The organism is Mycobacterium sp. C31M (assembly GCF_053345865.1).
On record NZ_JBKFAX010000014.1, the window covers coordinates 1 to 56,962 of the forward strand.

61 protein-coding genes (1 of these 61 cut by a window edge) are annotated in these 56,962 nt (G+C 66.7%); 17 read left to right on the forward strand and 44 right to left on the reverse strand.

The window, feature by feature from the left end:
- Nucleotides 1–105: 105 nt before the first annotated feature.
- The 9 genes from ACLBYA_RS20730 to ACLBYA_RS20770 form a co-directional block, all read right to left on the reverse strand.
- The gene (locus ACLBYA_RS20730) at nt 106–342 is read right to left on the reverse strand and encodes a hypothetical protein (RefSeq protein ID WP_447711326.1); all 237 of its coding nucleotides are present in this window, start codon (nt 340–342) and stop codon (nt 106–108) included.
- Nucleotides 339–833 (reverse strand): DUF3093 domain-containing protein, encoded by a 495-nt coding sequence (locus tag ACLBYA_RS20735; RefSeq protein WP_447711327.1) that lies wholly within the window; start codon nt 831–833, stop codon nt 339–341. Before ACLBYA_RS20735 ends, ACLBYA_RS20730 begins: the two co-directional genes overlap by 4 nt.
- Nucleotides 830–1,273 carry a hypothetical protein gene (locus ACLBYA_RS20740; protein WP_447711328.1) on the reverse strand — a complete coding sequence of 148 codons (444 nt, stop codon included), beginning with the start codon at nt 1,271–1,273 and terminating at the stop codon, nt 830–832. The genes ACLBYA_RS20735 and ACLBYA_RS20740 overlap by 4 nt, the downstream gene beginning before the upstream one ends.
- Nucleotides 1,274–1,285: 12 nt before the next feature.
- Nucleotides 1,286–1,702 carry a hypothetical protein gene (locus tag ACLBYA_RS20745; RefSeq protein ID WP_447711329.1) on the reverse strand — a complete coding sequence of 139 codons (417 nt, stop codon included), beginning with the start codon at nt 1,700–1,702 and terminating at the stop codon, nt 1,286–1,288.
- A complete protein-coding gene (gene hemB / locus ACLBYA_RS20750) occupies nt 1,699–2,676 on the reverse strand; it encodes a porphobilinogen synthase (protein WP_447711330.1) in 978 nt (325 codons plus the stop codon). Before hemB ends, ACLBYA_RS20745 begins: the two co-directional genes overlap by 4 nt.
- A gap of 32 nt (nt 2,677–2,708) precedes the next feature.
- Nucleotides 2,709–4,349, reverse strand: a complete 1,641-nt coding sequence (locus ACLBYA_RS20755; RefSeq protein ID WP_447711331.1) for a uroporphyrinogen-III synthase — start codon at nt 4,347–4,349, stop codon at nt 2,709–2,711.
- Nucleotides 4,346–5,281 (reverse strand): hydroxymethylbilane synthase, encoded by a 936-nt coding sequence (hemC, locus tag ACLBYA_RS20760; RefSeq protein WP_447711332.1) that lies wholly within the window; start codon nt 5,279–5,281, stop codon nt 4,346–4,348. Before hemC ends, ACLBYA_RS20755 begins: the two co-directional genes overlap by 4 nt.
- The gene (locus ACLBYA_RS20765) at nt 5,278–6,657 is read right to left on the reverse strand and encodes a glutamyl-tRNA reductase (protein ID WP_447711333.1); all 1,380 of its coding nucleotides are present in this window, start codon (nt 6,655–6,657) and stop codon (nt 5,278–5,280) included. Before ACLBYA_RS20765 ends, hemC begins: the two co-directional genes overlap by 4 nt.
- Nucleotides 6,658–6,731: 74 nt before the next feature.
- A complete protein-coding gene (locus tag ACLBYA_RS20770; RefSeq protein ID WP_447711334.1) occupies nt 6,732–6,983 on the reverse strand; it encodes a glutaredoxin family protein in 252 nt (83 codons plus the stop codon).
- Between the two features lie 38 nt (nt 6,984–7,021).
- Here ACLBYA_RS20770 and ACLBYA_RS20775 point away from each other — a divergent pair, with 38 nt between their 5' ends.
- Together ACLBYA_RS20775 and ACLBYA_RS20780 are read left to right on the forward strand one after the other, a co-directional pair.
- Entirely contained in the window at nt 7,022–7,822 is an 801-nt protein-coding gene (locus ACLBYA_RS20775; protein WP_447711335.1) for an HAD family hydrolase, read from the forward strand.
- Nucleotides 7,823–7,848: 26 nt separating this feature from the next.
- Complete coding sequence (locus tag ACLBYA_RS20780; protein WP_447711336.1) at nt 7,849–8,349, forward strand: FAS1-like dehydratase domain-containing protein; 501 nt, start codon at nt 7,849–7,851, stop codon at nt 8,347–8,349.
- A gap of 4 nt (nt 8,350–8,353) precedes the next feature.
- Here ACLBYA_RS20780 and ACLBYA_RS20785 read toward each other — a convergent pair whose 3' ends face one another.
- From ACLBYA_RS20785 to ACLBYA_RS20825, 9 genes are all read right to left on the reverse strand, one after another.
- Nucleotides 8,354–9,418 (reverse strand): lysophospholipid acyltransferase family protein, encoded by a 1,065-nt coding sequence (locus ACLBYA_RS20785; protein ID WP_447711337.1) that lies wholly within the window; start codon nt 9,416–9,418, stop codon nt 8,354–8,356.
- A gap of 38 nt (nt 9,419–9,456) precedes the next feature.
- Nucleotides 9,457–10,512, reverse strand: coding sequence for an SDR family oxidoreductase (locus ACLBYA_RS20790; RefSeq protein WP_447711338.1), 1,056 nt, complete (start codon nt 10,510–10,512; stop codon nt 9,457–9,459).
- Nucleotides 10,513–10,541: 29 nt separating this feature from the next.
- Nucleotides 10,542–10,643, reverse strand: coding sequence for a 30S ribosomal protein bS22 (locus ACLBYA_RS20795; RefSeq protein WP_003402602.1), 102 nt, complete (start codon nt 10,641–10,643; stop codon nt 10,542–10,544).
- A gap of 69 nt (nt 10,644–10,712) precedes the next feature.
- The gene (locus ACLBYA_RS20800; protein ID WP_023985266.1) at nt 10,713–10,943 is read right to left on the reverse strand and encodes a cell division/environmental response transcriptional regulator; all 231 of its coding nucleotides are present in this window, start codon (nt 10,941–10,943) and stop codon (nt 10,713–10,715) included.
- 137 nt (nt 10,944–11,080) lie between these two features.
- Nucleotides 11,081–11,932 carry a pyrroline-5-carboxylate reductase gene (gene proC / locus ACLBYA_RS20805; protein ID WP_447711339.1) on the reverse strand — a complete coding sequence of 284 codons (852 nt, stop codon included), beginning with the start codon at nt 11,930–11,932 and terminating at the stop codon, nt 11,081–11,083.
- Between the two features lie 51 nt (nt 11,933–11,983).
- Complete coding sequence (locus ACLBYA_RS20810) at nt 11,984–12,763, reverse strand: thioesterase family protein (RefSeq protein ID WP_447711515.1); 780 nt, start codon at nt 12,761–12,763, stop codon at nt 11,984–11,986.
- 20 nt (nt 12,764–12,783) lie between these two features.
- The gene (locus ACLBYA_RS20815) at nt 12,784–13,629 is read right to left on the reverse strand and encodes a sugar phosphate isomerase/epimerase family protein (RefSeq protein WP_447711340.1); all 846 of its coding nucleotides are present in this window, start codon (nt 13,627–13,629) and stop codon (nt 12,784–12,786) included.
- 10 nt (nt 13,630–13,639) lie between these two features.
- Nucleotides 13,640–14,692, reverse strand: a complete 1,053-nt coding sequence (locus tag ACLBYA_RS20820) for an FUSC family protein (protein ID WP_447711341.1) — start codon at nt 14,690–14,692, stop codon at nt 13,640–13,642.
- A complete protein-coding gene (locus ACLBYA_RS20825; protein WP_447711342.1) occupies nt 14,689–15,669 on the reverse strand; it encodes a Ppx/GppA phosphatase family protein in 981 nt (326 codons plus the stop codon). The genes ACLBYA_RS20820 and ACLBYA_RS20825 overlap by 4 nt, the downstream gene beginning before the upstream one ends.
- 13 nt (nt 15,670–15,682) lie before the next feature.
- On the opposite strand from ACLBYA_RS20825, the gene ACLBYA_RS20830 reads away from it, so the two are divergent.
- Nucleotides 15,683–16,492: a hypothetical protein gene (locus ACLBYA_RS20830; protein ID WP_447711343.1), complete on the forward strand. Its 810-nt coding sequence runs from the start codon at nt 15,683–15,685 to the stop codon at nt 16,490–16,492.
- A 441-nt stretch (nt 16,493–16,933) separates the two neighbouring features.
- The gene (locus ACLBYA_RS20835) at nt 16,934–18,292 is read left to right on the forward strand and encodes a sugar transferase (protein WP_447711344.1); all 1,359 of its coding nucleotides are present in this window, start codon (nt 16,934–16,936) and stop codon (nt 18,290–18,292) included.
- A gap of 89 nt (nt 18,293–18,381) precedes the next feature.
- On the opposite strand, the gene ACLBYA_RS20840 is transcribed toward ACLBYA_RS20835, so the two are convergent.
- Nucleotides 18,382–19,347 (reverse strand): amino acid--[acyl-carrier-protein] ligase, encoded by a 966-nt coding sequence (locus ACLBYA_RS20840; RefSeq protein ID WP_447711516.1) that lies wholly within the window; start codon nt 19,345–19,347, stop codon nt 18,382–18,384.
- Between the two features lie 123 nt (nt 19,348–19,470).
- Here ACLBYA_RS20840 and ACLBYA_RS20845 point away from each other — a divergent pair, with 123 nt between their 5' ends.
- The 3 genes from ACLBYA_RS20845 (at nt 19,471) to ACLBYA_RS20855 (ending at nt 22,439) form a co-directional block, all read left to right on the forward strand.
- A complete protein-coding gene (locus ACLBYA_RS20845; RefSeq protein ID WP_447711345.1) occupies nt 19,471–19,749 on the forward strand; it encodes an acyl carrier protein in 279 nt (92 codons plus the stop codon).
- The gene (locus ACLBYA_RS20850; RefSeq protein ID WP_447711346.1) at nt 19,746–20,153 is read left to right on the forward strand and encodes a holo-ACP synthase; all 408 of its coding nucleotides are present in this window, start codon (nt 19,746–19,748) and stop codon (nt 20,151–20,153) included. Before ACLBYA_RS20845 ends, ACLBYA_RS20850 begins: the two co-directional genes overlap by 4 nt.
- Nucleotides 20,154–20,999: 846 nt before the next feature.
- Nucleotides 21,000–22,439, forward strand: a complete 1,440-nt coding sequence (locus tag ACLBYA_RS20855; RefSeq protein ID WP_447711347.1) for an Ig-like domain-containing protein — start codon at nt 21,000–21,002, stop codon at nt 22,437–22,439.
- Here ACLBYA_RS20855 and ACLBYA_RS20860 read toward each other — a convergent pair.
- The 9 genes from ACLBYA_RS20860 to ACLBYA_RS20900 form a co-directional block, all read right to left on the reverse strand.
- Nucleotides 22,393–23,448, reverse strand: coding sequence for an acyltransferase family protein (locus ACLBYA_RS20860; RefSeq protein ID WP_447711348.1), 1,056 nt, complete (start codon nt 23,446–23,448; stop codon nt 22,393–22,395). The genes ACLBYA_RS20855 and ACLBYA_RS20860 overlap by 47 nt on opposite strands.
- The gene (locus ACLBYA_RS20865; RefSeq protein ID WP_447711349.1) at nt 23,445–24,380 is read right to left on the reverse strand and encodes a cellulase family glycosylhydrolase; all 936 of its coding nucleotides are present in this window, start codon (nt 24,378–24,380) and stop codon (nt 23,445–23,447) included. The genes ACLBYA_RS20860 and ACLBYA_RS20865 overlap by 4 nt, the downstream gene beginning before the upstream one ends.
- A gap of 97 nt (nt 24,381–24,477) precedes the next feature.
- A complete protein-coding gene (locus ACLBYA_RS20870) occupies nt 24,478–25,614 on the reverse strand; it encodes a glycosyltransferase (protein WP_447711350.1) in 1,137 nt (378 codons plus the stop codon).
- Complete coding sequence (locus tag ACLBYA_RS20875; RefSeq protein ID WP_447711351.1) at nt 25,607–26,224, reverse strand: hypothetical protein; 618 nt, start codon at nt 26,222–26,224, stop codon at nt 25,607–25,609. Before ACLBYA_RS20875 ends, ACLBYA_RS20870 begins: the two co-directional genes overlap by 8 nt.
- Nucleotides 26,224–27,009, reverse strand: a complete 786-nt coding sequence (locus ACLBYA_RS20880; RefSeq protein WP_447711352.1) for a glycosyltransferase family 2 protein — start codon at nt 27,007–27,009, stop codon at nt 26,224–26,226. The genes ACLBYA_RS20875 and ACLBYA_RS20880 overlap by 1 nt, the downstream gene beginning before the upstream one ends.
- A gap of 12 nt (nt 27,010–27,021) precedes the next feature.
- Entirely contained in the window at nt 27,022–29,178 is a 2,157-nt protein-coding gene (locus ACLBYA_RS20885; protein ID WP_447711353.1) for a glycosyltransferase, read from the reverse strand.
- Nucleotides 29,175–30,539 carry an O-antigen ligase family protein gene (locus ACLBYA_RS20890; protein ID WP_447711354.1) on the reverse strand — a complete coding sequence of 455 codons (1,365 nt, stop codon included), beginning with the start codon at nt 30,537–30,539 and terminating at the stop codon, nt 29,175–29,177. The genes ACLBYA_RS20885 and ACLBYA_RS20890 overlap by 4 nt, the downstream gene beginning before the upstream one ends.
- Nucleotides 30,532–31,902 carry an oligosaccharide flippase family protein gene (locus tag ACLBYA_RS20895; protein ID WP_447711355.1) on the reverse strand — a complete coding sequence of 457 codons (1,371 nt, stop codon included), beginning with the start codon at nt 31,900–31,902 and terminating at the stop codon, nt 30,532–30,534. Before ACLBYA_RS20895 ends, ACLBYA_RS20890 begins: the two co-directional genes overlap by 8 nt.
- Nucleotides 31,899–32,540: a hypothetical protein gene (locus tag ACLBYA_RS20900; RefSeq protein ID WP_447711356.1), complete on the reverse strand. Its 642-nt coding sequence runs from the start codon at nt 32,538–32,540 to the stop codon at nt 31,899–31,901. Before ACLBYA_RS20900 ends, ACLBYA_RS20895 begins: the two co-directional genes overlap by 4 nt.
- Nucleotides 32,541–33,072: 532 nt before the next feature.
- Here ACLBYA_RS20900 and ACLBYA_RS20905 point away from each other — a divergent pair.
- Entirely contained in the window at nt 33,073–34,767 is a 1,695-nt protein-coding gene (locus tag ACLBYA_RS20905; RefSeq protein WP_447711357.1) for a serine aminopeptidase domain-containing protein, read from the forward strand.
- Here the strand turns inward: ACLBYA_RS20905 and ACLBYA_RS20910 are convergent.
- Nucleotides 34,746–35,927, reverse strand: coding sequence for an alpha/beta hydrolase family protein (locus tag ACLBYA_RS20910; protein WP_447711358.1), 1,182 nt, complete (start codon nt 35,925–35,927; stop codon nt 34,746–34,748). The genes ACLBYA_RS20905 and ACLBYA_RS20910 overlap by 22 nt on opposite strands.
- A 371-nt stretch (nt 35,928–36,298) precedes the next feature.
- Between ACLBYA_RS20910 and gmd the strand changes: the two genes are divergently transcribed.
- On the forward strand, nt 36,299–37,330 hold the full coding sequence (gene gmd / locus ACLBYA_RS20915; protein WP_447711359.1) for a GDP-mannose 4,6-dehydratase: 1,032 nt from the start codon (nt 36,299–36,301) through the stop codon (nt 37,328–37,330).
- A complete protein-coding gene (locus ACLBYA_RS20920) occupies nt 37,327–38,295 on the forward strand; it encodes a GDP-L-fucose synthase family protein (RefSeq protein ID WP_447711360.1) in 969 nt (322 codons plus the stop codon). The genes gmd and ACLBYA_RS20920 overlap by 4 nt, the downstream gene beginning before the upstream one ends.
- 14 nt (nt 38,296–38,309) lie before the next feature.
- Here ACLBYA_RS20920 and regX read toward each other — a convergent pair whose 3' ends face one another.
- The 6 genes from regX to ACLBYA_RS20950 form a co-directional block, all read right to left on the reverse strand.
- Nucleotides 38,310–38,996, reverse strand: a complete 687-nt coding sequence (gene regX, locus ACLBYA_RS20925; RefSeq protein WP_447711361.1) for a two-component sensory transduction protein RegX — start codon at nt 38,994–38,996, stop codon at nt 38,310–38,312.
- 15 nt (nt 38,997–39,011) lie between these two features.
- Nucleotides 39,012–40,190 carry a sensor histidine kinase gene (locus ACLBYA_RS20930; RefSeq protein WP_447711362.1) on the reverse strand — a complete coding sequence of 393 codons (1,179 nt, stop codon included), beginning with the start codon at nt 40,188–40,190 and terminating at the stop codon, nt 39,012–39,014.
- Nucleotides 40,191–40,320: 130 nt separating this feature from the next.
- The gene (locus ACLBYA_RS20935) at nt 40,321–41,061 is read right to left on the reverse strand and encodes a phosphoglyceromutase (RefSeq protein WP_447711363.1); all 741 of its coding nucleotides are present in this window, start codon (nt 41,059–41,061) and stop codon (nt 40,321–40,323) included.
- A 23-nt stretch (nt 41,062–41,084) separates the two neighbouring features.
- Complete coding sequence (locus ACLBYA_RS20940; RefSeq protein WP_447711364.1) at nt 41,085–41,582, reverse strand: YbjN domain-containing protein; 498 nt, start codon at nt 41,580–41,582, stop codon at nt 41,085–41,087.
- Nucleotides 41,579–42,898, reverse strand: coding sequence for a D-inositol-3-phosphate glycosyltransferase (gene mshA, locus ACLBYA_RS20945; protein ID WP_447711365.1), 1,320 nt, complete (start codon nt 42,896–42,898; stop codon nt 41,579–41,581). The genes ACLBYA_RS20940 and mshA overlap by 4 nt, the downstream gene beginning before the upstream one ends.
- Before the next feature lie 24 nt (nt 42,899–42,922).
- Nucleotides 42,923–44,185, reverse strand: coding sequence for an ROK family protein (locus ACLBYA_RS20950; protein WP_447711517.1), 1,263 nt, complete (start codon nt 44,183–44,185; stop codon nt 42,923–42,925).
- Between the two features lie 257 nt (nt 44,186–44,442).
- Here ACLBYA_RS20950 and ACLBYA_RS20955 point away from each other — a divergent pair, with 257 nt between their 5' ends.
- Nucleotides 44,443–45,201, forward strand: coding sequence for an SDR family oxidoreductase (locus tag ACLBYA_RS20955; RefSeq protein ID WP_447711366.1), 759 nt, complete (start codon nt 44,443–44,445; stop codon nt 45,199–45,201).
- On the opposite strand, the gene ACLBYA_RS20960 is transcribed toward ACLBYA_RS20955, so the two are convergent.
- Nucleotides 45,185–46,471, reverse strand: coding sequence for a L,D-transpeptidase (locus ACLBYA_RS20960; RefSeq protein WP_447711367.1), 1,287 nt, complete (start codon nt 46,469–46,471; stop codon nt 45,185–45,187). The genes ACLBYA_RS20955 and ACLBYA_RS20960 overlap by 17 nt on opposite strands.
- A 15-nt stretch (nt 46,472–46,486) precedes the next feature.
- On the reverse strand, nt 46,487–47,539 hold the full coding sequence (locus ACLBYA_RS20965; protein ID WP_447711368.1) for a UDP-N-acetylmuramate dehydrogenase: 1,053 nt from the start codon (nt 47,537–47,539) through the stop codon (nt 46,487–46,489).
- 25 nt (nt 47,540–47,564) lie between these two features.
- Here ACLBYA_RS20965 and ACLBYA_RS20970 point away from each other — a divergent pair, with 25 nt between their 5' ends.
- The 4 genes from ACLBYA_RS20970 (at nt 47,565) to ACLBYA_RS20985 (ending at nt 50,610) form a co-directional block, all read left to right on the forward strand.
- A complete protein-coding gene (locus ACLBYA_RS20970; protein WP_447711369.1) occupies nt 47,565–48,071 on the forward strand; it encodes a DUF2505 domain-containing protein in 507 nt (168 codons plus the stop codon).
- A 92-nt stretch (nt 48,072–48,163) separates the two neighbouring features.
- Complete coding sequence (locus ACLBYA_RS20975; protein ID WP_447711518.1) at nt 48,164–48,949, forward strand: class I SAM-dependent methyltransferase; 786 nt, start codon at nt 48,164–48,166, stop codon at nt 48,947–48,949.
- Nucleotides 48,950–48,958: 9 nt separating this feature from the next.
- On the forward strand, nt 48,959–49,765 hold the full coding sequence (locus ACLBYA_RS20980; RefSeq protein ID WP_447711370.1) for a carbon-nitrogen hydrolase family protein: 807 nt from the start codon (nt 48,959–48,961) through the stop codon (nt 49,763–49,765).
- Nucleotides 49,762–50,610 (forward strand): LmeA family phospholipid-binding protein, encoded by an 849-nt coding sequence (locus ACLBYA_RS20985; protein WP_447711371.1) that lies wholly within the window; start codon nt 49,762–49,764, stop codon nt 50,608–50,610. The genes ACLBYA_RS20980 and ACLBYA_RS20985 overlap by 4 nt, the downstream gene beginning before the upstream one ends.
- Here the strand turns inward: ACLBYA_RS20985 and ACLBYA_RS20990 are convergent, their stop codons facing one another.
- The 5 genes from ACLBYA_RS20990 to ACLBYA_RS21010 all read right to left on the reverse strand — a co-directional run bounded on the left by ACLBYA_RS20990 (nt 50,611) and on the right by ACLBYA_RS21010 (nt 53,758).
- A complete protein-coding gene (locus ACLBYA_RS20990) occupies nt 50,611–51,006 on the reverse strand; it encodes a DUF2599 domain-containing protein (protein WP_447711372.1) in 396 nt (131 codons plus the stop codon).
- Nucleotides 51,007–51,288, reverse strand: a complete 282-nt coding sequence (locus ACLBYA_RS20995; RefSeq protein ID WP_447711519.1) for a DUF2516 family protein — start codon at nt 51,286–51,288, stop codon at nt 51,007–51,009.
- Between the two features lie 55 nt (nt 51,289–51,343).
- Nucleotides 51,344–51,952, reverse strand: a complete 609-nt coding sequence (locus ACLBYA_RS21000) for a heparin-binding hemagglutinin (RefSeq protein WP_447711373.1) — start codon at nt 51,950–51,952, stop codon at nt 51,344–51,346.
- 10 nt (nt 51,953–51,962) lie between these two features.
- Nucleotides 51,963–52,382: a helix-turn-helix domain-containing protein gene (locus ACLBYA_RS21005; RefSeq protein ID WP_447711374.1), complete on the reverse strand. Its 420-nt coding sequence runs from the start codon at nt 52,380–52,382 to the stop codon at nt 51,963–51,965.
- An 86-nt stretch (nt 52,383–52,468) separates the two neighbouring features.
- Nucleotides 52,469–53,758 (reverse strand): DUF445 domain-containing protein, encoded by a 1,290-nt coding sequence (locus ACLBYA_RS21010; protein ID WP_447711375.1) that lies wholly within the window; start codon nt 53,756–53,758, stop codon nt 52,469–52,471.
- A 62-nt stretch (nt 53,759–53,820) separates the two neighbouring features.
- On the opposite strand from ACLBYA_RS21010, the gene ACLBYA_RS21015 reads away from it, so the two are divergent.
- Both ACLBYA_RS21015 and ACLBYA_RS21020 read left to right on the forward strand, forming a co-directional pair.
- Nucleotides 53,821–54,537, forward strand: a complete 717-nt coding sequence (locus ACLBYA_RS21015; protein ID WP_447711376.1) for a TetR/AcrR family transcriptional regulator — start codon at nt 53,821–53,823, stop codon at nt 54,535–54,537.
- A 6-nt stretch (nt 54,538–54,543) separates the two neighbouring features.
- A complete protein-coding gene (locus tag ACLBYA_RS21020) occupies nt 54,544–55,416 on the forward strand; it encodes a polyphosphate kinase 2 family protein (protein WP_447711377.1) in 873 nt (290 codons plus the stop codon).
- A 27-nt stretch (nt 55,417–55,443) separates the two neighbouring features.
- On the opposite strand, the gene ACLBYA_RS21025 is transcribed toward ACLBYA_RS21020, so the two are convergent.
- Both ACLBYA_RS21025 and ACLBYA_RS21030 read right to left on the reverse strand, forming a co-directional pair.
- Complete coding sequence (locus ACLBYA_RS21025; RefSeq protein WP_447711378.1) at nt 55,444–56,316, reverse strand: cyclopropane mycolic acid synthase family methyltransferase; 873 nt, start codon at nt 56,314–56,316, stop codon at nt 55,444–55,446.
- 118 nt (nt 56,317–56,434) lie between these two features.
- Nucleotides 56,435–56,962 carry the 3' portion of a 3-hydroxybutyryl-CoA dehydrogenase gene (locus ACLBYA_RS21030; protein WP_447711379.1) on the reverse strand. Its footprint extends 327 nt past the window's final position, so 528 of the gene's 855 nt are visible here — the last part of the coding sequence; its start codon lies off the right edge, out of view; its stop codon occupies nt 56,435–56,437.

Here is a 56,962-nt window from a genome sequence, read left to right on the forward strand (position 1 = left end):
CCTCGAACAGAATCGCCAACGGCACCACCGACAAGGGTCGGACGGGGACCGCCAAAAACGAGGTCGACCCAACACCACCTACACCGACAACGACCCACCGCCGTTTTAACGCCGGGCGGCTCGCAGCCGCACCACGCCCAGCACGGCCAGTACGCCCGCGGCGGTGGCCAGTGCCAAGGAAAGCACGATCAGCGGCGGGTAGTAGATGACCGTCATCATGGCCGGCTCGCCCTCGAGAATGGGCGGCAGCTTCTCCACCGAACTGGACGCCACCCAGCTGAGGACGCTGCCGATCAATGCCACGACGGCGGCCACCAACTGGATCATTGCGGTGCGCTTCACGACGCGTGCTCCTCGACCAACGAATTCAGCGCCTCGCGCAGCGTGCGGTGCTTGCGCGCCCAGGCCTGACCCGACCGGTTGTCGGTGAGCTTGATACCGATGCCGGTACGCCCCCGCGGCACGCCGCTCAGTTCGCCGAAGGCCCGGTAGGTCTGCCACTTCTCGCTCTCGCCGCGCTTGAGCTCCGGGTAGATCCGCACGATATCGGTGATCTTGACCAACTCGGTGCCCTGCCGCAGCGTCGTGGGCGTCAGCTCCACCGACGTGTGGATGCGGGCGGCCTTGATCTGGATGGCCAGGAATCCGCTCACCAGGATCATGAACATGGCAGGCACCCCGAAGTGCCAGCCCGCACCACCGGACACCTGGATGAGCGCCATCGCCAGACCGGCGACCGGCCCGGCCAGCAGCCACCACCAGGTGCCACCCGGCTCGTAGAAGAGCACCCGCTCCGGTGCCGCGTCCGGCTCGGTCGTGTCCTGATCCGTCATTGCATTTCCAGGAACCAGTCCGAGGCGGCCGGCCGCATGAACAGCGTCGCCCCGATCGCCAACGGCACCACACCGAACAGCACCGGCAGGGTGATGGTGAACGGCGCCAGCAGCGTCAGCAGGAACACCATCACCACCACCGCGACAGCCATCCACACCACCACCCGACGGAACCGCAGATCGCCGTTGCGCGCCCGACCCGCCAGGAAGCTCAGCGCCATCCCGACCAACGCCCACAGCACACTGAGACCGCCGAGCAGGATCCGCAGTGTCTGCACCGCGTCGGCGGAGGTGTTCTTCCCGAAGACCGCGTCCTCGGCGCTGAAGGCGACGCTGAGACCCAGCAGCCCGCCGGCCAGCAGCAGTACCGCGCCCACCAGCACCAGCCAGAATGCGATGTTGACGATAGTCGGACGCGCAGGCGATGTGGGTTGGGTCATGATCCCGGCAGCCTAGCGGGTGAGGTATTCGTGAGCGTCCTTGCGGTGCAGCAGCACCACACCGCCGATGATCAGCACCGAGCCGGCAATCGTGCACACCGCATAGCCGAAGGCCGGTACCGCCTCGGCACGGTCCACGGTGAACAGGCTGGTCACCGTGTACACCACCGCCGTCAGCCCACCGGCGGTCAGCAGGGTGCGCGGCCAGCGATACCCGTACCGCAACAGCCAGGTGAAGGTGCCCACCAGCGCGGCGATCACGACGACGAACAGGATCGAGGCGGCATACACGTAACCGGCCACGGCGATCGGCGCGGTGAACAGATCGACCAGATAGCCGATCACCATCAGCGGCAGCGCGCCGGCCCACAGCCAGATGCCGGTGTCCACATCCTCGGGGCGGCCCGCCGCCGAAGCGGGTTCGGTCACAGCCAGCCTGCGGCCTCGGCCGCCCAGTAGGTCAGGACGATATCGGCGCCCGCACGACGGATGCTGGTCAGCGACTCCAGTATCGACGCGCGCCGGTCGATCCAGCCGTTGGCCGCGGCGGCGCTGATCATCGCGTACTCCCCGGAAATCTGATATGCCGCGACGGGCACCGGCGAGATCTCGGCTGCGGCGGCAACCACGTCGAGATAGCTCATCGCGGGTTTCACCATCACCAAGTCGGCGCCCTCCTCGATATCTAGGGAGATCTCGTGCACCGCCTCACGGGCATTGCCCGGGTCCTGCTGATAGGTACGTCGATCGCCGGACAGGCTGGAGTCGACCGCCTCCCGGAACGGGCCGTAGAACGCCGAGGCGAACTTGGCGGCGTAGGCCAGGATCGCGACATCCTCGTGACCGGCCTCGTCCAGACCGTCGCGGATGGCGGCCACCTGACCGTCCATCATGCCGCTCGGGCCAACCATATGCGCGCCAGAATGCGCCTGCGCCACAGCCAGTTTCACGTACTGGTCATTGGTGGCGTCGTTGTCGACCCGACCGGCCGCGTCGACGACCCCGCAGTGCCCGTGGTCGGTGAACTCGTCGAGGCAGGTATCGGCCATCAGCACGGTCGCATCACCGAGATCGGCGGCCAGGTCCCGCAGTGCCGCGTTCAGCACACCGTCGGGATCAAGTCCGACGCTGCCGACAGCATCCTTGTCCTCGGCCCGCGGCACCCCGAACAGCATCAACCCGCCGACCCCGGCCTCGACCGCCTCGGCGGCCGCACGGCGCAGCGAATCCCGGGTGTGCTGAACGACTCCCGGCATCGAGCTGATCGGCTTGGGCTCGATCAGCCCGTCGGCGACGAACATCGGCAGCACCAGATGCCGCGGTTCCAGCGACGTCTGCGCGACCAACCGGCGCATGGCCGGTGTGGAGCGCAGCCGACGGGGACGGTGCCTGGGGAAACCCATTGTCAAACAACCCGTCGCTTCGCTCGCCCCATCTACCGGCGGCGGCTCTTCTTGCGCGGCGGCGGCAGCGCGCCCTCCGCACGCAGCCGGGCGGCATGCTCGGCCAGCGCCTCGACCAGCGGACCCACCGCAGCGGTCTCGGGCTGCACGTCGACCCGCAGTCCGAATTCCAGTGCGGTCTCGGCGGTCTTGGGACCGATGCAGGCCACGATGGTGCGTGCGTGCGGCTTACCGGCGATACCGACCAGGTTACGGACCGTCGAGCTGGAGGTGAAGCACACCGCGTCGAACCCGCCGGTCTTGATCATCTCGCGGGTGTGTGCCGGCGGCGGAGCCGCACGGACGGTGCGGTACGCCGTGACATCCTCGATCTCCCAGCCACGTTCGCGCAGACCCTCGGCCAGCGTCTCGGTGGCGATGTCGGCGCGCGGGAGCAGCACCCGGTTCACCGGGTCGAAAATCTCGTCATAGGGCGGGAACTCGTCGAGCAGGCCCAGCGAAGACTGCTCGCCGGCGGGAACCAGCTCGGGGTTGATCCCGAAGGCACGCACCCGATCTGCGGTGGCTTGACCGACGCATGCGATCTTGACACCCGAGAAGGCCCGGGCGTCCAGACCGAACTCGTTGAACTTCTCCCACACCGCACGCACCGCGTTGGTGGAGGTGAAAACCACCCACTGGAACCGGCCGTCAACCAAACCCTTTACGGCCCTTTCCATCTGGGCCGGGCTACGCGGCGGCTCGACGGCGATGGTGGGGACCTCGACGGGCAGTGCGCCGTGGGTGACCAACCGGTCGCTCATCTCGCCGGCCTGATCCTTGGTGCGCGGCACCAGCACGGTCCAGCCGTACAGCGCGCGACTCTCCCACCAGTTCAGCTTGGCGCGGTTGGCGACGGTCTTGCCGATCGTCACCACCAGCGGACCCGACAGCGTGCCGGGCGTGCCACCGGAGGGCTCGGCCGCGTTCAGAATCGACTTCTCCCCCAGGCCGACCAGCGTGGTCTCCACCGAATGCTGCTGGCAGGTGGTGCCGTGCGCGGTGATGACGGCCGGGGTGGACTCGGCCAGTCCGTACTCGACCAGGGTGCGCGCCGCATCGGCCAGATGCGAGGCGGTGGCGTGCAGGATCAGCGGTCCGGGCGCGGCGGCCAGCGCGGCCCAGTCCACGTTCGGATCGCGGACGTCGGCCACGGTGTGCGAGGACCCCAGGGGCAGACCTGCGTAGGTCGGCACCGCGGTGGTATCCGGCAAACCCGGCACGATCTCGAAGTTCAGGTGGGTGCGGGCCAGAGTGTTCACCTCGGTGATCACCGAATCGACCGACAGCGGGTCACCGGCGACCAGGCGGACGACGTCCACCCCGTGCCGCGCCTCGGCGGCCAATGTCTTGGCGACCTCGGCCGGATCGCCCAGCGCCGGTCGCACATCGGGGCCACCGGTCAACGTGTCGCCCTCGGCCTCCGGGGCGGGCCCCGAGGTCGGCGGCAGTTCCGAACCGACCAGGGCGAGCACCGCCTCGGGCACATCGGGATCGGTGAACACCGTCGCGGCGTTGGCCAGTACGGCCCGCGCGCGGGTTGTCAGCAGGCCCGGATCACCGGGGCCGGAGCCCACGAACGTGATGCGGCCGGGCCGAATCTTGCGGCCCCGAGGTCCTGCGTGCCCAGTCATCTGTCACTCCCAGCATCTGCCAACACGTCGCGTGCACCCAGTTCGAACAGCTCCGCGGCCACCGAGAGCCCCAGCTCTCGTGCCCGCTCGGGAGTCCCGATACCGGACGCACGGATCACGTCGGATCCGTCCAGCGCCGCCACGCAACCGCGCAGCGACAGCTCTTCGAAGACCCGGCCGTCCTCATCGATGGACTCGACCACCTCTGCGATGGCGCCCACCGGTGCGGAGCAACCCGCCTCCAGTTCGGCGAGCAGGACACGTTCAGCGATGACCGCGGCGCGGGTGTCGGCGTCGTCCAACTCCGCCAGCACCCCGGCGAGGTCGGTATCACCGGCCCGACACTCCACCGCCAGCGCCCCCTGAGCCGGTGCCGGCAACATCTGCACCGGCTCCAGCGACTCGGTGACAACGTCGAGCCGTCCGATGCGGGCAAGACCCGCCCGGGCGACGACGACGCCATCGAGATCACCGCTGCTAACCCTGTTCAACCTGGTGTCTAGGTTGCCTCGTAGGGGGCGGATTTCCAAACCGAGACCCAGTGCTCTAAGCTGTGCCGCCCGTCGCGGGCTCGACGTCCCGATGATCGACCCGGCGGGCAGCTCCCCGAGCACCAATCCGTCCCGTGCCACCAGTGCGTCCCTGGAGTCCTCACGCGGCGGCACGGCCGCGATGGTGAACCGTCCGTCGACCGCGGTCGGCAGATCCTTGTAGGAGTGCACACAGGCGTCCACCTCGCCGGCGGCCAGCGCCTCGCGCAGCGCCGCGGTGAACACACCCACACCGATCTCGGCGATCGGACCCTGATTGCGGTCCCCCTCGGTGGAGATGATGACGAGTTCGGCCTCGTGCCCGTTGGCGATCAAGGCGTCCCGGACGACGCCGGCCTGGGTGGTCGCCAGCAGGCTGCCCCGGGTACCGATCCGGATCACAGAGTGTCGTTATCTGTGGCGAGCAAAGGCAATTCGCCACCGGCGACGGCATCGACGGCCTGCGGGTCGAGCTCGAAGAGCTCACGCAGCGCCTCGGCATAACTGTCCCCGCCGGGCGCCCCGGCCAGCTGCTTGACCCGCACCGTCGGTGCGTGCAGCAGCTTGTCGACGACCCGGCGGACGGTGCGCGCGACCTCGTCGCGGTGCGTCGAATCCAGCCCGGGCAGCCTGTTGTCGAGGCGCAGCAGTTCGGCCTCGACAACATCGGCGGCCCGCTGCCGCAGAGCGGTGACGGTCGGGGTGACCTCGGCCATCCGCTGACCAGCCAGGTAGTTGGCGACCTCGGTCGCCACGATCGTGCGGGCGGCCTCGGCATCGGTGGCCGCAGCCCGGGCCCGCTGGTCACGCTGGATGCGCTCCATGTCGATGACGTGCACGCCGGGCAGCCCGACGACGGCGATGTCGATGTCGCGGGGCATGCCGAGATCGCACATCACCAGCGGACGGTCATCGTCGTCGCGGGCGGCCAGGGCGTGGTGCACGTCGGCCAGCGACATCACCGGGCGGACCGCGCCGGTACTGCTGACCACGACGTCGGCGCTCGCCAGCACACCGGAGATGTCGTCGAGCAGGTGCGCAGTCGCCTGCACGCCGAGTTCGGCGATGTTCTGGGCCAGCCGCCGGGCGCGCGGCAGCGAGCGGTTCACCACCTCGATGCGCTCGACCCCGGCGCGGACCAGATGCTTGGCGGCCAGCGCGCCCATGGCGCCGGCGCCGACCACGACCGCGGTGCGACCGGCCAGACCTGAACCGATCCCCCGGTCGCTTCGCTCCTGCCCGCCGCGGAGCCGCTTGTCGGCCATCTCCAGGGACACCGACACCACCGAGGCACCGGCGGAATCGATACCGGTCTCGGTGTGGACGCGCTTACCGACCGACAGCGCCCGCTGGGCCAACTCGTGCAGGGTGCGCCCGACGCTCTGGTTGGCCTCGGCGGCGGCGTAGGCGCGTCGGACCTGGCCGAGCACCTGCTGCTCGCCCATCACCAGCGAGTCCAGGCCGCTGGTCACGGAGAAGAGATGTTCGACGGCGGCCTCGGAGTAGCGCACGTAGGCGTACTTGGTGAGGTCGTTGAGCCCCATCCCGGAATGCTCGGAGAGCACCTGGCCGATGACCGACAGCCCGCCGTGGAAGGCGTCGACGACGGCATAGACCTCGACACGGTTGCAGGTCGAGAGCAGCATGGCCTCGGTTACCAGGGAGGACTGCAGGAGCTGATCGATGATCTTGGCCTGATCGGCCTCATCGGTGCTCAACTGCTCCAGTACGGATACCGGCGCGCTTCGGTGCGAAACCCCGAATAGCAAAACGCTCACGGCATCATCACCTTCGACACTTCCCGTCGTCCAGATCGGGTTCCAAAGTAGCGTCTACCAGCGCGGCGGCCAAATCACCGGAGATCTTTCCGTAACTGCGGTTCGTCGACCTCCCAGTAGCTGTGTTCGACACCGTCGAGCAGCACCACCGGCAGCCGGTCGCCGTACTCGGCACGCAGCGCGGGGTCACCTGCTGCGGCCGCGGCGTCGACATCCGTGGCGCTCAGCGCAAAGCCCAGTTCGGCGGCCAATCCGGCCAGCGTTGCGGCGGCCTTCTCGCACAAACTGCAGCCGGCCCGTGTGAGCAACAACACCTGATGATCCACACACCCAGTATCGAGGGTGCGTGACTTAATGTTGAACGGTGTCCGAGACGCCCCCGCCGCCACCGCCGGACCTGACCGCGGCGGCGTTCTTCGACGTCGACAACACCCTGGTGCACGGCTCCTCGCTGGTGCACTTCGCCCGCGGCCTGGCCGCCCGCAAGTACTTCACGTATCGCGACATCCTCGGAATTGCCTACGCGCAAGCCAAGTTCCAGTTCACCGGCAAGGAAAACAGCGATGACGTCGCCGAGGGCAAACAAAAGGCGCTGGCCTTCATCGAGGGCCGGTCGACCGCAGAACTGACAGCCCTTGGCGAGGAGATCTACGACGAGATCATCGCCGAGAAGCTGTGGCCGGGCACCCGTGCGCTGGCCCAGATGCACCTCGACGCCGGCCAACAGGTCTGGCTGGTGACCGCGACGCCGTACGAATTGGCGGCCACCATCGCGAGCCGACTCGGCCTGACCGGGGCGCTGGGCACGAACGCCGAATCGGTGGACGGTGTCTTCACCGGTCGCCTGGTCGGCGACATCCTGCACGGCGCCGGCAAAGCCCACGCGGTCCGCTCGCTGGCCATCCGGGAGGGCCTCAACCTGCGCCGATGCACCGCGTACTCGGACAGCTTCAACGATGTGCCGATGTTGTCGCTGGTCGGGACGGCAGTGGCGATCAACCCGGACGCCGCGCTGCGCGATGTGGCGCGCGAACGCGGTTGGGAGATCCGAGACTTCCGCACCGCCCGCAAAGCGGCCCGGATCGGGGTGCCCTCGGCGCTTGCGCTCGGCGCGGTGGGCGGGGCGCTGGCCGCGGTGGCCTCCCGTCGCGACGCCGGTCACTGAAGATCGCGCTGCTAGGCTGACCCGCCATGGGCATTGCCGAAGAGATCGTGGGAACCCACTACCGGTACCCCGACTATTTCGAGGTCGGCCGCGAGAAGATCCGTGAGTTCGCGACCGCGGTCAAGGACGAACATCCCGCGCACCAGGACGGTCTGGTCGCCTCGCTGACCTTCATCGCGGTGGCCGGTCGCCGGGTCCAGCTGGAGATCTTCAATCACTTCGATGTGCCGATCAACATGGAGCGGATGCTGCACCGCGACCAGAAGCTGACCTTCCATCGCCCGATCAAGGCCGGTGACAAGCTGTGGTTCGACTCGTACCTGGATTCGGTCATCGAGTCGCACGGCACCATCCTCACCGAGGTCCGGGGCGAGGTCACTGACGATGCCGGCAACCCGGTGCTGACCAGCGTCATCACCGTCCTGGGCGAGGCGGCCCACGACGAGGAGGCCGGCGAGATCAGCGCCCAGGTCGCCGCGGCGCGTGATGCCGCGATCGCCAAGATGGTGGCCGGGCAGAACGCCTGAGCGCCTAGCCCAGGAACATGTTCCGCCGGTTGGCCAGCAGCTGGTACAGGGTGTGCTGGATGGTCTCGCGCACCTGGTCGGTCAGCTCGAAGGTGACCATCGGATCGTCGGCGGCCGTCTCGTCATAACCGTCGGTGGAGATCTGCTCACCGAACTTGATGTGCCACTTGGACGGCAGCGGCACCACACCGAGCGGACCGGCGAGCGGGAACAGCGGGGTGACCGGGAAGTACGGCAGGCCCAGCAACCGGGCGAGCAGCTTGATATCACCGATCTTGGGATAGATCTCCTCGGACCCGACGATCGAGCAGGGCACGATCGGGACCTGGGCGCGCAGCGCCGCCGACACGAACCCGCCGCGGCCGAACCGCTGCAGCTTGTAGCGGTCCTTGAACGGCTTGCCCAGACCCTTGAAGCCCTCCGGGAACACCGCGGTGAGTTCCCCGGCCGCGAGCAACCGGTGCGCGTCGGAGGTGCACGCGACGGTATGTCCGGCCTTGCGTGCGGCCTGGCCCACCACCGGCATGTCGAACACCAGGTCCGCGGCCAGCATGCGCAGCACCCGCTGTCTGGGGTGGTGATCGTGGACGGCCACCGAGGCCATCAGACCGTCGAACGGCAGCACGCCGGCATGATTGGCCACCACCAGCGCCGCACCGTCGAGCGGCAGGTTCTCGATACCGCTCACCTCGACCCGGAACCAGTTGTTGAAAAGTCCACGCAGCAAAGGCAATACGACGGCGTTGTTGAGGTGCTCGTCGAAACCGAACTCGTCGACGGTGTAGTCCCCGGTCATCCGGCGGCCGACGAACTCGGCGACCGCGGAGATGGCCTTCGACAGTTCGTTGGGCCCGTTCTCAGTTAGCTCACCACCGGCACTCGTGCGGTGTGAGTCGATCTCGCGGACGACGGCGGCGATGTCCTCGGCAGAGGCCCGGGCATCCGGGTCGGCCAGCAGCGAAGGATGCCGACGCGCACTGTCGGCACGCTGAGCGGCTCGCCTCGCAGCCGACGTCCGGCCCGAATTCGCGCGCAGCGGAATCACTTTCGCTTTTGATTCACCCGCCACGTGACAACCTCTCCCCAGCCCCGGATTCGAGCCGTCCCCTAGCTGCCGCAGCGTTGCGCCAGCGCCACCGCTCGACTCTCCACAGAGCGTACCCACTTCGGGTCCACGATCGGAGTCAGACCACGACCGCGTACGTAATCGTCGAATGCCTCCGTGGTGGTCCACTTCGGGATATACCCTAGGTCGTTTCGCATCCGCGTGGTGTCCATGACCCGGCCGTAGCTCAGGTAGTTCAGCTGCTCGCGGTCGACCTCGGTGTATCTGGTGGCGCGGCGAAGTGAATCGACGGCGGCCAATGCGGACCGCGGTACGGGGAACGCGACGCGGCCGGAACGGCGGATCGCCTGGCTCATCATGATGACGCCGGTGCCGCCGACGTTGAAGGTGCCGGCACGTCCGGCCATGGTGGCGCGTTCCAGCGCCCCGAGTGCATCCTGCTCGTGCAGCAGCTGCAGGCGGGCGTCACGGCCCAGCACCGAAGGCACGACGGGACCGGCGAGGTACCGCGACAGAGCGGTATCCATGGCGGGGCCGATCATGTTGGCCAGCCGCAGGATCGTCACGGCGATGTCGGGGCGGCGCCGGGCCAGCCCGCGGGCGTACCCCTCGATATCAATGCTGTCGCGGGCGAAACCCTCGCCGGGTGGCCGGCGGGCACTTCCATCCTCGGTGAAGAAAACCGGGTCACGTGAGCTGGACCCGTACACCTCGGAGGTGGACTTGAGCACGACACGGCGCACCGACGGCGCCTTCTGCGCCGCGGCGAACAGCTGGATGGCCCCCATGACGTTGAGTTCTTTGAGGGTGGCGCGACCGCCGGCACGCGGCGCGTAGGACGCGGCCGCCGCGTGCACGACGGTGTCGACATTGCCGTTGCGGATGACCTTGGCGATGAACGGGTTGCGGATATCGGCGCGCACGAACTCTGCGCGCCCCATCCGTCGCAGCAGATCCTTACTGGGCGCTATCGCATCCACCGCGATGACGTGGTCGATCGCGGGATTGGCTGCCAGGCGCGCCGTGAGGTAACCGCCGAGAAACCGGCAGGCCCCCGTCACCAGCACTACCTTGGGTTCGGATCCCTGCTCATCCATCGGGCCAGCCTATCGGCCGAAGCGCAAAGCTACTTACCGAGTTTTCTGCGCTGAACCCGAGTGCGACGAAGCAGCTTGCGGTGCTTCTTCTTCGACATGCGCTTACGCCGCTTCTTGATTACTGAACCCATGAACTCCGCTACCTACCGATGAGTGAACTGACCGAGTCACCTTACCCGGGTGCACCGGCCCGAAACCAATCAGCCGGCGTCGAAGTACGACGTCTCCAACAGGTCGTGCACCGCTTTGGCATGAACCCGGAACGATCGGCCCACCCGCACCGCGGGTAGTTCACCGTTGTGCACCAGGCGGTAGACGGTCATCTTGCTGACCCGCATCAAGCTGGCAACCTCTGCAACAGTGAGAAATTGAGCCTTCGGCTGGCCGTCGCCAGCGGAATCCCGAGCCGATGGCCCGTTCATTGACGTCATCGCAACCCAATCCATAAGGCACGGCCGGGCCAGCGGCTTCCCCACCGCTGGCACGTACGCGTGCATACACGAGGAGAATAGCGTGGCCACTGGGGTTATTGCGACGGGTGTGGGCTAATCAGTCCGAAATTCTTGAACTACTCTGATGTAATTCCCAGCTGCTCAGAGCGTATTTTTGCTGCTGCCACGGCATCTGCGACGGCACTGCGGAACCCGCCTCGTTCCAGTTCCCGCAGCCCAGCAGCAGTGGTGCCACCCGGTGAGGTCACGATAGCCCGCAGAGCGGTCGCAGAGGTGTCCATTTGGCCTTCCGGTGCGGCATCGAGGCGGTCCAGCAGCATGGCCGCCGACCCCGCCATGGTGTGCACCACCAGTTCGGTGGCCACGGCCCGCGACAGCCCGGCGTCGACACCGGCATCGACGAGTGCCTCGACCATAAGGAAGAAGTACGCAGGCCCCGAACCGGACACCGCGGTCACCGCATCCATCTGTGCCTCGGTCACCGTCAGCACATCCCCGACGGTGTCGAAGATGGCCGCGACCTCCTTGAGCTGATCGGCCGTCGCGAACCGCCCGGGAGCCAGTGCGCTGACGCCGCCGCCGACCAACATGGGCGCATTCGGCATCACCCGGATCACCGGTGCACCGGCGGGCAACTTGGTCTCGAAGAAGGTCGTGCCGACGCCGGCCGCGACGCTGACGAACACCTGCTCGTCGCCCTCGTCATCGGATTTGGCCACCACGTCGGCGATCTCGGCGGTCACCGCGGCGACATCACCCGGTTTCACCGCCACGATGACGTAGGTGGCGCTCTCGACGGCATCGGCCACCGAGGTCACCAACACTTGATGGGTCTCGGCCAGCACCTTTGCCCGTTCCGGGAACTTCTCGGCGACCACCAGGTCCTTGACCTGACGACCCGCCCTCAACAAACCCGAGAGCAGCGCCTCGCCGATGCTGCCCCCGCCGATGATCGCAATTCTTGCCACCGAGAAAGCATTGCACGCGCCTGCCGGGGCGAGCGAAGCGACGGGAGAGGATCAGGTCGTGGGCACCAACGCCAACTGCCGGCTCTGCACCACGATCCGGCCCGTCGAATCGACCACCACGTGGTCCTCGTCGAACCAGTCCTGACCGATCTGGGTCGTCGTGCACAGCACCCGCAGCCAGCCGTCGGCCGGGACCGCCCGCAGAAAGGCCGTCAGCTGGACGGTGGGCGCCCAACCGAACCGGTTGACGCCGAAGGTCACCGGCGCCGACACATCACCGCACAGCAGCGCGAACAGGACGTCGGGAGCGGCGCCGCGGGGCCGGACCCAGTACTCGATGACCGGCGGCCCACCGTCGGTGCGCGGCTCCATGGTTGTCAGCGACGGGCGGATATCGCAGCCGTGCGCCAGATGCACGATGTCGGCCATCGGGTGGCCGGGCCCGATCGGTTCCAGTCCAGGCGGCGGATCCGGGGTCATCAGCGGCACCACCGGGTTGGTCGACAACATCGGCGGCGCATCGTTCTCGGGGGTCCCCATGGTGATCGCCGCGCGCACCGCAACCCGGTCGCCCTGGCGCAGCTCGACATCGACCAGGCTGATCCGCCGGCCGCGCTTGCGCACCGTGGTCACCACCTGCACCACTCCCGGGTCCGGTGCCCACAGGAAATTGCCGGAGACGACGATCGGCTCGGTGCCATCGGCGATTTCGGTGCGGGCCGCGTTGGCACACAAGGCGAGCATCGCCCCGCCGTTCACCTTCGGCCCGATGGTCCAGTGCTCGTTGAGTTCCCCGGTGTAGGCGCCGTCGCCGGTGGTCTGCAACACCATGGCGTCGGTGAACAGGACGCTCACCGCAGCAGATGCTTCCGGGCGAACTGCAGCGACTCGGTCAACAGGGCCTCCCGTTCTGCGGCGTTACGCGCCCCGGAGGTGGTGACCTCCAGGATGACGTGACCGGTGAAATCCGATGCCGCCAACCGGCGGCAGATCTCGGCGGCCGGCTGGGTACCGTGGCCGGGCACCAGATGTTCGTCGGTGGACGCCCCGCTGCCGTCGCACAGGTGCAGATGCACCAGGCCATCAGCCATCCGCTGCGCCATCTCCAGGGCATCGGTGCCGGCGGTGGCGCTGTGCGACAGGTCCAGGGTGTAATGCGCGTGGCCCCCGTCGAGCGGGTCATAGGACGGTGCGAACGCCGAGATCGCCGGGCCGGGATGGCCACCGCGTTTACGCATCCGTTCGATCGACGGCCGGCCGGTGCCCCAGAATCGGTCGGCCCGGAACGGGAACATGTTCTCCACGGCGACCAGTACATCGCTGCCGGACTCCAGTTCGGCGACCTGATCGGAGAAGCCGTCGGCGTACCGGCGCTGCCAGCGGAACGGCGGATGCACCACGACGGTCTGCGCACCGAGCTGCTCGGCCGCCCGCACGCTGCGTTCCAGCTTGGCGATCGGATCGGCGCCCCACACGCGCTGGGAGATCAGCAGGCATGGCGCGTGCACCGACAGCACCGGAATGCCGTACTTGCGCGACAGGTCCTCGATGGCGCCGATCTCTTGGCTGATCGGTTCGGCCCAGACCATCAGTTCGACACCGTCGTAACCCAACCGCGCCGCGTGCTCGAAGGCCGCCTCGGTCCGCAGCGGATACACCGAGGCCGTGGACAGACCGACCTTGATCGCGGGACGCACTAGATCGGCATCAGGTGGACTGCAGCAGCGCCAGTGGCCCGAGCGTCACCATGGCACCCACCGCGACGGCGATCAGCGTGCTCGCGATGTCTTCGGTCTTGCGCACCACCCGGACACCCACCACCAGCCCCAGGATCACCAGCACCGACAGCGCCAGCGCCACGATGTTGTTCCACTTCCACAGCTGGTCGAAGGCGATGAACAGGCCGGCACCCAGGGCCACGGCGAGCACGCTCTGCACCACGATCCACAGGCCGCGCATGAACGGCGAGCCCTCGTGCGGTTCGTCCGTGTCGTCGAAGTCGATGTCCTCGGGGCCGGGCAACCGGGTGCGCCGGGTCGCCTTGTCGGCGACCGAGTCACCACCGAACAGGGTGTCGGCGGGCGATTTCAGGTACGACGGGCCATCGGCATCGGTATCGGTTTCGTCGGCCTCGTCCAGCAGTGGATCGGGGCTCATCTCCTCGGCGATGCCCGCACGGGACGCGGCGGTGTCCTCATGTGGCTCGGCGCCGCGCCGGCCGAAGCCGTGGGCGCGGCGGCGGGCCTGGAACGGCACCGGCTCGGGCTCGGCATCACGCTGCTGCAGGTGCGCCTCGTAGTCATCGACGACGGTGTCATCGACGACGGTGTCGGTGACCGGTTCGGCTTCGGCCGTCGGCGCCTCGGCGGCGGCTACCTCGTCGGCTTCGGGCGCCGGTTCTTCGGCCGCTTCCTCGACGGCTTCCGCAGCCGTTTCCTCGACGGGCTCTGCTACAGATTCCTCGGCGGGTTCGTCGACCACCGGTTCCTCGACCACCGACTCCTCGGCGGTCGGTGCCTCGGCAACCACCTGGTCGACGACGGCCTGCTCCGCGACGACCTCGGGCTCGTCGTCATCGAGGATCGGTTCCCGGATGATCGGGATCTCACCGGTCAGTTCGGCGACGGTAACCGCGTCGGCGTTCCCGCGCCGCCGGCGACGGCGTCCACCGGGCGCGGGCGCGCCGATCGACCCGTTCTTCGCCAGCAACTCGGCGACCGAGATGGGTCGGGTGGAGGTGTTATCGCTCGGTTCTGTCATCGTGTTTTGCCCTTGGGAGTGGCTGGAATGGTCTCGACCAGGGCGGTCCCGTCGGCTTCACTGTCGAGTTTGCGCAGGATCAGGCCCTCGCGCAACGCCCAGGGGCAGATCTCCACCGTCTCGATACCCAAGGCCTTCATGCTCGCCTCGGCAACCAGCGCTCCCGCCACGATCTGTGGCGCCCGCTCTGCACTCACCCCTTCCAGCTCGGCTCGGTCGGCCGTTGTCATCCTAGAGATGAACGCGATCAGCTGACGGAGACCGCTGGCGGTCAGGGTCCGCTTGACGCGCGGCCCGGCCCCGGACGGCGCCGCGCCGGTGAGCCGGGCCAGCGAACGGAAGGTCTTGGAGGTCGCCACGGCCAGGTCGGGGGTGCCCGCCGCCTGGATGGCCGCACCGGCCTCGGACATCTCGGTGGCCAGCCAGTCTCGCAGCATCGCCACCCGCCGACGCCCCGGCGGATCCTCCGACAGCCATTCCCGGGTCATCCGGCCCGCACCCAGCGGCAGCGACATCGCCACATCGGGTTCCTCGTCGACACCGCTGGACAGCTCCAGAGAGCCACCGCCGATATCGATGTTGATGATGCGGCCCGCACTCCAGCCGTACCAGCGGCGCACCGACAGGAAGGTGAGCCGGGATTCGTCGACACCGGACAGCACCCGCAGCGACACCCCGGTCTCGGCCTGTACCCGTGACAGCACCGCCTCGGAGTTCTTCGCGTCCCGCACCGCCGAGGTGGCGAAGGCCATCAGCTCGGCACAGCCGGAACTGGTGGCGATCTTGGCGAATTCGTCGACCGTCTCGACCAGCGCGTCGGCACCCTTGCGGGTCAGCTTCCCACTCGTGTCGATCGCCTCGGCCAGCCGCAGCGCAGCCTTGGTGGAACTCATCGGGGTCGGATGCCCGCCCCGGCGGGCATCGACGACCAACAGATGAACCGTATTGCTGCCCACGTCCAGCACGCCCAATCGCACGCGACCAAGGTTAGTGGGTTTACCGTTGACAACTGTGAAGACGTCACACGTCGGCGGTGTTGGAGGCGAAGTCGAACTGGACTTCGCCCGGGAGTGGGTGGAGTTCTACGACCCGGAGAATCCCAAACACCTGATCTCCGCCGATATGACGTGGTTGTTGTCGCGGTGGACGTGTGTGTTCGGCACGCCGGCCTGCCAGGGCACCGTGGCCGGCCGCCCCGACGACGGTTGCTGCTCGCACGGAGCCTTCCTGTCCGACGATGACGATCGGGCCATGCTCGACGACGCCGTCAAGACCCTGACCGACGAGGACTGGCAGTTCCGGTCGAAGGGGCTGGGACGCAAAGGCTATCTGGAAGACGACGAGTACGACGGCAAACCGAACCTGCGCACCCGTAAGTACAAGGGCGCCTGCATCTTCCTGAACCGCCCCGGCTTCGCCGGCGGTATCGGGTGCGCGCTGCACTCGAAGGCGCTCAAGCTCGGCGTCGAACCGCTGACCATGAAACCCGAGGTGTGCTGGCAGCTGCCGATCCGCCGCACCCAGGACTGGGTGACCCGGCCGGACGGCTCCGATGTGCTCAAGACCACCATCACCGAGTACGACCGGCGTGGCTGGGGTGAGGGCGGTGCGGACCTGCACTGGTACTGCACCGGCGATCCGGCGGCCCATGTCGGCGCCAAGCCGGTCTGGCAATCGTATGCGCCCGAGCTCACCGAGTTGCTGGGCGACAAGGCGTACGCCGAGCTCGCCGCGATGTGCAAGCGCCGCGGACAGCTCGGGCTGATCGCCGTGCACCCGGCGACGCGCGCCGCCGAGTAAGACGCCGTTCACCCAGCCGTAACCAGACCGTCCCCGCAGGTGACTTGCGGTCCACCACAGTTCCATAGAGCTAACGTTGTCAGCTTTGCTATTGGTGCACTAGTTTATAGTTCTCGGTGGTAGGAGTCACATCATGTCCTGTTGTGCGGATTGCCAAACCTCATTACAGTCGCTATCTATTGCACGCGCGCGGAGGCCCGCTCAACTGGGATTCTGCCTACCGAGAAGGCACATACCATGACCTCGATCGACCTCCGCCCTACCGCAAAAATACCCCTTGACCACCTACGATTGGTCACAGCTGGCGATCGGGCGAGCACTGCCGGCCGAGTCGCCTCGGGCCGGCGCGGCACGGTTTCGCCGGGCGAGCAGCGCCGCAAGAAACTTGCGCGAACCATCATTTTTAGCGATGTTGCTGTCATTTGCTGTGTCGTAACCTTCGTGCATATTTTGGTGTTCGGCGGTACCACGGCCGAGTTATGGCTCGGCGCGACCGGCCTCGGCACCATCAGCTATGCGTGGTTCTCGGTCGCGCTCGGCGTCGCCTGGTTGGGCTTCCTGGCACTGGGCACCTGGTCGCCGCGGATCACCGGCCGCGGCACCGAGGAATACGTCGTCCTCGGCTTTGCCACCCTGCAGTTGTTCGGGCTCGTGGCGATCATGTCGCTGCTGCTGTCCATCGACATCTCCGCGCGTTATCTCGGCATCGCGCTGCCACTCGGCCTCGTCGCCCTGATGGTCAGCCGCTGGACCCTGCGTCGGGTGGTGACCCGTCGGCGACGCCAAGGCCTGGACAAGGCCGCGCTGCTGATCGTCGGCAGCGAGCCCGCAGCCCGCGATATCGCCACCGAGATCGCCAAGGATCCGTGGGCCGGCTACCAGGTCACCGGCGTCTGCACCCCGGTCGGCCCGACCGCCGGCAAGGACTCGATCACCATCAACGGGGCCACCGTGCCGATCGTCGGCATGGACCAGGCGATCGTCGACGCCGTCGTGCGCACCGGCGCCGAGACCGTCGCACTGGCCGCGACCGACCACCTGCGTCCGGTCGAGATCCGCCGGCTGATGTGGGAACTCGACGAGGTGGGTGTCGACCTGATGATCGCCCCCGGCCTGATCGACGTCGCCAACCAGCGACTGGTCAGCCGCCCGGTCGCCGGGATGGCCATGCTGGAGGTGGCCAAACCGCAGTACAGCCGCGCCAATTCACTGGTCAAGCGCGCTTTCGACATCGCCTTCTCGCTGACCGCGCTACTGGCCGCGTCACCGGTGCTGATCGTCGCGGCGATCGCGGTCAAGCTGTCCAGCCCGGGCCCGATCTTCTACCGTTCCGAGCGCATCGGTATCGACGGCACCGAGTTCCAGATGACGAAGTTCCGCAGCATGATCACCGGCGCCGACGCCATGATGGCCGAGCTCATCGCGAAGAACGGTGGCAATGCCATGTTCTTCAAGCTCAAGGACGACCCGCGTGTCACCCGCGTCGGAAAGTTCCTGCGCAAGTACAGCATCGACGAACTGCCACAGTTCCTCGACGTCTTGCGAGGCGACATGAGTGTCGTCGGGCCGCGGCCCCAGGTGCGCCGCGAGGTGGATTCCTACGACGACCTGATGGGCCGCCGCCTCACGGTCAAGCCTGGCCTCACCGGCCTGTGGCAGATCAGCGGACGTTCAGACCTGGAGGTCGGCGACGCCGTCCGCCTGGACCTGTCCTACGTCGAGAACTGGTCGCTGATGCAGGACGTCATGATCATCGCCAAGACGGTGTCCACCGTGTTGCGCGGCGAGGGCGCCTACTGATCCCCGTCACGGCCTGATCCCGACGCAACCATCGCCCTGGGTCCAACACGGTTCAGGCCCATCGTCGTGTTCCCGAGCGGCGATATGAGCTAAAGACTCAACGCGGTGCGCACACCTGCGGGCCAGATCGTCGGGTCCAGGCCATGGGTTCGAAGCAGTGCCAATGCAATTCGTTCCATACCGAATGCTGCGCACGAGCTGTGCGCAACCCCACCATCGGCAGTTGTGATCCCGAAGGCCTCACCGAAATGCTCACGGGCCAAGTTGGCTGAAGCCACCGCGGTACCGGCATCGTGATCACCGTACAGCCGCACGATCAGCTCGGTCTTGAGTTCGTCATCCCGCTGGTTGGCTGACAGCATCTTTCCGACCCGACCGAAGAACGGATCGTTGGCTGGGGCAGGCTCGGCGGTCAGCCCAAGTTCTGCCAGCACCGCCAACCCGTGGCTTACCCAGGCATCGCGGTGTTCCTGGGCCTGTTGCGGAGTGCCGATCTGGACGTACTCGTGCATCCTAAACGCCTGCATCCGCGCCGGGTCGAGGGCCGGTTCATGCCGGAAGCAGTATCCGTAGATATCCAGCAGCGCACCACCTTCTGGCAGCGATTTCGGTAACGTCGCGTAACCAGGGTGACATGCCGCAGGCACCACCATAGTCTCGGCCGGTTGCAGATGGCCGTCCCAGGACCGGCCCGCCTCCCGGTCTGCCAGCAGGGCACGGTGCTCCTTGTCCGCACCGACGAACGTGGATAGGGCACCGGTCAAGTTGGGGAACGATGCAATGTAATCGGTGCGCTCGAATACTTCGCGCGGGTAGACGGGGGGGAACCGACGAACAGTGGGGCGGTCGCCGTGTACCTGCCGCCCCTTCGTCCTGACCGCGAAGTCAATGCCGTCCACGATCCTCTCGAAGACTCCGCCGCGCCCGTATAGGCCATCAACACCCAAGGGTATGAGCAGTTCCGCTTCGATCAACTGCAGGCGAAACTCCCGCCGCGCAGACTCCAGCGATTCATGCGCGGCTTCATCGAGGGGCGTGGTTTCGTTGAGTGTCAAGGTTGTGTTTCCGCCTTCTCCAATAATCGCCCCGAAATCTCCCGCGAACGACAAATTGGCAATCATCACTAAATTAGCTGCCGTGGAGTTCTTTAGCTAAACTGCAGTATACCGCTATAGCTGATGGGATTTCAGCTAACCACCGAGGAGACCGTTGTGCGCCAACAGATCCGTGAAGTCCTGACGGTCCAGGGACGGCTGTCGGTCGACCCAGGTCTGATCGCCGACGATGCAAACTTATACGAGATCGGTCTGACATCGCATGCGTCGGTGAATGTGATGCTCGCACTCGAAGACCGGTTCGATATCGAGTTTCCCGACGAGGCGCTGACCAAGGCCACCTTCACCTCCATCGAGAGTATCGAACGAGTGGTCGCCGACTTGGCGGATATCGGGGCGTGACCCCGGCGGGCCGACTTCGAGTCGGCTGCGATCTGGTCGCACTGAAAGATATCGAGCACTCGCTGACGACATTCGGCGAACGCTTCCTGGCGAAGATCTACACCCCCGCAGAGATCTCCTACTGCGCGGGCCGGCTACCCCAGCTGGCTGCGCGCTTCGCCGCCAAGGAGGCGGCCATCAAGGCGTTCGCCGTGCCCGGGCACTCCTTCGTGCCGCGCGAGATCGAAATCGCTTCAGTGGATCACGTACCGTCCCTGGTTCTGCACGGCGGTGCCGCCGAGCTAGCACGCCGGCAGTGGTGGGACCGACCGGCGGTATCGCTATCGCACACCGATTGCCATGCGGCCGCGGTGGTCGTCGTGGCTCCAACCGCACACAATGCTGCAATTCCAGGGAATCACTAAATGATCCATCAACCCGCTTAGATCTGGAACTAGCGCGCAACAGAACCATTATAGCAAATACGCTAATCCGTTGGTTGCACGAATTATCAAGTGTCCTAACTGGTTTCAGCGCCACCACCGGGCCGATCCTTCATTCTGCAAACACCAACTTCACGTGCCAGAATTCGTCGCGTATTCAACGATTCGGCCCTCAATTCGTTAAATGCAAAGGCATACTCACCCGCACAACATCAAACCGGCTTCCGAGTGAGGTTCCAGATGACGGTCGGCGACTTTGACGAACTTCGCCAGGATCTGCCACATCCCATGTGGCTGGCATTCGCGGCCAATTGGCGGCGACTGGCACTGTCAGCCGGATTCGGTCTGACTCTTCTTGCCTCCGTCGGGGTTCCGGCGGCCGCAGCCAGCCCGGACACCTCGGGCTCGTCGTCATCCGAAACGTCCGCTTCCGACACAAAAGGGTCTGACGCAAAAGAGGCCGACACCCCGGCTCCGGACAAGACGGGATCAGGCACCAGGGAGTCGAACTCCTTGACGCCGGGCCAGGATACAGACGAATCACCCGCCCCGGACACCGAACCGGATACGACGGTGCTGTCCGAGCCCGCGGAAGCCGAAACGAACAAGCCGGCGGCCGCCGTACGACCCGGACGCACCGCGCGTACCCGCGGAATGCCGATCAGGGTCACCGCTACCACGAGCCGTGAAACCGACCGGCTACGCGGTCAGGAGCCCTTCGACGGCACCCACACAGCACCGACCATTCGCAGTTCGACCATTGATTCCGTACCAAAGGAATCGATCGAACCTGTTGTGCAACAACAGAATAGCGAACCACAGGTCGTCGTGAAAACCGCCGCGCAACCCGATGCCGCGCCGTCGCTGGGTTCATTCCTGACCGCCATCTTCGACACCATCCGGCGTGAGATCACCACCTTCTGGGTCAACCTGCAGCGGCACTTCGCTCCGCGGAAATCCGAACAGGTCCAGGAGCCCTCAGAGGAGGAGCCTGGTGCCGTCGTGGACCCGGTACCCACGGTCACCGACGATGCCTTCTCCGGTGTAGTCAACGCCGCCATTACTGGCAATGTGCTAATCAATGACATTGTGCCCGTAGGAAGTCCAGCATCGGCACTCCTAGAATCCCAGCCGGCGAGCGGGATGGTGACCCTCAATGCCGACGGCACGTTCATCTACGTGCCGTCGGCTGGTTTCCACGGGACCGATGTCTTCCAGTACCGAGCCTATGCAGGATCGCTGGCCAGCCCGGTGCTGGCCAGCGTCACGATCACCGTCACCCCTGCGTCCATCCCGGGGGATCCGCCGTTCACCCTGCCGACCGTCGGCATCCAGGGGCTGAGCTGGTGGATCGGGCTGAGCAAGCAACAGATCGACGATGCGCTGACGAAGGCCAAGGCTGCCAACGTGACATCGGTGCGGATGGACTTCAGCTGGTCGGTGATCGAATGGCAAAAGGGCACCTATGACTGGTCGTCCACCGATACGATGGTCGACGCGGTCAGAGCACACGGCATGACCGCGCTGGCGATGGTTTACGACACCCCGGCCTGGCTGTCGGGCAGCACCGATCCGCATGCCATCCCGGTTGGCAGCGAGCAGATCCAGCAGTTCGCTGAGTTCGCCGCGGCCGCCGCCCTGCGGTACGGCGATGTGATACCCGAGTGGGAAGTGTGGAACGAACAAAACATCCCGCGGTTCTGGGCCGTCCCGGATGCCGCTGCCTACACCGCCCTGCTGAAGGCGACCTACACCGCGATCAAGGCGGTGTCCCCCGGTGCGACCGTCATCGCCGGCGGGCTGTCCCCGGATCCCAGCGGTATCGGCACGCTGGACTTCGTCCGAGGCATCTACGCTGCAGGCGGCAAGGGCTACTTCGATGCGCTGAACTACCACCACTACGCGTTCCCGAGTGTTCCCGATATGGGACCGCTGGCCGCGATCCACGAGATCATGGTGACCAACGGCGATGGAGACAAGAAGATCTGGATCACCGAGGCCGGCGCACCGACCGGTACCGGGACCTATGCGGTCAGCGAGCAAGTGCAGGCCGACACCATCGTGGCGATCCTGAACCAGGCCGCCGAGAACACATACATCGGACCGGTCTACATCTACACGATCACCGATACCGGCACCGACCTGTCCGACCCGGAGTCCAACTTCGGCCTGATCACCCAAGACGGCCGTCTCAAGCCGGCCTATCAGGCCCTGCTGGACTTCATGACGCGGAACAGTTCTGCGGCGGCTGCGACCGTCTCGGCGTAGTCATGTCGGGACCGTCGAACACCCAGCCCAGCCGCAGTCGCCGGCAGACCGACGAAACCGCCAGTGACCCCAGCACACCGGCCAGCAGGCACAACACGATGATCAGCCAGAGTTGCTCGACACCCAACTTGACCAACACAATCCGTGTACCCGAGGCCAGAATGATGTGCGCCAGATAGATGTCCAGCGAACGGCGCCCACACAACGCCAGGAAGGCCACCGCCCGGCCAGCATATCCGAACAGCAGAATCGCCGCCGTCGCCGCCACCGCCAGCACCACCCCGATCGCCACCCTCGTCGGAGTGGCCTGGAACCAGTAGAACGTCGGCAGAATCGCGGTGGTTCGCACACAGACCACTGCGGTCAACACAAGAACAGACACGCTCAGCACCGCCGACAGAGACGCCGGCAACCGGTCCAGTGCGTCCTGCACCCTGGCAGTTCCGGCCACCATGCCTGCGATGAAGAACACCACCAGCCCCAGCCCCTGGGTGCCGATATAGCCACCGTCGTAGCCCCACCAGATCAAGCTGATGGCGGAACCGATCACCAGCGCCACCGCACCCCGCCGCGGTAACCACGGCCGCAGCGGGACGAAGACCACGGTGGCCAAGATCAGGAACGGCAGATACCACAGGTGCCCGTCGGGACGCCACACCTGCAGCACCCCGGCGAACGACCTACCGTTGTTGACTGCATCGCCGGCCAGCAGCTGCACCGAGCCCTGCATCAGCGTCCACAGCAGGTACACCGCGAGCAACCGCATCACCCGGTCCCGCAAATAGGCAGACATGCCCCGCTTCTCGACGGCCCTGGGTATCAGCGTGCCACCGACGAAGGCGAACGCGGTCAGACACCACAGACCCACCGACCGGTCGACGGTCATCTTGATGTCGTCATCGATCAGACCGGCCGAGCTGAGACCCCGCACCACATGCACCACGACGATCGCCACAATCGCGGCCCCCCGCGCGACATCCAGACGGTGATCACGTACCGCCGCGCTCACGACTGCCCGATCCTTCCCTGCAGCAGTTCCTGCCCGGAGGTCTTGGGCGTGAGATCACTCCGCAGGACCCCGAAGTTCTGCTCCAGATTGCCTGGATCGGTTCCCCGGTTCCGCAATTCATAGATCACGACCGGGCCCACCCACGCCCACGAGGTCGCTAGCGCCACCGCTTGCGACAACGACTCGGCCTGCTGGCTCTCGGTCATCACATTGTCACCGGACCCGGTTGCCGCGCCGAACTCGGTGACCCAGATCTGCTTGTCTGCATCGCCCCACTGCTCCATGACCCCCCGCAGCGCGGGCAGGTCGGCAATGCTCCCGACCCGCGCCGGCACATCCGATACCGGCAGGTCGGGAAAGCTATAGGGATGCACGGCGATTGCATCGGCCAGTTGCGCGGTCCCATTGGCATAAAGATCGTCGACGAACTCTGTTTGCGCAATTCGGCTGCCATCATCGGTGGTCGTCCCGCGGGTGAGCCCGCCGGTGATCACCGTCGCCGCAGGGTCGAGCGAACGTATCGCCGCGGCCGTCGCGCGGAACAGCGCACTATATTCGTCGGCGTCCGGCCGCGGCTCCCAGAAGTCCACGATATTGGGTTCGTTCCAGACTTCCCAGTTGTTGACGCCCCGGGGCGCGTACCGCTCGGTGGCCGCCCGGGCGAACTCCGCGAACTCGGCCAGATCCCGCGGCGGGGCGTGGGTGGTGGTTCCCGGCGCACGCGCCCACTCCGGCGCATAGGTGAGCAGTGCTAGTACCCGGATACCGTGTGCCGCCGCAGCGCTGACCATGCGGTCGGTATGCGACCAGTCGAACTGTCCGCGGATGGGTTCGATTACCGACCAGTCGAAATCGAAGCGCACCATCGTGATGTTCATCTCGGACATCAGGGCGAACTGCCGCTGCACCTCGGTGTCTGCGGCGGTGTCCATACTGACCGACATCCCCAAAATAACCGGTCGCGCCGAAGCCGATGGCGAGTGGCACGCTGCCACCATCAATACCACCAGGACCACGGCTAACAGCCGACTAACCATCTCGGTGCAGCCGGCCTGCTCCGACAGCGCTCTCGACCAGCGCGACAATGCTCGCCGGATGGTCTCCCACCGCGGCCGCGCGATAGTCCGCGACCGGTATTTCCAACGAATGACGCAGTGCGACAACGTTATCAGCCGGATACGGCAGATACCGGGCACCGGCGGCCTCGGCTGCCTCGATGAGGCCCGGCTGGTCGGCCAACAGCACCGGCACCCCGGCACGTGCGGCCTCGACTACCACCAGGCCGAACGGCTCCCGCCACCTCGACGGGACTACAAGCACGTCGATCGACTCGAACAGTGCACTGGGTTCAATCCAACCCCGCCACTGCACCTGTCCGGTCGTTGTCTGCAGCCGGGCAGGAGCGAGATCGCCCTCACCCGCGACCACCAGCTTGTTGTTCGTTCCACTGACGGCCTCGACCAGCGTATCGATTCCCTTCTCGGCGCTGAGCCGGCCGAGATAGCCGAGTACCTTGGGCGCTCCGGACACGTTGGGGCGCAACCGCGGAACCGTCGGGTTGGCGGCACCGACCGGATGCAGCACCACACGCTGACCGGCCTGCGCCAGGCCGAGTCGCCGGTGCTCGGCGAGCACCGCGTGCGACACCCCAACCAGATCCCCACCCGGCCAGCGCTTTACGGTGTTGCGTTGCCTGGCCCGGCAGGCGCGGCCACAGCTGGCACCATCGTGCCACAGGGTCGACGCGTTGCAGAGCAGACCATAGTCATGAACCACATGGATCAACGGAATTCCCCGACGCGCAGCGACCACCCACGGCGCGTAACCCCAGCCCCGCAGGTTGTGGGTGATCACGACATCGGGTTCGGTTTCGTCGATCAGCCGGTCGACCAGGGTGGCCGAGGCCAACGTCATCGTGTCAATCGCATGCCATAACGTCCGGCCGAACACCCCGCGTCTGCCACCATCGAAGGGCCAGTAGATGTTCGGAATGGCCGACCCTGTGGCGGTGCGGTCACCGCGCCGACGCAGGCCGTGATTGTGAACCTGCCAACCGGTTTCGCGCAGTTTGTCGGCACAGGACTGGACCACCCTTTCGGCTCCGCCGAAGCGGGCCGGCGGCACCATGGAGGCGATCTGGAGCACCGTTCCTCGGAGGTCAGCCATCACGCGACCGCGCCGACCGTCGTTCGGCGATTGCCGTCGAGGCAACCGCCAGTACACCTGCCAGCAACAGCCCGGCCACGCCACCGACGGCGGCCTCGCGCAAGCCGTTCGGCTTCTCCGCGGCGGCCGGCACCAGGGCCGCGCCCGCCGGGCGGACCTCGACGTTGCCACTCTCCAGATCCGATACCGCAACACCGATCTGCGCGATCGCCGCATCCGCGATCTTGGCTGCCAGCTCGGCATCGTTGTACCGGACAGTCACCTTGATCACCGACTGGCCGACCAGACTGCTGGAACTGATGCGACCGCTCAGCGACAGCGGGGTCTCCTGCAGTTGCAGATCCTCGACCACCGGTTCGAGCACCGGGGTCGTGACGCCCAGCCGGGCGTAGCTGGTCATCCGGTTCAGAATGTAGAGCGAGCCCGATGAAAAGGCGTAGGCGGGCCGTGCGGTCGGATCAGACACCGAGACGATGCCCTCGGCCGTGGCGACGTAAGCTGCCGGGGTCTGGCGCGCGTAGATGCCCGCCCCGCCGGCGGCTATCGCGGCGACCAGCAGGATCGCCCACCAACCGCGCCGCAACGCATACAGCACCGTGTCGAGCGCCATCAGCGCTGCCCCATCGCCCTGTTGCGGACTGCCCGCGCCATCTCGCGCGACACCGAGTAGGTCAGGGTCACCGTACGGTCGACGACCCGTGATCGCAGCACCGGCGATTTCAGGTTCTGCAGCACGATCCGACTGTCACGCCAGTCCTCGCGCCACGGCCGGCCCGCGCTGATGCCGGTCCCGTCGAAATCACACAGAAAGTCGGCAAGGGCCATCGGCGGGGAATGGTTGGCGGCCTGCATCAGCAACACCTGATCGGCGGCAATCGGGACGCCCTCGTCGTAGCCGCCCAGCTGCCAGAACAGCTCACGCGTGATGGCGGTTGCCTGATGGGGCAACGGCTGCAACAGGATTGCGAAGTTGAACATCGAGAACGGCGCATACCCCAGCGTGCCAATCAGCGTCTTGTCCGCGCTCACCACCCGGGCCAGTCCGTAGAGCCAGTCCGGTGGGCCGTCGGCGCGGCGGGTGATCGCCTCAGCCACCCGGGACAGCACGCCGGGGTCGCCGAACACATCGCCGGAGTGCAGGAACCACAGGTACCTCCCGGTGCACATCTGGGCGCCCTTGTTCATCCCGTGATAGCGCCCGCGGTCGGATTCACTGACCCAGCGGCCGGCGAAGTTCTCGGCCAGCCATTCGGCCGAGCCATCGGTGGAACCCGCGTCCACCACGATGTGTTCCCAGTTCCCGAAGGTCTGGGCACGCACCGATTCCACGGTCTCACGTAGGCCGTCGACATTCTGGTAGGCGATGGTGACGATGCTGAACATCGGCTCAGACATATCGTGCTCCTCTTACAGGACACCGGTGCGGCCGGTGCCGGCGATACGCCGGTACCGGTCAGCCAGCACCAGGTCGGGACTGCGTTCCACCATCTGGCCAATCATCGTGTACTGCTCGGCGACACGGCGGGCGCGAACATCCGGACGCGCCAGCGTGCGGATGAGGTCGATGGCCTCGCCGGGCTCGTCGAACTGCCACTCGTCGGGAAGGATGCCGCGGTAGGCGGCGTTGCGGCGGACCGCGACGGGAAGACCGGCGTTCACGGCGTCCAGCACCGCGATCGGCACGCTGGCTTCCCAGCCGGCGGTGTGCAGATAGACGGTGTGCCCGGTGATGGCCTCAGGCACGTCTGCCGCGGGCAGCCAGCCGGTGACGCCTACGCCGGCACGCTCCAGCACCGATCGGGCACCGTCGGGTCCGTCGCCGACCCAGGTCGCCCTGAGCCGATCCGGGAACGCGGTGACGATGTCGGCGAACAGTTCCGGGCTCTTCTGCGGTGCCACCCGGCCCAGGGTCACCACGCTGATCGCATCCTCGGTCGTCACCGTGGGCGCGGGCTGCGCCGGGATGGTGGCCGACGCCAGCGCCCGATTGCCTGCGAACGAGTTCAACACATAACCGATGTCGGTCGACGGACGCAGCGAGCGGGCGAGGTCGGCCTCGTGCGGGCTGACGCCGATGAACGCATCGGTGCGGCGGGCCAGCACCCACTCGGCGAACCGGTAGGCCATCCGCTTGATAGCCGGGATATCGCGCCGCTCGAAGGCAAAGCAGTGTGGGCTGTAGGCGATCCGCGGGTTGCCCGGCATCAGCGGCTGCAGCCGGCCGACCGCACCGGCCAGCGATGAATGCAGGTGCACCACATCGGGGCGTACCTGCGCGACCGCAGCGGGCAGCGCCTTCCACAGCTTGAACAATCCGGGTTCGATGATCGACGACGTGACGAACGGAGAATCGGCACCCAGCTCCTCCAGCAAGCCCGAACCACGGTCCTGGGCAAGGAGATAGGACTCCACACCGTCCCGTCGGACCGCATGGGCGTACTCGACGACCGCGGTTCCGGTGCCCGCCGAGAACGTCTCGGTGACATGCAGCACCCGCAGCGGCCTGCGCTGCCGGGCCGGCACCCGGCCGAAGATGATCCGGGCCGTGTCATCCCAGCTGAACCGGGCGGCATTTGTGCGTGCCCGGCGGCCGAGGTCGTCACGTGCAGCCTTGTCGGCCAACACATCGCGCACCGCGTCGACGCAGGCGTCCAGATCATCGGGCGCGAAACCGATCCCGGCTGCACCCGCGACCTCGGTCATCGCCGAACCCAGCGCGAACACCGCAGGCGTGCCCTCGGCACCCGCCTCCACGATCGGGATGGCGAAACCTTCGTAGCGCGAGGGTGCCACCAACACACCGGCGGTGCGGTACAGCTGCTGTAGTTCCCCGTCTCCGACGCGGCCGAGCATCCGCAGATTGGCCGAATCGGAGATGTCGACCTGTCGGAAGATGGCCTGTTCCATGCCGACCACGGCAACCTGGATACCGGCCTGCGCCAATGCCATTGCCGCGGGTGCGACATTCTTGTGCGGAGCCAGGTTGCCAACGATGAGGGCGAAGGTGCCGGCCTCGAACGGCGGTGTGTACACCGCGTCGCCGTCACCCTCGAGGCGACTCGGCGCACACGGTGCCAGCGCGAAGCGTTCCGGCGACACCCGCAGCACCTCGGCCAATTCGGTGCGACTGAACTCCGAGACGGTCAGCACCCGCGCGGCGACACGGGACAGCAAGCCGTACATCAACCAGTACCACGCCACGAAGGCACGCCGGAATGTCCTGGGGTACCGGAACGGCATGGCATCGTGCATCACCACCGTCTGATCCCGCTTGACGATGGGCGCCGGGCCGGCCATCGAGAACAGGTGCGTCCCCCGGGAGAGCCAGGGCAGCGCGATCTGCTCGAAGAGCATTCCGCGGAGCCGGGACCGGACCGTCGGGAACTGTGAAATCCAGACCGGCGCAACCGCATCGGCAGGCAGGATGACCTGCACCTGCGAAGCATGCTCGGTCCGACTCAGCGATTCCATCACCTGCGATGCGTATCGCTGGGTGCCCGAGGGTGACTGGGCCAACCACTTTCCGTTGACGCTGTACGAGTAGCTGTCACGACGCTGCCTCATGGCACCAGCACCTCCTCTTTGATCGTTGTCTGAGTTCGGGTTTCCGCCGTCTGCGGTTTCGGCGCAGACGGGCGGGTCAGGGGGTAACACAGCAGCGCACCGGGAACGGCCCAGGTCAGCCAGTCGGCGGTGTCGATGGGCCAGGGTCGCTCGGTGATCGACAGGACGGCGACCGGGACGAGCACGCAGCACACCACCGGGAAGTACGTGTTGCGGGCCTGCCACAGCAACACGACGATGGCCGCGGTGAAGAACGTCACGCCCACCAACCCGGTGGAGAAGGCGACGCTCAACCACTGGTTGTGCGCCGAATACACTTCGCTGGCATCGATCTTGCCGATATCGCGCAGGCTGTCCCAGCCGAAGACGCCGTTACCGTGCAGCAGCGGCCCGATCCGGCCGAGCTCCTCCTGAGCCAGTGCCCACAGTCCACCGCGGCCGGTGAACGCCGACGGGTCCCTGGTCAGGAAGGGCAGGAACAGCGATACCGCCAGCAGCGGGAAGAGGCCGAGCGCGGCCAGGACCGACCGACCGGGTGCCCGGCTGGGGTTGCGGGCATCCGGCCGGACGATCAGCAGCGCCGCCAGGGTTATCATCGCGGCCAGCGCCCCGGACCGGCTGCCCGTCAGCACCACGATCCCTGCTATGTAGAGCGTCAACGCGACGCCCTGCCAACCGCGGAATGCCATGTACACGAACGGCATTGCGATGACCAGTGAGATCGCCAGTGCGTTCTCGTTGTCCATCACGCCGGGCAGGTTGAAGCCGAGCAGACCGCATTTGTAGCCGGCCTCACACGCGTTGACGGCGATGTCCGGGTGCAGCCACATGGCGAAACCACTAGCCGTCGCCTGGATCAGCCCGGCGATCGCGATGCCGAGGTGAATCCCGATACCGCGCGGCGCGACGATGCAGGCGAACAGGATCAGTACGTAGATGATGGTGAACGGCCGCAGCGGGTCCTCGCCACGCAGGAACGCTGTGCCGATCGAAATGAGCGCGACGATCGACAGGAAAGCCGCCGGGATGCTGATCACCTGGTTGCCACGCCGCAACCGCAGGATGATCACGGCGACGGCGGCGAGCGCCTGGACCACCAGCATGACCCGGAGCCCGAGCGTGCCCCAGTCGGGCATCTCGTTGGTGACGGTGTTGTACACATCGGTGGTGGACACCCAGGCGCCGGCGTAGGTGATGACGATGTTCAGGAAGCTGAAGGTCAGCAGCGCCAGGCCCAGGCTCAGGTAGGCCGCCGAGGTCCATTCGCCACGGCGGGCGGAACTGACGACACCGAGGATGGTGATCAGCACCGCGATCCCGGACACCAGGCAGACCGCGAAGGTGAGGATCGGATCAGGCATCGGCGGCAACCACAGTCCGGGTTGCCGGGGGCTGGGAGCGGGTCAGCCGCAACACCCGCCACACGCCAGGCGCCAGCTGGCACAGCGCCACCGTGATCGCCGAGGCGTACACCGGCCCGGCCGCTCCAAAATGCGGTGCCATGAACCAGGACAGCGGCAGATTGGTCACCACCAGTGCGGTGACGCAGATGGCCTGGAACCGCAGCTGTTCCGGAGTGATCAGGAAGATGCCGGTGGTGACGTGCGCGGCCTGCACGAACAGCAGCAGGGCGAAGGAGATCAGCAGAGACCACGTCGGCGTTGCCTGCCCGTCGCTCATCCACCCGATCAGGAAGCCGGCGAACAGCACGAAACACACCGCCATCGCCACACCGAGGCCGCTGAGGATGGCGACACCGGCCAACCAGCCCCGGCGGGCGTCGACGGGGTCGGTGTTTACCTTGGCGAACCGTGGCCACAGGGCGAGTGCGGCAGTGGATGCTATCGACCACAACGGTATGTAGAGCTGCGCAGCGTAGGAGTAGTTGGACAGCTCGGCGGCACCCAACCGGTGCGCGATCACGACGCGGTCAGACTGCAGCGCAATCGGCAGGCCGATCATCACGATGAACATCGGCACCGCGGTCGCCGCGATGGGTACGCCCGGAAAAGCGCGCGGCCGCAGTACTTTGCCCAACAGCCCGGCGACGGCAACGCGGTCGACCGACCACGCCCTGGCCGCACAGGCGATCGCGGCGATCAAAGCGCCCAGCGGAAGAACCAGGGAGTACGCCAACGCGGGCGCGTTCAGCTCCCGGAATAGAAGGGTTAGCAGCAGTGCCGCCGGCGGCGAGATACCCAGCAGTACCACCGACTCAGGGATGCGGCCGCTGCCGCGCAGGATCGCCTCACCGACCGAGAACGGCAATGCCACAGCGAAAGCCGAAAGAGCCAGTACCGCAGAGATATTGAGGCTGGAGGCCAGGTGCTCTTGGGATATGCCCAGCAGCCCCGGCCAGGCCCCGATCAGACCGATCAGACCGGCTCCGCCGCCCAGGATGACACTCGACCACATCGTCACCCGGATGGCGGCCAGTACCGTGCCGCGGTAGACCTCCGCGCTGCCGGTCTCATCGAGTTGGGCGCGCGAACTCGCCACCGCGGCCCCGGTACCCAGATCTGCGAACATCAACAGCTGACACAGCGTCGCGACCAGCATGACGACACCGAACTGCTCGATGCCGACCGCCTGGGTGACGATGCGGGCGATGGCCAGGTTGCATAGTCCGGTCAGCGGCAGCACGATCAACCGGGCACCACCGGCGGCCATCAGCAGTCGGCCGATCGCCCTGAGGCCCGAGGCCTGCGATCCGTTGTCGGTCATGCGCGGTCCGCCGGTTTCGCGTGCCGTGGCACTGGGCGCCGGCCGGCGGATGTACCACCCCCGTTGAACGCCCACCACAGCAGCGCGCCCGCCACGACGCCGGCGGCGCCACCGCCGAGCACTTTGACGACGTCGACCGACGAATTCGCGACCTCGGGAGTGATGGCCGGCTGGATCAGGGGCATCAGCACCGGCGAGGACTGTTCGACACCGGCGCCTTCGGCGGAGGACACGGCGATCGCCAGACGCGCCAGGACGGCGTCGGCCAACTTCGCGGCGGTATTCGGGTCCGACGACGTCGCGGTGGCATCGATCAACGCGCTGCCGGGAACGGCGGCCACCTCGATGGCGCTGGCGAGTTGGTCCAGGCTGTGGCCCGGGATGTCCTGCGATACCGCAGCCAGCAAGGCAGGCGATGTGGCCAGTTGGGCATAGCTGTCGATGCGTTGGGTGACGAACTGCTGCGCGCTGAACGGGTCGGGTTCGGTAGCCGGGAAGTTGAACTTCACAAACACGGTGCCCGTCGCCGAGTAGGTGGTGGGGCCCAGAACCGACCAGAGCAGTCCTGCCCCCGCACCGGCGAGCACCGCGAGCAAGGCGGCGACGACACCGAGGAGGCTACGGCGGCTGTCTGTCACAGCGAAGCCTCCGATCGGATCTCAGCAAATTTCTAGGCGACGGTTGCTCGCCAGCAAAACTGTAAGGGTTCGGATTCGCCCCGTCCAGAGAACGACCATCAATTGACTGTCCCGTTACTTTGCGATAACCGCTCACTCCGTGACAGAGAACGAGTCGGCAGCCGGATAGCCCGGTCGCGTATGGATACATAAAGTGCAGTTAGTACGGTATTTTCTGCTCCGAAGCCACGGAATCGCCGAGCCAATGGTGCGCACCGCCAGCTCTAAGTCAGGATGTTCAAATGTTGCTAAAATCACACTATGCTGCGCATTTTGGTTGCCGATAGCTACTTAGACATCCCGGCGAGGCTGTTGAAGTTGACGTGATCATTGATTTTTAGCGAATATCTTGAGGTCGTCCGGCCAAGATAGGCACCAAAACTGCCTCTCCGGACCGCTAGCAATATCTTCAACTGGCCATAGATGCCAGTTTTCCTGGTATTTATGTGATGCCATGTGGTCCTGGCAATGCGCTGAATGATAATCTCGCCCCATGCCTGGTGACAGCACGGCGGGGGCGCCGACATGGTTCGGCACCGCCGAGGCAGCCCTCTTCGGTGTGCTGCACTGCCCCAGCGGAGGGCAGAGTCGTGGTGGCATCGTGCTGTGCCCACCGCTGGGCAAGGAACACGTCGACACCTACCGGGGCCTGAAGCTACTCGCCCAGAAACTGGCGGTGGCCGGTTTCGCCGTGATGCGGTTCGATTACGCCGGCACGGGTGATTCGACGGGACGTCAGGGCGCCGAGACCGCGATCACGGACTACCTGGACAGCATTGCCGTCGCCGCCCGGTACCTCCGCGACTGCGGCGTCCCGACGGTGTCCCTGATTGGGTTGCGGGCCGGCGCACTGCTGGCGGCAGCGGTCGCACCCACCCTGACCGGATCGGTCGACCTGGCGTTGTGGGATCCGGTGACCGACGGCCGCAGGTACCTTCGTGAGCAACGCGCTCTCTACCGGATGTCGGTGGGTGAGGACACCGCCGATACCTCCGTGGAATCCATATTGGGACTGAGCTTCTCGCCGCAGGCATCGCTCAAGCTCGCAGCCATGAAGCTACCGACCGCCTTCGACGAAAATATCCGGACCTTGCTGCTGGTGCGGCCGGAACGCCGTGATGACAAGCGACTTCGCACGTTGGCGAGCGCGCCCTCATGCACAGTGCGTGCCGTCCCCGACCAGTCCGCGTTCGTCGAGCCAGCCAGTTACGTGGTGGAGATCCCGTACCCGACAGTCGATCTGCTGACCGACTGGTTCGACACCCACGGGGCCACGGCCACCGCCCCGTTCCGCGCCGACCTCCGATCGAGCACGGTGGTGAATCAGTACTCCGACGGAACGGCCATCGTGGAGACCATCGAGCATTTCGGACCCCACCGGCTTTTCGGTATCCGCACCGCGATGACGGGAGCCCGGCCCGACTGCCCCACCCTGTTAACCCACAGCACCGCCTATGAGCACCGGATCGGCACCGGACGGATCTGGACCGAAACCGCCAGGGAACTAGCCGCGCTGGGCGTAACGGCGTTGCGCTATGACCGGCGAGGCACCGGCGACAGTGGTGCGGCCACCGAATTCCCGCGCATCTATTCCGACCAGTCCCGAGCCGATATCGCGGCGGCCGTGACCGCCACCGGAGCCGGTCCAGACCGGTTGATGATGACCGGCGTCTGCTCGGGCGCCTGGCACTCGGCGATGGCCGCCATCACCAAGGGAGCACACAGTGTGGTGCTGGTCAACATCATCGGCTATGCGTTGCGGCAGAAAGAGACCGACCCGGATATCGCGATGACGACCGCCCCGCAGCCCACACTCAAGCAACGCGCGAAATCACTCATCCGCAGCCATATCCCGTATCCGGCCTGGCTGATGCTCGGCAAACTCGGGGTGGCCCAGGTACCCGAGGTACTGCTGACACGACTACGCCGCAGGAATATCCGCACCGATATTCTGCTGTCCCCGGCCGACCTGACCTGGTTCTCGCAGCAGCACGGCGACCGATCCATGCAGCGGGTGTCGGATGCCGGTTGGGCGCCGACCCTGATCGCGGCGCCATTCGGGGATCATCCGCTGCTGCGCCGTGACCTCCAGGAATTCACCCGCCGTCATCTCGTGGGCGCGATCAGGCGTGACTTCGGCCCGCTGTTGGCCGATGCCGAGCCCGATCAGCCCAGTGCGACCTGCTGAGGCTGACTGCCACAGGTCGACGGCGCGGGGGTCGCCGAGCCTATCCGGTCATGTATCCATTCGTAGAGAATCCGGTAACCCGTCCCGCCCAGGTCGCCGTGGCCGGCCCCGGCGACCTCGACGTGCTGGATCCGGCCGCCCAGTGCGCACGCCTCACGAACCGCAGTCGCCACCCAGGACGCGGGTATCGTGTTATCCGCCAGACCGTTCACCACCAGCATCGGCACGCCGAGCGACTGCTGCGGCAACGCGATCCTGCGCAACGCGGTGCGCAGGACGGCCACATCATCGGGATCGTCGAACTGCAGCACGATATCAGGGCTCGCCGCCCCGCCACGGCAGGCGAATACCGTGTTCTCGTCGGAGCGCACCGCGGCATCGATGAAGTCGCGGGCCCGCAGGGCTGGATCGGACCGTTCCAGCCCTGCCACCACCAGCGGTACCACGGCCCGTTGGTCGGCCGTGAGATCCCCCTGTGCCCCACGCTGGGCGACCGGGGTGAGGTTGGCAGCCGGTGACAGCGCCGCAACGCCCGCCAGGTCCGGGCCACCGCCGTCACCGGCCAACATTTCCCCGACGGCCCAGACAGCTTGTCCACCTTGGGAGTTACCAAGGGCGATCCACCGGTCGGAGATGTTTGGATACAAGTTGCCGATGGCGCGCGCGGCGTCGGCGACGTTGAAGGCCGCGCTGCGCGGTTCCAGATAGGGATGGCTACCGAAGCCGCCTAGCCCCTCGTAGTCGGTGACGGCGACGGCGTAGCCGTGCGCCGCGAGATCCCGAACGGTGGGCAGAAAACCCATCAGGTCTGGGTCCTGCGATGGTCCGCAGTCCGGTGCGATACCGGTGGTGCCGTGTGCCAGCGAGATCAGTGGCCAACCGCCAGCCGGCGGATTACCGACCGGGACCACGAAGACACCGGTGATCTCACGGGCGCTGCCGTCGATACCGGACACCGAGCGATAGGTCGCCCGGCTGGCTCTGCCGTTCACCCCGGCCAGGTCCACGGGTTCGCTACTGACCACCGAACCGCGTGCCGCGTTGGTCTCCGGTGCGATCGCGGGTGACGGGATGGGGATAGGTGCCTCGATATCGTCCGTGTCGAGCGCGGTCTGGCCGGCTCCGCAGGCGACGACCGTCGCCGACAGCAGAGCCGCCAACCATGATCTGGTCCATACAGCTGGCGCGGGGGTCACAGTACTCCCATCGTGGCGAATGCTCCCAGGATACCGGTCCTAGCCTAGTGGCCGACTCTCCCCCGCCCCGCCTGATACCCACAGGCAAATGTTGTCCATCCGTATTCAGCGATTGCTATCTCCTACTCAAGGACACTGTGGCAATGATCGCAAATACTTGATTCAGTGAAATAGATCGGTGACTGCTACTGTTTCCCAAGCGTTCGCCGATGACTCAGCAAACGTCGCGTCAGTCGATACCGAACCCCGTTCCGGTCCGCCTGCCGCAGCGCAAACCCGGGTGTCACACTGTCGCCCAGCGGTATACGCGCTCCACCAGCAGAGAGGACACCGGCGTGACCAAGAAGGCACTCGTCACCGGCATCACAGGCCAGGACGGTTCATATCTGGCAGAGCTGTTGCTGCACAAGGGGTATGAAGTTCACGGACTGATCAGACGCGCATCGACATTCAATACCGCGCGGGTCGACCACCTCTATCGCGACCCGCATGATCCGAACGCCCAGATGTTCCTGCACTACAGCGATTTGAGCGAAGGCAGTCGACTGACCACGCTGTTACACGAGATCCAGCCCGACGAGGTGTACAACCTGGGCGCCCAATCACACGTCCGGGTCAGCTTCGACGAGCCCGAATACACCGGCAACACCACGGGCCTGGGAGCTATGCGACTGCTGGAGGCCGTGCGTATGGTGGGTCTCAACTGCCGCTTCTACCAAGCTTCAAGCTCCGAAATGTTCGGCGCGACTCCGCCACCACAGAACGAGGACACACCGTTCTACCCGCGTTCGCCCTACGGTGCGGCAAAGGTCTACTCGTACTGGGTCACCCGCAACTACCGCGAGGCCTACGGCATGTTCGCGGTCAACGGCATCCTGTTCAACCACGAGTCCCCCCGTCGCGGCGAGACCTTCGTGACTCGCAAGATCACCCGGGCGGTGGCCGAGATCAAAGCCGGCCGGCAGCAACACCTGTACCTCGGGAATCTGGATGCCGTCCGCGACTGGGGTTATGCACCGGAGTACGTCGAGGGCATGTGGCGGATGCTGCAGGCCGACAAACCCGAGGATTTCGTGCTGGCGACCGGCACTGCCTACACGGTGCGTGATTTCGTCGAACTGTCGTTTGCGCACGCCGGACTGGACTGGTCCGAACACGTCAAGTTCGACGAGCGCTACCTGCGCCCCACCGAGGTCGACTCACTCATCGGATCTGCCGAGAAAGCCCAACGTGTACTCGGTTGGACGCCAAAGGTTCTCACGCCGCAATTGGCGGCGATCATGGTCGACGCCGATATCGAGGCACTTGCCCATGACGGACCCTGGATCGACGCCCCGGTGCTCGACGGCTGGACCACCGGCGCATGAGTGCGGACTTCACCCCGACCGCGCTGGACCGCCACGCGCCGCTGTACGTGGCCGGCCACGGCGGGCTGGTCGGGTCGGCGATCTGGCGCACACTGCAGGCGCGCGGATTCACGAATCTGGTCGGGCGACGGTCGGCAGAACTGGATCTGCGGGACCGCGACGCGGTGTTCGACTTTTTTGCCGAGACCCGGCCCCAGACCGTCGTCCTGGCTGCCGCCAAGGTCGGTGGCATTCTGGCCAACAACACCTATCCGGTCGATTTCCTGTCCGAGAACGTCCGTATCCAGACGAATGTCCTGGACGCGGCACTGGCCCAGCGCACCCAACGGCTGCTGTTCCTCGGATCGTCATGCATCTACCCGCGGATGGCTCCACAGCCCATCCGTGAGGACTATCTGCTGACCGGGTCTCTGGAAGAAACCAACAACGCCTACGCGATCGCCAAGATCGCGGGCATCATCGGCGTCCAGTCAGTCCGGCGCCAATACGGGCTACCGTGGATCTCGGCCATGCCCACCAATCTGTATGGCCCTGGCGACAACTTCTCGCCGCAGGGATCGCATGTCCTGCCGGCCTTGATACGTCGCTACGACGAAGCTGTTTCCAGCGGCGCCGAGACCGTCACGAACTGGGGCACCGGAACGCCTCGGCGTGAGTTGCTGCACGTCGATGATATGGCTTCGGCATGTTTGCACCTGCTGGAAAACTACAACGGCAGCAGCCAGGTGAACATCGGCACCGGAACGGATTGCACCATCGCCGACATCGCTGCGATCATCGCCGAGGTGGTCGGCTACACCGGGCAGACCCGTTGGGACACCGAAAAGCCGGACGGCACACCGCAGAAGCTACTCGACGTCAGCCTGCTCCGCGAGAACGGGTGGTCCGCGACGATCGACCTGGCAACCGGTATCTCGACGACGGTCGACTGGTACCGCAGCCACATCGCAGAACTGCGGACATAAGTTCCCGGGCGGCCTCAGCCCTCCAGCTTGTAGCCGAGGCCGCGGACGGTCACCAGGTGCACCGGGCTGGCCGGGTCCGATTCGATCTTGGACCGCAACCGCTTCACGTGCACGTCGAGGGTCTTGGTGTCGCCGACATAGTCCGCACCCCAGACCCGGTCGATCAACTGGCCACGGGTCAGCACCCGTCCGCTGTTGCGCATCAGGTATTCGAGCAGGTCGAACTCCTTGAGCGGCAGAGTGATCGGCTCACCGTTCACGCTCACCACATGGCGTTCGACATCCATCCGCACCGGGCCGGCCTCCAGCACACCGTCACCGATGCCGACATCGTCGTTGTCGGCACCGCGACGCAGCACGGCGCGGATCCGTGCGATCAGCTCACGTGCCGAGTACGGCTTGGTCACGTAATCGTCGGCGCCGAGTTCCAGGCCCACCACCTTGTCGATCTCACTGTCGCGAGCGGTCACCATGATGACCGGCACGCTGGACCGCGACCGCAACTGCTTGCAGACATCGGTGCCGCTCATCCCGGGCAGCATGAGGTCCAGCAGCACGATATCGGCGCCCGCGCGCTCGAACTCGGCCAGCGCCGAGGGGCCGTCGGTGACGACGGTGGCCTCGAATCCCTCCTTGCGCAACAGGAATGCCAGAGGATCGGCGAGGGACTCTTCGTCTTCAACGATCAGCACGGACGTCATCAGGAGGCGCCTTCCTTAATCATCATCATCGTCGACCGATCGGTCGTCATGTATCGCCGGTATGGACAGGGTGAACGTCGAACCGGTACCCGGCTGACTCCAGAGCCGGATGGATCCGTTGTGGTTGGCCGCCACGTGCTTGACGATGGCCAGGCCCAGACCGGTTCCGCCGGTGGCCCGCGAACGCGCCTTGTCGACCCGGAAGAAGCGTTCGAAGACCCGCTCCTGATCGGCACGGGCGATCCCGATACCGCGGTCGGTGATGGCGATCTCGATATCGTCGCCGCGGCGCCGCCGGCTGATCGAGACATCCGACCCGTCCGGCGAGTACGCGATGGCGTTGGACACCAGGTTGGCGATCGCGGTGATCAGCAGCCGCTCGTCGCCCAGCACCCGGTAGCCGGTGGGCGCGTCGGTGGTGATGTTGATGTGGGCGCTGTCGGCGGCCACCTTGTACCGCGACAAGGCCTCGGACACCACCGCATCGACGTCGACGGTGTCCAGGTCGGGCAGCGGTTCGGCGCCCTGCAACCGGGACAGCTCGATCAGCTCGCCGACCATGTTGGCCAACCGCTCGGATTCGATGATCATCTTCTCGGAGAACCGGCGCACGACGTCGGGATCGTCGGTGGAGGCCAGCATCGCCTCGGCGAGCACACCCATTGCGCCGACCGGGGTCTTGAGTTCATGGCTGACGTTGGCCACAAAATCGCGCCGGGTCGCTTCCATCCGTGCCTGCTCGGACTGGTCACCGACGAACACCACGGCGAACTGGTTGGCCTCTTCGACCAGCAGCCGGACATGACCGCGTACCGCCAGACCCGAGCGACCGGTCTTCTGCCGTTTGCGCGGCGACAGATCGATGTCGACATCCTCGCCGGTGGCCAGGCAGCGCTGCACCGCCTGCCACGCGCGGTCGTCGAGCAACCGATCCCGGACCAGCCCCAGCTCGGTGGCCTGCTCGTTCATGTAGACGACATCGCGGAAGGTGTCGACGACGACGATGCCCATCGGTGACATCGCCGCGATATGGCTGAGCATCTGCGAGACGGTGATACCACCGCCCTCTTCGATATCACGCTCGACCCGGCGCGCACTGATCCGGCGCATCGCGGCCATCCCGACGGCGATCCCGATTCCCAGCGCGAGCAGAGCCAGCGCAGCCGCCAGCAACAGCGCGGAACCGACACTCACGCGAAAATCGTACGCATCGGGTGAACGTCATCCCAGCAGCGTGCGGCCAAATCGGGAGAAGTCACACGTACAAAGACCAGAGTTCGGCCACCGTTAACTCATTGATCACTTCGCGCACCGCGTGGGTCGGTCACTTGGCGCCCTGCGCGGCGACGGCCGCGGCACCGGCGGCCGCGGCCTCCGGATCCAGATAGCGTCCGCCCGGCGTCGTCGGCTTGAGGTCGGCGTCCAGTTCGTAGAGCAGCGGGATCCCGGTCGGGATGTTCAGCCCGACGACATCGTCCTCGGACATCCCGTCCAGGTATTTGACCAGCGCACGCAGCGAGTTGCCGTGCGCGGCGATCAGCACCGTCTTGCCGGCCTTGAGGTCGCCCACGATGGTCTGCTCGAAGTACGGCACGAACCGGGCCACCACATCGGCCAGGCACTCGGTCAGCGGCACCTCGTCCAGATCGGCATAACGCGGGTCGGCGTCCTGGCTGAACTCGCTGCCCTTCTCGATGGGCGGCGGCGGCGTGTCGTAGCTGCGACGCCACGCCATGAACTGCTCGTCGCCGTACTTCTCCTTGGTGGCCGCCTTGTCCAGCCCCTGCAGCGCACCGTAGTGCCGTTCGTTGAGCCGCCAGTCGCGGATCACCGGAATCCAGTGCCGGTCGGCGGCATCGAGCGCCAGGTTGGCGGTGGTGATGGCGCGGCGCAGCAGCGAGGTGTACAGCACGTCGGGCAGCACGCCCTGCTCGGCGAGCAGCTTGCCACCGCGGACCGCCTCGGCCCGGCCCTTGTCGGTGAGGTCGACATCGACCCAGCCGGTGAACAGGTTCTTCTGGTTCCAGTCGCTCTCGCCATGGCGCAGCAGGATCAAGGTCGGCATAACCTGAATCCTCTCATGAGCCGTCAGTCTTCGATCAGATGGGAAAAGGCCTCGAGGTTCTTCAGCGACTCGCCGCGGGCCACCCGCCACTCCCATTCCTTCTGGATGGAGGACCGAAAACCCAACTCCAACAAGGTGTTGAAATCGCTGTCGACCGCCTCGAGCACCTGTCCGAGCACCCGGTCGATCTCGTCGGCATCCACCGAACTGTTCGCCATCCAGCCCACCAGATAGATATCGCCCAGGTTGTCCAGGGTGTAGGCCACCCCGTACAGGCGGCGGTTGCGCTTGAGCAGAAACTTGTAGACGGCCTCGAAATTCTCGTCGGGCCGCCGGCAGACGAACGCCTCGACCCGCACCGAGTGCTCACCGACGCTCAGGATGGTGTTGGTCTTGAGCCGCCGCTCCCCCGGCAGCGCCACCACCAGCCCGGGCAACCCGCCGTTGACACCCTTGTGGTGGGCGTACTCCAGGTCGTTGGCCTGCAGGGTCTGTTCGATGATTTCCCGAATGGGGCTCATGCCCGCACCCCCCGGCGTAGCGCGAACCGCCGCCCGGTCCGCCGCGTCGGCAGATCACGGCGCGGATGCCGGTCCCGGTAGTCGGTGATGGCGTGCGCGTAGCTGGCCAGCAACCCGTCCACGGTGTGTGCCCAGGAGAAGGTAGCCGCATGCGCCGCGGCCGCCGCGCTCAACCGATCAGGGTCCTGTGCCAGCACCGCGGCCAGCGTGTCGGCCCAGTCGCCGGGATCATGCCCGCTGACCAACGCGCCGGTCACGCCGTCGCGCACCGCCACCGGCAACCCGCCGACGGCGGCCGCGACCACCGGCGTCCCGCAGGCCTGCGCCTCGACGGCGACCAGGCCGAAGGACTCGTTGTAGCTGGGCACCGCGACGATGTCGGCGGCCCGGTAGACGTCGACCAGTTGGTCGCGGGACTGCGGCGGCAGAAAGGTCACCCGGTCGGTGATACCCAACTCGGCGGCCAGTGCAACCAGATCGTCGGGTGTCGCCATGCCCGAACCGGAGGGCCCACCCGCGATGAGCACCTGGACATCGCTGAGCTTCGCGGCGGCCCGCAGCAGCACATCGGGGGCCTTGAGCGGTTGGATGCGACCGACGAAGGCAATGACCTTGGCCTGCTCGGACAGGCCCAGCGCCCCCCGCGCGGCCTGCCGCGAACCCGGCGTGAACACCTGCAGGTCGACGCCGGGATGCACCACATCGATGCTGCGCCGGTGAGCGTGGTGTAGTGAGACCAGTTGCTGTGCTTCGATTTCGGTGTTCACGATCAGCCGGTCCGCCTCGTCGACCACCTGCTGTTCGCCGACCGAGCGCAGTGCCGGTTCGGGGGCGTCACCTTCGGCCAGGGCGGCGTTCTTGACCGCGGCCAGGGTGTGGGCGGTGTGCACCAGCGGCACCGCCCAGCGGTCGGCGGCCAGCCAGCCGACCTGACCGGACAGCCAATAGTGCGAGTGCACGATGTCGTAGTAACCGGGCTCGTGGGTGGCCTCGGCGCGCAGCACCCCGGCGGTGAACGCGCACAGCTGGGTGGGCAGGTCGTTCTTGTCGAGCCCCTCGAACGGCCCGGCGACCACGTTGCGCACCAGCACCCCTGGTGCGACCTGCACCACCGGGGCGTCCGCCGAGGAGGTCGCCCTGGTGAAGATCTCCACCTCGACACCACGACGGGCCAGCTCGAGCGCGGTCTGCAGGACGTAGACGTTCATCCCGCCGGCGTCACCGGTACCCGGTTGGGACAGCGGCGAGGTGTGGACCGACAGCACCGCGACGCGACGGGCGTCCGTCAGACCGGACGTTTCGGGAACGACACGCACACAGTCATTCCTACACCGTCGCCCCTACACCGGGGCCAGCACAGTACCTTCACCGCGGCGCAGCTGGGCGCGGCGCATCGCCGCGATCGGGTCGGCATAGAGCCCTCCGAGGGACACCACACCCGCGCCGGCCTCCTGGACGCGGTTGCCGAAGGCCGTCACCCGGATATCGCGCGAGCCCAGGACCGAACGGGCGGCGAAGGCCTGCTCGACCAGTTCCATGCCCTCGGGGTACTCGGTGAAGGCCTGTCCGCCGACCACCAGATCATCGGGGTTGAGCATGTCGCGCAGCAGCGCCACCGCCTCGCCCAGCACCCGGGCCCGCTCGGCCAGTAGGCCGCGCGCACCCTCGTGTCCATTACGCGCGGCGCGCAGCACCGAGGCCAGCGTCGATGTCGGCCCCTCGGACGGGATGATGCGCTGCGCACGGGCCGCGGTCAGCACCGCCTCGTCGCTGACGGTCGACTCCAATTTCCCTGAGCCGCCGAGCAATTCGGAACTCACCGGCAGGGCGGCGATGGTGCCCGGACCGCTGGCAGGCGAATGCACCCGACCGCCGATCGACAGCGCGTAACCCACCGTCTCGCGGGCGTAGACATACAGGCTGGTACCGGCCTGCGCGTTCGGGCGGCGCACGCCGAGCAGCAGCTCGGCGCCGGCCATGGCATCCACATGCGAGGCCACCGACACCGGCAGGCCCAGCGTCTCGGCCAGCACCGGGCCGACCGGCGCCTCGGTCCAGCCCAGCCGCGGATGGTCCAGGTAGCCCGAGGTGCTGTCCACCACGCCACCGGCGGCGACACCGACCCACAGCGCGCGACGACGGTGCCAGCGGCTCAGGTAGCGCCGCGCGCTACCGGCCAGCGAGGCCAGTGCCGCACTCTGGGTGCCGCGCGGGGTGGGTGTCTCGACGACATCGAGGGTGCGGCCGAACAGATCGGTGGCGACGATGGAGGTCGTCTTCGCGCCGATGTGCAGGCCCAGGGTCAGGAACGGCTCGTGATTGACCTCGACCGGGACACGCGGGCGCCCGATCGCGCCGGACACCGCGAGATCGGCGCGCTCGCGCAGCACACCGGCGTCGAGCAGGGCGGTGACCTGGCGGTTCACCGTGGCGATGCTCAATCCGGTGACGCGGGCGATGGCATCGCGGGCGATCGGTCCGCGCTGCCGGGCCGCGCCGAAGACCGATGCCGCGGCGGCGTCGGCGACCTTGAGCGACGGGGCGACGATGTGGTGCCGGGCCAACAGGGCGCGCTTGGCGTGGACGGCGGGCGCCTGACGGATGGTCTTGGCGGCGACGGTGGCGGTGCTCACGATGGGTGTCCTCTGGTCTGAGTATTGGCTGGGGTGGGCTCTGGAAACCTCTGCCACACCAGCGACTCAGCGGGACGTGTTTGTCCTCGGGTCAGCAGGGCGCGGCGGGTGCGCAACAACAACACGCACGCCGCGCGGCGGAACCGCTGATCGAGATCACGACGTCAACTTAGCACGACCATCGGCACTTGCGCGAAGGTCGGATCGGCGGGCCTAGGCTTGTCGGAATGAGTACCTCAACGGACACCCGCCGCGTCGCAGTCGTCACCGGAGCCAGCGCCGGGATCGGCGAAGCCACTGCGAAAACCCTTGCTGCACAGGGATTTCATGTGATCTGCGTGGCACGTCGCGAGGGGCCGATCACGGAGCTGGCTGCCGCGATCGACGGTACCGCGATTGTGGCGGACGTCACTGACCCGGCGGCCGTGGCGGCGCTGGCACAACAGCTGGACCGCGTGGATGTGCTCGTCAACAACGCCGGCGGGGCGCGCGGCCTGGAGTCGGTCGCCGATGCCGATATCGAGAACTGGCGCTGGATGTGGGAGGCCAATGTGCTGGGCACCCTGCATGTCACCAAGGCGCTGCTGGGCAAGCTGATCGACTCCGGCGACGGGCTCATCATCACCGTCACCTCCATCGCCGCGCTGGAGACCTATGACAACGGGTCGGGCTACACCTCGGCCAAGCACGCCCAGGGCATCCTGCACCGCACCTTGCGCAGCGAGCTGCTCGGAAAGCCGGTGCGGCTCACCGAGGTTGCGCCCGGCATGGTGAAGACCGACTTCTCGCTCAACCGGTTCGACGGGGACGCCGACCGCGCCGACAAGGTGTACGCCGGGGTGACCCCACTGGTCGCCGAGGACATCGCCGAGGTGATCGGGTTCGTCGCGAGCAGGCCCGCTCATGTCGATCTGGACCTCGTCGTGGTCCGCCCGCGCGATCAGGTCACCGGGGCGATCGGCTCCCGGTTCAACCGCCAGGGGTAGCCGGGGTGGGCGCGCCGGACGGGGTGGCCGGCGCGGATTCCGGGATGCTCGACCGCGGGGCCGTCTCCGACAGTGCCGACATGGACACCCACTCGTCCCAGTCCACCGCCCAGTCCCAGATGTCGCCGTCGGCGTAGGACAGGTCGATGCGGGTGCCGGTCACCTCGACCGGGTCGCCGTACATCGCCGAGTTGAAGTATTGCTGCGAGTTCTCCAGGTTCAGGTTGATACACCCGTTGGTGACATTGGTATTGCCCTGCGCCCCAATGCTGTTGGGGTTGCAGTGGATGAACTCGCCGTTGTTGGAGATGCGCACGGCGAACCGCTCGTGCACGTTGGCGTACCCGGCGGCCGGGTTGGTCATGTAAAAGTCCTCGTACTTCTCGGTGACCACGTGGACACCGCTACGGGTGACGTTGCGGTCCAGGTCTCCCTCGCCGTAGCTGCACGGGAAGTCCATGATGACGCCCTCGTCGGTGATCACCTGGATGCGGTGACTGCTCGCCTCGGCCTTGACCACCTGACGTCGCCCGATGGTGAAATCCAGAGTGGAGTCGGCGGCGCCGTAGGCCTGCGGACCGAACTCGACGCCGTAGAGGTTGGCATCGACATGCACCGCGGTGCCCGCCGGGTAGTACTCCTTGGTCCGCCAATGCACCCGGGATCCGCCGACCTCGTCGGGCAACCAAGCCCAGCTGCCCTCGACCTGTGGGGTGGTGGTGACCTTGAGCGCCTTCTCGACCGCCGGTTTGTCCTCGTCGGCGACGGCGGCGTCGAACTGCAGGATGATCGGGGCCGCGACACCGACGGTCTGCCCGTCGGCCAGCTGGAATCGGCCGTTGACGGTGGTCTGCGGATCGACGGTGCTGAACTGGCCGGCCACCGGCACGGCCTGGCCGTCCTGGCCGACCACCGACCCCGACCAGGTGTAGGAGCCGCCGTAGCCCAGCGGTTCGGTGACGGTGAATTCGGTGCGGTCGCGGTTCAGCTTGCCCGCGACGACCTTGCCGTTGGCATTGGTGAGAGCGATCCGCTGGAACCAGCCGTCGCTGACCTGCACACCGGCCGGTTCGGTGGGCACCACATCCAGTGCCGCGTCATCGGGGGTCAGGGTGATGGTGGGTGCCTTCGGGACGGCGGCCGCATCCTCGGTGGCAGCCGTGCCGCCGGTGGGCTTACCCGTGCAGGCCGCCACGAGGCCGGCACCACCCAGACCCAGGATGGTGAGCGCGCGACGGCGGCTCAGCGGTGCGTTCTCGGCAGGTCCCACGTGGTCCAAGGGTACCTAGAGCGCGCACCCGACCAGTACCGGCTCGGGTGTGAGTTCGATCCCGAAGCGGTCCCGCACACCGTCACGCACCGTCCTGGCCAGCGCCAGGATCTCGGTCGTTGTCGCGCCGCCCCGGTTGGTCAGGGCCAGCGCATGCTTGCCCGACAGCTGCGCCACCGCATCGCCGCCCGGATAACCCTTGCCGAAACCGGCCTGCTCGACCAGCCAGCCGGCGGCGAGTTTCACCCCGTCGGGCGCCGGATAGTGCGGTAGCCGCTCGTGGCCGGCCTTCAGCCGCTCGAAGTCCTGGGCGTTGACCACCGGATTCGTGAAGAACGAGCCGACACTCCAGGTGTCGTGGTCGGCGGCGTCGAGCACCATGCCCTTGGACGCGCGCAGACTCAGCACCGCCTCGCGCACCCGGGCGGCCGGCACCCGCTCACCGGGCTCGGCGGCCAGCCGGGTGGCCAGTTCGCCGTAGCGCAGCGGGGCGGACAGCCCATCCGGGTTCAGGGTGAACTCGACTTCGGTGACGATGACGGCCGCCTGATGCTTCAGGACGCTGTGCCGGTAGCCGAAGCCCAGCCGATCCGGGCTGATCCACTCGTCGGCGCCGGTGCGACGATCCAGCAGCCGGACGGCAGTGATGGTGTCGGCGACCTCGGCGCCGTAGGCCCCGACGTTCTGGATCGGGGTGGCACCGGCCGATCCCGGGATGCCGGACAGGCACTCCAGCCCACCCAGCCCGTGATCCAGCGCGGTGGCCACCACGTCATCCCAGGCGGCGCCCGCCTGCGCGCGCAGCACCGCCCCGCCGACGGTGATATCGGCGTTGGCCACGGCCACCACGGTCAGCCCGGACAGGTCGTCGGCGAGCACCACATTGGAGCCCCCGGCCAGCACCAGCACATCGTCGGCGACCGGCAACTCGGTCAGCACGGCCGTCAGCTGATCGGTGCTGTCGCAGGTGATCAGCCGCTGCGCGACGGGCCCGATGCGCAATGTCGTCCGCGAAGCGATCGGCACATTCTCGGCCACCGACGCACCGGCGAAAGGCGAACTGACCACGGACGGTAACGGTAGCGTGCCGATCATGCCGCGTTCATTCGACTTGGCGGCCACCTACGGGTGTTCCGTCGCCGAGGTCCTCACGGCGTTCTCCGACAAGCGCTACTGGTTGAAAAGGCTGGAGCTGTCCGGCTGCGACGAGACATCCCTGGATGTGCTCGATGCCGATGACCACGCGGGCATCCGGATCGTGACCACGCAGACCGTCAGACTGGCGCGGCTGCCCAAGATCGTCACGCAGGTCCACCGCGGCGACCTCACCCTGGTCCGCGAGGAGAGCTGGACCCCGCTGCGCGACGGACGATCCAGCGCGGACATCTCGGCGAAGATGTTGGGGACACCGGCCCGGGTGCGCGCCGATGCCGAACTGGCCGACGAGGGATCCGGTGCCCGCGGCACGGTGCATGTCACCGTGGAGGTCAAGATCCCGCTGCTCGGCGGTCAGCTGGAGAATCAGATCGGCGGTCAATTGGTCGACCTGCTGCGGCTGGAACAGGAGTTCACGGACAAGTGGGTGAACGACCACAGCTGAGCAGGCCTGTCGGCTCGCCACTGGGCCGTCCTGTCGGCTCGCCACTGGGCCGTCCTGTCGGCTCGCCACTGGGCCGTCCTGTCGGCTCGCCACTGGGCCGTCCTGTCGGCTCGCCGACGCGCGGCACCACCGGCTACAACCGGCTGCGTCGCAGCGACCGCTGGCTGGTCTACGCACCCCGGGTGCGCACCGCGCTGCAGGCCGCCACCGACCCGCTGGTCGTCGACCTCGGCTACGGCGCACTGCCCATCACGACGCTGGAACTCGCGACACGCCTACAGACCGTCCGCCCCGATGTGCGGGTCGTCGGCCTGGAGATCCACCCGGACCGGGTCGCGCTGGCCCAGCAGTCCGCGGTTCCGGGTGTCGAATTCGCGCTCGGCGGTTTCGAACTGGCCGGGCTGCGCCCGGTGCTGGTGCGGGCCTTCAACGTGCTGCGCCAGTACCCGGTCGACGAGGTCGAACCCGCCTGGTCGCAGCTGCTGCGCCGGGTGGCCCCCGGCGGACTGCTGGTCGACGGCACCTGCGATGAGCTGGGGCGGCGCTGCTGTTGGGTGCTGCTGGACGCCGACGGCCCGATCAGCCTGACCCTGGCCTGCGATCCGTTCGCCATCGAGAAGCCCTCCGATCTGGCCGAACGGCTGCCGAAGATCCTGATCCACCGCAATGTGCCGGGCGAACCGATCCACACCCTGCTCGATGCCGCCGACCGGGCCTGGGCGAGCGCCGCCGGACACGGTGTGTTCGGCCCGCGGGTGCGCTGGCGGGCGATGCTGGAACAGCTGCACGCCGAGGGGTTCGCCGTCGACCCGCCGCGGCGACGGTTGCGCGACGGGGTGCTGTCGGTGCCCTGGGCGACGGTCGCGGGCCGCGGCTAGCCTGCAGACATGCGGATTGCCCTGGCACAGATCCGGTCCGGCACCGACCCGACGGCCAATCTGGAGCTCGTCGAGGACTACAGCCGCCACGCCGCCGATGCCGGCGCCGAGCTGGTGCTGTTCCCCGAGGCGACCATGTGCCGGTTCGGGGTGCCGCTGGCACCGGTGGCCCAACCGCGCGACGGCCGGTGGGCCGACGGGGTGCGCCGAGTCGCGACGGCCACCGGCATCACCGTGGTGGCCGGCATGTTCTGCCCGTCGGGTGACGGGCGCGTCACCAACACCCTGATCGCGGCCGGGCCCGACGTCGACGCGTACTACGACAAGATCCACCTCTACGACGCGTTCGGTTTCGCCGAATCCAAGACGGTGGCACCGGGATCGGAGCCGACCGTCATCGAGGTCAACGGCGTCCGGGTGGGCCTGACGCTGTGTTACGACGTGCGGTTTCCCGAGCTTTATCTGGACCTCGCCGATCGCGGCGCACAGCTGATCACGGTGCACGCTTCGTGGGGCACCGGACCGGGCAAACTCGACCAGTGGACCCTGCTGGCCCGGGCCCGGGCCATCGACACCACCGGCATCGTCGCCGCCGTCGATCAGGCCTATCCGGGCGACGAGATCGCCGCAAAGGGCCCGACCGGTGTCGGCGGCAGCCTGATCGCCTCGGCGACCGGGCAGATCCTGGCCGCCGCGGAAGCCGATCCGCAGCTGGTGGTGGCCGATATCGATCTTGACGGCGCCGCCGAGGCCCGGGAGACCATCGCGGTGCTGCGTAACCGGACGCAGTTCGCTAAGGCACAATCGAACCCGTGACCGATCCCTGGGCCCGCCCCACCAACGAGGTGCCGCCGCCCCCGCTCGTGCCGGATCCGGCGCAGCCCGAACCGGTGCAGTCGAAATCGGACAAGCTCAAGGGCCTGTTCCGCGATCCGCTGTCGATCGTGCTGGTGGTGGTCATCGTCGGTGCGCTGGCGCTGGCCGGTGCGGTCGGCGCCGAGCTGATCGCCCGCAAGATCGCCGATGACACCGTCTCGCGCGTGACCTCCTGCGTCGTCCAGGACACCGTCGACGTGTCGTTCGGCGCGCGGCCGTTCCTGTTGCAGCACTTCGCGAAGAACTACAACAACATCACCGCGGTGACGGCGGGCAACCGCATCCGCGAGGCCGAGGGCATGAAGGCCGAGATCGTCATCAACGATGTCCGGGTGACCGGCAACCCGGAATCGCCGGGCACCGTCGGCGCCCTGGACGCGACAATCACCTGGTCCTCCGACGGCATCAAGCGGACCATCCAGAACGCGGTCCCGCTGGTCGGCAGCTTCGTCAACGGAGTGACCACCAACCCGTCCGCCGGCACAATCGAACTGCAGGGCACCCTCGGCAGCATCGTGGCCAAGCCGGAGGTGCGTGATCAGGAGCTGACCCTGACCGTCGAACAGCTGACCGGTCTGGGCTTCGTGCTGCCGCGCGAGAGCGTGCAGCCCGCGCTGGACGCCTTTCTGGCGCAGATGACCGAGAACTACCCGATGGGCATCCATGCCGACAGCGTCGAGGTCACCGATACCGGTGTGGTCGCCAAGTTCTCCACCCGCAACGGCGTCATGCCGCCGGGACGCAGCGGCAGCGGTGGCGACCCGTGCTTCGCCGGGTTGCCGTAACTAGAAGGGTTCCTCGCTGCCGCCGGGGTTACAGCCGGCGGCCACCAGTTCGGCATCGGTGACCACGGGCCGCCAGGGCTCCAGGTTCCAGCTGCTCTTACCCGGCTCGATGAACTCGGCGAACTGCCAGTGGCAGTTGAATTGTGAACGCATACCCGGGATTTCGGCTTCCGGCGCGAACATCAGCACCTCGGCCCAGGCCTGATCCTGGGCGGCGATGGTGCCCGGGATGCCTGCCTGGGTGCGGCCGGTGACGCTCGGATAGACCCGCAGGCTCTTCAGGTCACCCCACTGCACCCATTCGGTGTGGTCGATATACGTCGGTTCGGCTTGAGCAGCAGGGGCGGCGCCGACGAGCAGCCCTGCCGCGCAGAGTGCGACGGCAACGGCGCGCATTCAGCGCGACTTTCCCTGGATCTCCAACAGTTTGGGCCGCACATCCACCAGGTACACACCGGTGGCGCAGGCGCAGATCGCGGCACCGAACGCGTCGCGCAGCAACAGCCCCACCAGCACCCCGCCGCCGAGGATCAACAGCCACACGGGCTTGGTCAGCTTGCCGGTCGCGGTATACGCGTCAGGGCGTTGCATCGCCGCGTGCACGAAGGCGTACACGCCAACCAGAACCACGACTCCCACCAGCACAAGCAGAATGGCACCCGCCAGGTTTGCAAGCATCACACTGCAAGCCTAAGCGGGTGCCATTCGAGTTGGCGAATGTAGGCGCCGAGAACTACTTCTGGGTGACCTTCTTGGCCGGCGCGGCCTTCTTGGCCGGGGCGGCCTTCTTGGCGGCCGGGGTGGCGGCCTTGCGGGCCGGGGCCTTCTTGGCCGGGGCGGCCTTCTCGACCTTCTTCGGCAGCTCGACACCGACCAGCTTGGCGGCGCGCTCGCCGACGGCGCGGGTCTGGGTGGCGACGGTACCCAACGCATCCTGGGTCAGCTCCACGGCCTGGTCGGTGACCTCTTCGACGCGCGAGGCGGCCTCTTCCAGCGCCGGCTGGTTGCGCAGCCGCTCCAGGGCGGCCTCGCCACGCTCGACCAGCTTGTTGTACTGGCTGGTGGCCTCGTCGGCGTACTTGTCGGCCAGCTTGCGCAGCTCCTCGGAGGTCAGCTTGTCGCGCAGCTCGTCGAACTGGGTGGGCAGATCCTCCTGCAGCTTGGTCAGCCGGGCGCGGCCTTCCTCGACGCGGGTCTCGGCATCGGTGCGGGCGTCGCCGGCACGGTCACGCAGGGTCTCGACGATCTCGTTCACCTTGGCCAGGGCCAGGTCGGCGGCGCCGACGGCGGCGAGCAGCGGGGCCTTGAGGTCATCGATGGTGGGCTGGGTCTTCTCGGTCATGGCTTTCCTTTCAGATGGTGGACGGTTGCGCAGTGGGCGGTTCGTCCGCTTCGTCTTCTGCTTCGGCTTCGTTCTGCTGACAGAACGACGTGTAGATGTCGAGCAGCACCTGTTTCTGCCGTTCCGTGATCGCCATATCGGTGACGATCGCGTCCCGGACCGCGCTGCCTTCGCTGGGTTCGAGGATCCCGGCCTGCACGTAGAGCACCTCGGCGGAGACACGCAGTGCCTTGGCGATCTGATTGAGCACATCAGCCGACGGTTTGCGCAGTCCCCGCTCGATCTGACTGAGATAGGGGTTGCTGACCCCGGCCTTCTCGGCGAGTTGACGCACCGACACCTGCGCCGCTTCGCGTTGAGCCCGGATGTAGCTGCCGATATCGGAGGCAGCGTTGCTCACCACGGCGGCAAGATTTTCGTCCTGCGACATGCTGAGCCCTCGAATCGTCGGGTTTCTGCTGACAAAAACCACGGTACGAGCGAGTGCTAACAATTGCAAGCACTCTGCTAGCAGTCTCAGAAAAGTAGCTGCGCCACCGAGTAGATGACCAGACCCGCGAGCGCCCCGACCACGGTGCCGTTGATCCGGATGAACTGCAGGTCACGGCCGACATGCAGCTCGATCCGGCGGCTCGCCTCGTCGGCATCCCAGCGCTCGATCGTCTCGGTGATGATCGCTGTGATCTCCGTCCCATACTGGGCAACCAGGTGCTGCGCCGCCCGGATGATCCAGTTGTCGACCTTGTCGCGCAGCTCGGCATCGTCGCGCAGCGACTCCCCGATGCGCACCACGGTGTCGGCGACCCGGGCGCGCAACGTCGAGGACGGATCGTCGACGGATTCCAGCACGATGCGTTTGGCCGCCGACCAGGCTGTCTCGGCGGCCCGGGCGACCTCGTCGCGGGCCATGATCTGTTCCTTGACGTTCTCGGCCCGCGCGATCGTGGCGTCGTCGTTCTGCAGATCGTCGGCGAACTCGAACAGGAACTTGGTGGCCGACCGGCGCAGCTCGTGATTCGGGTCGCGGCGCACCTTGTCGGTGAAATCCATCAGCTCCCGGTGGATCCGGTCACCGACCAGATGGTCCACCCAGCGCGGTGACCAGGTCGGCGAATCCCGCTCGATGACCCGCTCGATCACCTCGCCGGAGTTCAGTGACCATTGGAAGGCCCGGTCCGCCAGCAACTGCAGCAACGCCTCCTGCCGGCCCTCGTCGAGGAGGCTGGACAGCACCCGACCGATCGGCGGGCCCCATTTTGGTTCGGCGATGCGTTTGACGATCATCCGGTCCAGCACCTGCTGGACGTCCTCGTCACGCAGCATCTCGACGAGCACCCGCAGTACCGTGGACACCTCGGCGGCCACCCGTTGGGCGTTGCGCTGATCGGCGAGCCACTTGCCGGTGCGGGCCGCCACATCGGCATCACGCAACTTGGTGGACACCACTTCGGCAGACATGAAGTTCTCCCGCACGAAGGTGCCCAGCCCTTCGCCGAGCTGATCCTTCTTGCGCTTGATGATCGCGGTGTGCGGGATCGGGATGCCGAGTGGGTGTTTGAACAACGCGGTGACCGCGAACCAGTCGGCGAGCGCACCGATCATGCCCGCCTCCGCGGCCGCCCGGACGTAGCCGACCCAGGGTGCCGCGCCACGAGACTGCAGCCAGGTGCAGACCAGGAAGATCACCGTCGCGCCGACCAGGAAGCCGAGCGCGACGACCTTCATCCGGCGCAGCGCGCGCTGCCGCTCCTGATCGGCCGCGGAGTCGGCTCCGGCCAGCGACTCAGCGAAACTCGTGTGCACCACTCCCCCATCATCCGCTACGGCGCCACCGGCCCGTCCACCGTAGTATCAAGACGACCTAGTGAATGGATCTCACGACTGTGGCACAGCAGAGCTCGGCGGCGGTGAAAACCGACGGCCGCAAACGACGCTGGCACCAGCACAAAGTCGAACGACGCAACGAGCTGGTGGACGGCACGCTGGAGGCCATCCGCATTCGTGGGGCCAACGTCAGCATGGACGAGATCGCCGCCGAGATCGGCGTTTCCAAGACGGTGCTCTACCGCTACTTCGTCGACAAGAACGACCTCACCACCGCGGTGATGATGCGGTTCGCCCAGACCACCCTGATCCCCAACATGGCCGCGGCGCTGTCGTCGAACCTGGACGGCTACACGCTGGTACGCGAGGTCATCCGGGTCTACGTCGACACCGTGGCATCCGAACCCGAGCCGTACCGGTTCGTCATGTCCAACAGTTCGGCCAGCCGGACAAAGGCCATCAACGATTCCGAGCAGATCATCGCCCGCATGCTCGCGGTGATGCTGCGTCGCCGCATGCAGTCGGTGGGGATGGACACCGGTGGCGCCGAGACCTGGGCGTTTCACATCGTCGGCGGCGTGCAGCTGGCCACCCACTCATGGATGTCGAATCCCCGGATGAGCACCGAGCAGCTGATCGACTATCTGACGATGCTGTCCTGGAGCGCGCTGCGCGGCATCGTGGAGGTCGGCGGATCGCTGGAGAAGTTCAACTCGCAGGCACATCCGTCCCCCGCGCTGCCGCCACACCTGCTTGACTGACACGTTGTGAGCGCTGACAAGACCTCGGATCTGCCCAAACTGTGGAGCCATGAGCCGCATACGTATCTGCGGTTCCGACCCGGGGACAAGGTCTCCGAGATCGACGCCGACGCCACCCCGGGGTTCACCGGGAAAAAGTCCGACGCGCCCGCACTGGCCGCCGAACGCGGCGAACGCTTCGCGGGGCTGCAGGAGATGCTGTACGCCAACAGCCGCAGCGGCGACAGGCGTTCGGTACTACTGGTACTGCAGGGCATGGACACCGCCGGCAAGGGCGGGATCGTCAAACATGTTGTCGGAGCGGGCAATCCGCAGGGCATCCAGTACACCAGCTTCGGCAAGCCGACTCCTGAGGAGCTGTCGCACCACTACCTGTGGCGGATCAACAAGGCACTGCCCGCGGCCGGGCACATCGGCGTGTTCGACCGGTCGCATTACGAGGACGTGCTGATCGTTCGGGTGCACAACCTGGTGCCACCGGATGTGTGGGGCGCCCGTTATGACGAGATCAACGCCTTCGAGAAGGAACTCGTCGACGGCGGCACAACCATCGTGAAGGTCGCCATGTTCGTCTCGTTGGAGGAACAGAAGCAGCGCCTCGCCGAGCGACTGGACCGACCCGACAAGTACTGGAAGTACAACCCGGCCGATATCGACGAGCGGCTGAAATGGCCGCTCTACCAAGATGCTTATCAGGCCGTGCTCGACAAGACCTCCACCGATTACGCGCCGTGGCACATCGTGCCGTGCAACCGGAAGTGGTACAGCCGTCTTGCCGTGCTCGAGCTGCTGATCGAGGCCATCAAGGGCCTGGACCTGAGCTGGCCGCCGGCCGAGTTCGACGTCGAGGCCGAGAAGAAGCGGCTGGCTCAGGCCTGATCTCGCGCCGAAGTGTGCGCGATTCGGCTACTTGACCAGCGTGAACTGGCCGATATTGGTGATGCCGCGGCGGAAGAAGTCGGCGCAACCGACCAGATACTTCATGTACCGGTCGTAGACCTCCTGGCCCTGCATGGCGATCGCCTCGTCCTTGGCGGCCTCCAGGTTCGCCGCCCACATGTCCAGCGTGCGGGCGTAGTGCGGACGCAGCAGGTGGATGCGCTCCAGGGTGAACCCCGAGTCGGCGGCCAGCTTCTCGATGTCCTCGACGGCAGGCAGCTGCCCGCCGGGGAAGATCTCCTCGCCGATGAACTTCATGAACTTCAGGTCGCTCAGGGTCAGCTTGATGCCGTTCTCCCGGAAGAACGCCTGGGTGTGGGCCAGGATGGTGTGCAGCAGCATCCGGCCGTCGTTGGGCAGGATCTCGTAGGCACGCTCGAAGAACAGCGGGTACCGCTCGGCTTTGAAGGCCTCGAACGCGCCGATCGACACGATGCGGTCGACGGGCTCGTTGAACTCTTCCCAACCCTGCAAACGGATTTCGACGGTGCGGTCGGTCTTGACCTTCGCCAGTCGCGCGCGGGCGTAGTCGGACTGCGCCTTGCTCAGGGTGATGCCGATGACGTTGACGTCGTGGTTGATCAGCGCGCGCTCCAGCGCGCCACCCCAGCCGCAGCCGACGTCGAGCAGGGTCATCCCGGGCTCCAGGGCGAGCTTGCCGAGCGCCAGGTCGAACTTGGCGTTCTGCGACTCGTCGAGCGTCATGTCATCGCGCTCGTAGTACCCGCAGGTGTAGCCCATCGTGGGTCCGAGGAACAGCGCAAAGAAGTCGTTCGAGATGTCGTAGATCGACTGCGACTCCTCGTAGTACGGCTCCAGTTCGGACTCAACTTTTGACATACGAAGAAAACCCTTTGTGTTCATGTATTCAATGCGGTCGAGACCCCCGACTGGCGCCCCCGGCACCGCATCGTACGACTGTACCCTATGTTAGACTGGCTAACTATTCTGCGCGCTCTCAGTACGAATAGAAGCCCTGGCCCGATTTCTTGCCCAGCTGCCCCGCCTCCACCATGCGCAACAGCAGCGGCGGCGGACCGTACAGCGGCTCCTTGAACTCCTCGTACATCTTGTCCGCGATGAGTTTCAGTGTGTCAAGGCCCACCAGATCCGACAACCGCAGCGGCCCCATCGGATGCGACAGACCGCCGACCACGGCCTTGTCGACATCTTCGACCGAGGCGAAACCGGATTCGACCATCCGGACGGCGGCCAGCAGGTAGGGCACCAGCAGGGCGTTGACGACGAAACCGGACCGGTCCCCACAGCGCACGACCTGCTTGCCCAGCACATCGGCGGCGAACTGCTGGGTGCGCTCGATGGCGGTATCGCTGGTGACCAGGGTGGAGATCAGCTCGACCAGTGGCAGCACCGGCACCGGGTTGAAGAAGTGCAGACCGAGCACCCGCTGCGGGTTCTTGGTGGCGGCGGCGATCTTCATGATCGGGATGCTGGAGGTGTTCGACGCCAGCACCGCGTCGGGATC

Coding starts and splice junctions, on each gene's coding strand:
- ACLBYA_RS20875 (WP_447711351.1), bottom strand. CDS start 26,224: ATGGCGCTCGACACGGTGCTGTATGCGTTGCGGCGCGGTTGGTGGGCG.
- ACLBYA_RS20890 (WP_447711354.1), bottom strand. CDS start 30,539: ATGCCTGATCCGATCCTCACCTTCGCGGTCTGCCTGGTGTCCGGGATC.
- ACLBYA_RS20740 (WP_447711328.1), bottom strand. CDS start 1,273: ATGACCCAACCCACATCGCCTGCGCGTCCGACTATCGTCAACATCGCA.
- ACLBYA_RS20895 (WP_447711355.1), bottom strand. CDS start 31,902: ATGACCGACAACGGATCGCAGGCCTCGGGCCTCAGGGCGATCGGCCGA.
- ACLBYA_RS20870 (WP_447711350.1), bottom strand. CDS start 25,614: ATGGCTGACCTCCGAGGAACGGTGCTCCAGATCGCCTCCATGGTGCCG.
- ACLBYA_RS20885 (WP_447711353.1), bottom strand. CDS start 29,178: ATGAGGCAGCGTCGTGACAGCTACTCGTACAGCGTCAACGGAAAGTGG.
- ACLBYA_RS20905 (WP_447711357.1), top strand. CDS start 33,073: ATGCCTGGTGACAGCACGGCGGGGGCGCCGACATGGTTCGGCACCGCC.
- ACLBYA_RS20920 (WP_447711360.1), top strand. CDS start 37,327: ATGAGTGCGGACTTCACCCCGACCGCGCTGGACCGCCACGCGCCGCTG.
- ACLBYA_RS20800 (WP_023985266.1), bottom strand. CDS start 10,943: ATGACGTCAATGAACGGGCCATCGGCTCGGGATTCCGCTGGCGACGGC.
- ACLBYA_RS21005 (WP_447711374.1), bottom strand. CDS start 52,382: ATGTCGCAGGACGAAAATCTTGCCGCCGTGGTGAGCAACGCTGCCTCC.
- ACLBYA_RS21025 (WP_447711378.1), bottom strand. CDS start 56,316: ATGTCAAAAGTTGAGTCCGAACTGGAGCCGTACTACGAGGAGTCGCAG.
- ACLBYA_RS20980 (WP_447711370.1), top strand. CDS start 48,959: ATGCGGATTGCCCTGGCACAGATCCGGTCCGGCACCGACCCGACGGCC.
- ACLBYA_RS20880 (WP_447711352.1), bottom strand. CDS start 27,009: ATGTCTGAGCCGATGTTCAGCATCGTCACCATCGCCTACCAGAATGTC.
- ACLBYA_RS20810 (WP_447711515.1), bottom strand. CDS start 12,763: ATGGTGTTGCAGACCACCGGCGACGGCGCCTACACCGGGGAACTCAAC.
- ACLBYA_RS20995 (WP_447711519.1), bottom strand. CDS start 51,288: ATGCTTGCAAACCTGGCGGGTGCCATTCTGCTTGTGCTGGTGGGAGTC.
- ACLBYA_RS20735 (WP_447711327.1), bottom strand. CDS start 833: ATGACGGATCAGGACACGACCGAGCCGGACGCGGCACCGGAGCGGGTG.
- ACLBYA_RS20780 (WP_447711336.1), top strand. CDS start 7,849: ATGGGCATTGCCGAAGAGATCGTGGGAACCCACTACCGGTACCCCGAC.
- ACLBYA_RS20790 (WP_447711338.1), bottom strand. CDS start 10,512: ATGGATGAGCAGGGATCCGAACCCAAGGTAGTGCTGGTGACGGGGGCC.
- ACLBYA_RS20955 (WP_447711366.1), top strand. CDS start 44,443: ATGAGTACCTCAACGGACACCCGCCGCGTCGCAGTCGTCACCGGAGCC.
- ACLBYA_RS20940 (WP_447711364.1), bottom strand. CDS start 41,582: ATGAGCCCCATTCGGGAAATCATCGAACAGACCCTGCAGGCCAACGAC.
- regX (WP_447711361.1), bottom strand. CDS start 38,996: ATGACGTCCGTGCTGATCGTTGAAGACGAAGAGTCCCTCGCCGATCCT.
- ACLBYA_RS20865 (WP_447711349.1), bottom strand. CDS start 24,380: ATGGACACCGCCGCAGACACCGAGGTGCAGCGGCAGTTCGCCCTGATG.
- ACLBYA_RS20935 (WP_447711363.1), bottom strand. CDS start 41,061: ATGCCGACCTTGATCCTGCTGCGCCATGGCGAGAGCGACTGGAACCAG.
- hemB (WP_447711330.1), bottom strand. CDS start 2,676: ATGGGTTTCCCCAGGCACCGTCCCCGTCGGCTGCGCTCCACACCGGCC.
- ACLBYA_RS20845 (WP_447711345.1), top strand. CDS start 19,471: ATGGGATTTCAGCTAACCACCGAGGAGACCGTTGTGCGCCAACAGATC.
- ACLBYA_RS20970 (WP_447711369.1), top strand. CDS start 47,565: ATGCCGCGTTCATTCGACTTGGCGGCCACCTACGGGTGTTCCGTCGCC.
- ACLBYA_RS20990 (WP_447711372.1), bottom strand. CDS start 51,006: ATGCGCGCCGTTGCCGTCGCACTCTGCGCGGCAGGGCTGCTCGTCGGC.
- ACLBYA_RS20795 (WP_003402602.1), bottom strand. CDS start 10,643: ATGGGTTCAGTAATCAAGAAGCGGCGTAAGCGCATGTCGAAGAAGAAG.
- ACLBYA_RS20755 (WP_447711331.1), bottom strand. CDS start 4,349: ATGACTGGGCACGCAGGACCTCGGGGCCGCAAGATTCGGCCCGGCCGC.
- ACLBYA_RS20820 (WP_447711341.1), bottom strand. CDS start 14,692: ATGACAGAACCGAGCGATAACACCTCCACCCGACCCATCTCGGTCGCC.
- ACLBYA_RS21000 (WP_447711373.1), bottom strand. CDS start 51,952: ATGACCGAGAAGACCCAGCCCACCATCGATGACCTCAAGGCCCCGCTG.
- ACLBYA_RS21015 (WP_447711376.1), top strand. CDS start 53,821: ATGGATCTCACGACTGTGGCACAGCAGAGCTCGGCGGCGGTGAAAACC.